The sequence below is a fragment of the Pseudoscardovia suis genome (genome assembly GCF_002797875.1).
Lineage (GTDB): Bacteria > Actinomycetota > Actinomycetes > Actinomycetales > Bifidobacteriaceae > Pseudoscardovia > Pseudoscardovia suis.
Map to the genome: position 1 here is coordinate 173,014 of NZ_PGFC01000004.1, position 41,817 is coordinate 214,830.

Annotated in this window: 29 protein-coding genes (1 of these 29 only partly in view); 23 read left to right on the forward strand and 6 right to left on the reverse strand. The window is 59.8% G+C overall.

Annotated features, from left to right (window positions below; genetic code table 11):
* Window positions 1–3,441, reverse strand: partial view of a starch-binding protein gene (locus CLV65_RS06185; RefSeq protein ID WP_158216111.1) — the 5' portion only. It extends 165 nt beyond the left edge of the window; only the first 3,441 of its 3,606 coding nucleotides appear in the window; its start codon is at window positions 3,439–3,441; the stop codon falls past the left edge of the window.
* 208 nt (window positions 3,442–3,649) lie between these two features.
* On the opposite strand from CLV65_RS06185, the gene CLV65_RS06190 reads away from it, so the two are divergent.
* Complete coding sequence (locus tag CLV65_RS06190; RefSeq protein WP_094691924.1) at window positions 3,650–4,609, forward strand: hypothetical protein; 960 nt, start codon at window positions 3,650–3,652, stop codon at window positions 4,607–4,609.
* Here the strand turns inward: CLV65_RS06190 and CLV65_RS06195 are convergent.
* Window positions 4,606–5,436, reverse strand: coding sequence for a carbon-nitrogen hydrolase family protein (locus CLV65_RS06195; protein WP_094691923.1), 831 nt, complete (start codon window positions 5,434–5,436; stop codon window positions 4,606–4,608). The two genes, CLV65_RS06190 and CLV65_RS06195, sit on opposite strands and share 4 nt — an antisense overlap.
* A gap of 193 nt (window positions 5,437–5,629) precedes the next feature.
* On the opposite strand from CLV65_RS06195, the gene orn reads away from it, so the two are divergent.
* On the forward strand, window positions 5,630–6,334 hold the full coding sequence (gene orn / locus CLV65_RS06200) for an oligoribonuclease (RefSeq protein WP_094691922.1): 705 nt from the start codon (window positions 5,630–5,632) through the stop codon (window positions 6,332–6,334).
* Window positions 6,335–6,415: 81 nt separating this feature from the next.
* Here orn and CLV65_RS06205 read toward each other — a convergent pair whose 3' ends face one another.
* Window positions 6,416–7,063: a TIGR01440 family protein gene (locus CLV65_RS06205; protein ID WP_094691921.1), complete on the reverse strand. Its 648-nt coding sequence runs from the start codon at window positions 7,061–7,063 to the stop codon at window positions 6,416–6,418.
* Between the two features lie 309 nt (window positions 7,064–7,372).
* Here CLV65_RS06205 and CLV65_RS06210 point away from each other — a divergent pair, with 309 nt between their 5' ends.
* The 4 genes from CLV65_RS06210 (at window position 7,373) to CLV65_RS06225 (ending at window position 13,033) form a co-directional block, all read left to right on the forward strand.
* Window positions 7,373–8,896, forward strand: a complete 1,524-nt coding sequence (locus CLV65_RS06210) for an ATP-dependent DNA helicase (protein WP_094691920.1) — start codon at window positions 7,373–7,375, stop codon at window positions 8,894–8,896.
* A 180-nt stretch (window positions 8,897–9,076) separates the two neighbouring features.
* The gene (locus CLV65_RS06215; RefSeq protein ID WP_157847237.1) at window positions 9,077–9,682 is read left to right on the forward strand and encodes a rhomboid family intramembrane serine protease; all 606 of its coding nucleotides are present in this window, start codon (window positions 9,077–9,079) and stop codon (window positions 9,680–9,682) included.
* 186 nt (window positions 9,683–9,868) lie between these two features.
* Complete coding sequence (locus CLV65_RS06220) at window positions 9,869–11,692, forward strand: proline--tRNA ligase (RefSeq protein ID WP_094691918.1); 1,824 nt, start codon at window positions 9,869–9,871, stop codon at window positions 11,690–11,692.
* A gap of 867 nt (window positions 11,693–12,559) precedes the next feature.
* Entirely contained in the window at window positions 12,560–13,033 is a 474-nt protein-coding gene (locus CLV65_RS06225) for a single-stranded DNA-binding protein (protein ID WP_094691917.1), read from the forward strand.
* Between the two features lie 517 nt (window positions 13,034–13,550).
* Here CLV65_RS06225 and CLV65_RS06230 read toward each other — a convergent pair.
* On the reverse strand, window positions 13,551–15,611 hold the full coding sequence (locus CLV65_RS06230; RefSeq protein WP_094691938.1) for a M13 family metallopeptidase: 2,061 nt from the start codon (window positions 15,609–15,611) through the stop codon (window positions 13,551–13,553).
* Window positions 15,612–16,201: 590 nt separating this feature from the next.
* Between CLV65_RS06230 and CLV65_RS06235 the strand changes: the two genes are divergently transcribed.
* The 7 genes from CLV65_RS06235 (at window position 16,202) to CLV65_RS06265 (ending at window position 25,224) form a co-directional block, all read left to right on the forward strand.
* Window positions 16,202–16,846, forward strand: coding sequence for a manganese efflux pump MntP (locus CLV65_RS06235; RefSeq protein WP_094691916.1), 645 nt, complete (start codon window positions 16,202–16,204; stop codon window positions 16,844–16,846).
* A 102-nt stretch (window positions 16,847–16,948) separates the two neighbouring features.
* Entirely contained in the window at window positions 16,949–17,758 is an 810-nt protein-coding gene (gene map, locus CLV65_RS06240) for a type I methionyl aminopeptidase (protein WP_094691915.1), read from the forward strand.
* A 99-nt stretch (window positions 17,759–17,857) separates the two neighbouring features.
* Complete coding sequence (locus CLV65_RS06245; RefSeq protein ID WP_094691914.1) at window positions 17,858–19,153, forward strand: citrate synthase; 1,296 nt, start codon at window positions 17,858–17,860, stop codon at window positions 19,151–19,153.
* Between the two features lie 473 nt (window positions 19,154–19,626).
* Complete coding sequence (locus CLV65_RS06250) at window positions 19,627–20,229, forward strand: cytidylate kinase-like family protein (RefSeq protein ID WP_094691913.1); 603 nt, start codon at window positions 19,627–19,629, stop codon at window positions 20,227–20,229.
* An 18-nt stretch (window positions 20,230–20,247) separates the two neighbouring features.
* A complete protein-coding gene (locus CLV65_RS06255) occupies window positions 20,248–22,971 on the forward strand; it encodes a bifunctional amino acid transporter/iron-containing alcohol dehydrogenase (RefSeq protein ID WP_094691912.1) in 2,724 nt (907 codons plus the stop codon).
* Window positions 22,972–23,146: 175 nt separating this feature from the next.
* Complete coding sequence (locus CLV65_RS06260) at window positions 23,147–23,620, forward strand: GNAT family N-acetyltransferase (RefSeq protein ID WP_144441917.1); 474 nt, start codon at window positions 23,147–23,149, stop codon at window positions 23,618–23,620.
* A 239-nt stretch (window positions 23,621–23,859) separates the two neighbouring features.
* Window positions 23,860–25,224 carry an aspartate aminotransferase family protein gene (locus CLV65_RS06265; protein WP_094691911.1) on the forward strand — a complete coding sequence of 455 codons (1,365 nt, stop codon included), beginning with the start codon at window positions 23,860–23,862 and terminating at the stop codon, window positions 25,222–25,224.
* A 228-nt stretch (window positions 25,225–25,452) separates the two neighbouring features.
* On the opposite strand, the gene dapD is transcribed toward CLV65_RS06265, so the two are convergent.
* Together dapD and CLV65_RS09110 are read right to left on the reverse strand one after the other, a co-directional pair.
* Entirely contained in the window at window positions 25,453–26,442 is a 990-nt protein-coding gene (dapD, locus tag CLV65_RS06270; RefSeq protein WP_094691910.1) for a 2,3,4,5-tetrahydropyridine-2,6-dicarboxylate N-succinyltransferase, read from the reverse strand.
* Window positions 26,443–27,635: 1,193 nt separating this feature from the next.
* A complete protein-coding gene (locus tag CLV65_RS09110; RefSeq protein WP_275542129.1) occupies window positions 27,636–27,770 on the reverse strand; it encodes a hypothetical protein in 135 nt (44 codons plus the stop codon).
* A 204-nt stretch (window positions 27,771–27,974) separates the two neighbouring features.
* On the opposite strand from CLV65_RS09110, the gene CLV65_RS08740 reads away from it, so the two are divergent.
* The 10 genes from CLV65_RS08740 to glmS all read left to right on the forward strand — a co-directional run bounded on the left by CLV65_RS08740 (window position 27,975) and on the right by glmS (window position 41,344).
* The gene (locus CLV65_RS08740) at window positions 27,975–29,135 is read left to right on the forward strand and encodes a hypothetical protein (RefSeq protein ID WP_144441916.1); all 1,161 of its coding nucleotides are present in this window, start codon (window positions 27,975–27,977) and stop codon (window positions 29,133–29,135) included.
* Window positions 29,136–29,964: 829 nt separating this feature from the next.
* Window positions 29,965–31,110: a peptide chain release factor 2 gene (prfB, locus tag CLV65_RS06280; RefSeq protein ID WP_094691908.1), complete on the forward strand. Its 1,146-nt coding sequence runs from the start codon at window positions 29,965–29,967 to the stop codon at window positions 31,108–31,110.
* Between the two features lie 241 nt (window positions 31,111–31,351).
* The gene (gene ftsE / locus CLV65_RS06285; protein WP_094691907.1) at window positions 31,352–32,878 is read left to right on the forward strand and encodes a cell division ATP-binding protein FtsE; all 1,527 of its coding nucleotides are present in this window, start codon (window positions 31,352–31,354) and stop codon (window positions 32,876–32,878) included.
* Window position 32,879: 1 nt separating this feature from the next.
* A complete protein-coding gene (gene ftsX, locus CLV65_RS06290) occupies window positions 32,880–33,803 on the forward strand; it encodes a permease-like cell division protein FtsX (protein WP_094691906.1) in 924 nt (307 codons plus the stop codon).
* A gap of 361 nt (window positions 33,804–34,164) precedes the next feature.
* Entirely contained in the window at window positions 34,165–35,553 is a 1,389-nt protein-coding gene (locus CLV65_RS06295) for a CHAP domain-containing protein (protein ID WP_094691905.1), read from the forward strand.
* Window positions 35,554–35,883: 330 nt separating this feature from the next.
* Window positions 35,884–36,375, forward strand: a complete 492-nt coding sequence (gene smpB, locus CLV65_RS06300; RefSeq protein WP_094691904.1) for an SsrA-binding protein SmpB — start codon at window positions 35,884–35,886, stop codon at window positions 36,373–36,375.
* 16 nt (window positions 36,376–36,391) lie between these two features.
* On the forward strand, window positions 36,392–37,312 hold the full coding sequence (locus CLV65_RS06305; protein WP_244569260.1) for an ABC transporter substrate-binding protein: 921 nt from the start codon (window positions 36,392–36,394) through the stop codon (window positions 37,310–37,312).
* Between the two features lie 84 nt (window positions 37,313–37,396).
* Window positions 37,397–38,380, forward strand: coding sequence for an amino acid ABC transporter permease (locus CLV65_RS06310; protein WP_094691902.1), 984 nt, complete (start codon window positions 37,397–37,399; stop codon window positions 38,378–38,380).
* 15 nt (window positions 38,381–38,395) lie between these two features.
* Entirely contained in the window at window positions 38,396–39,238 is an 843-nt protein-coding gene (locus CLV65_RS06315) for an amino acid ABC transporter ATP-binding protein (protein ID WP_420848431.1), read from the forward strand.
* Between the two features lie 219 nt (window positions 39,239–39,457).
* Complete coding sequence (gene glmS, locus CLV65_RS06320) at window positions 39,458–41,344, forward strand: glutamine--fructose-6-phosphate transaminase (isomerizing) (protein ID WP_100346287.1); 1,887 nt, start codon at window positions 39,458–39,460, stop codon at window positions 41,342–41,344.
* Window positions 41,345–41,817 lie beyond the last annotated feature (473 nt).

The following is a 41,817-nucleotide window of genomic DNA, read 5'->3' on the forward strand; positions in this document are numbered from 1 at the left end:
ACCACCGTGAATGGGCCGGTATCTGTTACCGTTGTCGTCGACTTTCTTCAGATAATTGTCCTCGAATCCTTCCAAATCCGCTATGTATTTCTCAAGCTTGCGTCGTAACGTGTTGGGATCTTGATAGCTGTTTGCGTCCAGGTCGAGGCTTTTCGTGCTCACCAGTTTTCTGTCTTCCAGTCTGTCCGCGACGGGGAACGTGCGCCCCAACCCACGTCCGGTGGAATGCCCGTTGAGATATTCGTCGATGATACTGCCGCGTTTCAGCCCTTTTTCATCCCAGACGTTTCCGCCGATAGTAGCCGTTTCCTTGATGGGGAGGTCACGGGTGGACGAGATGAAGTTATCGCCAAGGCCTGCTTGCTTGAATGCCTCAACCAGATGCCGTTTTTCATTCTTGGTGAGCTTGGTGTAACCTCTTTCATTGAATTCCGCAGCTGCCTCGACGAATTCATCGCTCCCCGCCAGTTTTTCGACAAGGCTCGGACAACGCTTTTCCAAAATGCCCAGCAGTCTCGAAGCTTTCGCAGGATCGTCGATGTTGCGCAGAATGAACTTTCCTGCTTTCGCCACACTCTTGGAGACGTCACCTACTACAGGGACGATTCCAACGGCGCTCAGTGCTGCGAAGTGGTAATCGTGATGGATGGTGTTTGCAATCACGTCACGGATGTCGGAGAAAGGAACGACGCCGCCGATAACCTGACCGGCGAACGTCACGGGATCATTGTCATCCGTAATGAAATCGCCGCCGAGCGCGCCTACGGCGAAACACGTGAATTGCTCAATCCAATTCTTGTCATAGACGTAAGGGCTGAAGCCTTCTGCTACTTCTGCACCATCGGGGAAGCTGTCGCCGTCTAGATTGGACTTGGTTGGGTCGAAGTTCCGGCGTATTTCATCGCCATCGTCAAGACCATCATTGTCCGTATCAGGATTCAACGCATCGGTTGTGAAATCAGATTCGTCGCTGTCGGCAATACCGTCACCATCCGAATCGTCCAGTGCGGGATTTGAGATGAGCCGCCCTGTTACGGTCACCTTGGTGCGGTTGGCGTTGTATGCGTATTCGAGCTGGGCGATCTCGTCCCCGTCTACAATGCCGTCGCCGTCAGTGTCGGGGTTATTTTTGTCCAATGTGAGCGAAGTCCCATTGAACAGTGCAAGATGGTCTTCGTACCAATCGGCAATGCCATCGCCGTCGCTGTCGGTCTCGATATCAATGAGCTTGCCGATGTTCTCATAGATACCGTTCAACGCATCGGCATCTTGGGAATGATATGACTCGCCGCCGGTCTGGCTGGCAAGCATCTTCATGCGTTGCTCGAACGAGCCTCCCGGCCCGCCTCCTCCCAAGCCGACGGTGTTGATCTTGACCTTACGTTTGTTGGCTGCTGCAACCACCGTGTCATGCAGGTTCGCGTCGTAGGTCTCTCCATCGGAAAGTACAATGATGGTGCGTAACGTTGTGTCGTCTTCACCTTCGAACATGTCTAGGGCTTTTTGCAAACCCTTGTACATGTTGGTGCCACCCAAGTTGTGAAAATTCAGGTCGCTCAGAGCGCTTATAGCTGTTCCCGCATCCTGCAGGCCCCCGGTCAGGTCCGTTTGGTTGTCCGCGAAACGCACGATTCCTGCGCGTGCACCATCAGGGAAACGTCCTATAAGGTCACGGGCAACGGAAAGGCGCTTTTTTCCGGGATCGTTGCCCGACATGCTTCCCGAATCATCAATGACGAACACGACTTGAACCGCGGTGTACTGCTCCGTGCTCCACATATCTTCCCACGTGAGAGAATCACGAAAAACAGTTCTGTTTATCAGCACGTATTTTGAGAAATGCGAAACAGTTGCAGTGGCTTCATTCCCCGTCACCACCGTGTTGAGTTCTTCCAAGCGCTGATTTGTTTCGTCCAGCCAGCAAATCACTGGATCGAACGTTGGGTCAGACAACAATACTTCGTCGAAGCGGAAACGCAGCGTTGCCGAACCTACCTGTCCGTCGATGGTGAACTCGTATGCGTTCCCGATAAGCCCCGGCATGTCCTCCGGAAAATACGTCGGGTTGTTGTATGCCCGGACCTTCACGGTGGCGGCTTGGTCGGCAGGAAGGTTCACCGATACAGACACGTTCACTTCGTCCTGCTCGGCGTCATCTGCCGGCACCGTCACATCGAACGCATGCTGAGGCGTGAATGGATCTGTGCCCCATCGGATTTCACGGCGGTCGTCCACACCGTCGCCGTCCGTGTCGGCGCGAAGCGGATTGGTGCCGGTGCGTATTGCCTCCTCGCCGTCATCGAATCCGTCGCCATCGGTGTCTGCAGCAAGGGGATCCGTTCCAAGATCCCGCTCTTTTGAATTCACCAGTCCATCGTTATCGGGATCCTCGGCATCATCAGGTACGCCATTGGCGTCACTATCTACATCGGAAAGGGACGTACCCGTCCTCATTGCTTCGAAACCATCGGTCAGCCCGTCACCATCGGTATCCAAGTCCCCGCCGAAAACCGCGTCAAGCACATCCGGGATGTCATTGTCATCGCCGTCGTTAGTTGGTTCTCCACACGACCATGTGCCGCTGTCCCAGCTGCACACACCTGATGCTTCATAGCCAGGGGCCCCTCTTGCGGGGCTCTGTTGCGTGGTGTCGGTGAACAGCACTCGTGCAGTGGAATATTTCGTTATCACATAGGAATACCACTCGTTTGACACTTGCTTCATCGCACTGCCGGGCCAAGCGGGGCCGGTGTCGGTGTCGGAAGCGTAATAGTAGATGCGTGGAGCGTTCCAGTCCGATGGTTTGTGGAACAGCACGAGCACGCCGTCAGGTTTTGTGGTGGTCCATGCCCCGTTGCGGTACCACGATTCGGAGGTTACCAGCGTGCCTTCCTCACCGGCTGCCGGTATTTGTCGAGAGCCTCCGTCGTTGAACAGCACGCGTGCGGATTGCATTCCGAAAATGGTGGCGGCGTACCATCCATCGCCTTCCGCATGCATGGCATCACCGGGCCATGTCGGCCCTCTGGCCGCGTCGGAATAGTAGTACATCCTGACCGTTCCCCAGTTTGCATAATCGTAGAAGTGCACGGTGAGACCTTGGGGCATGGAATCGTATTGTTCACTCCCCACGAACCATGTCTCGCCATCGACAAGGTAACCGGGTTGGTTTGTCCCAGGATGCTGGGATTTTCCGCCGTCGCTGAACATCACGCGCAATCCATGCGTCGCATCCACAGTGACGCTGTACCAGCCTTCGCCTTCATCAGCCATTCGTACACCCGGCCATGAAGCCGAATGCACATCATCGCCATACACGTATGCGAACGGCTCCGACCATCCGGCGGAATCGTAATAATGAATCGTTGTTCCGCTGGATTCGTCGGTTGTTGCTGGGGATGTCTCGGTGGCGGCGAAAGCCATCGGGACGGGTAGCATCATGAGTATCGAAAGTATTGCGCACAGTGCGCAAGAAAGACGGGAATTCCTCATAGACTTTCTCTCTTCCTTGTAGCCGGCGCTCCCGTGGCCGGTGTGGTTCAATTACAACAGATGAGTGATCCCGATGCAAATCGAGTGTGCATGCTGGTTTGAGTGTGCATGCCGTGCAGGTTGTTTTCAAGATTGCGAAGTGAAGGAGGATTGCGCAATGATGAGCATGGAAGTCGCTGTGAACCGGGAGGGCAACAGGCTCCTGTTCCTGCCGTATGTGCTGTGCTGGGGCATAGATAGGCTCACGGACAGGTTCTTCGTGAGCCTGCGGGGCGCCGATGCGACCGCGGAGAAGATCGGCGAGGCGCTGGAGCAAGCGTATGCGTACATCGAGCGCACCGGTCCCATCGAGATGGACCTAGAGGAGCAGCAGAACTGCTGGCGGCACGACACCAAGTACAAGACGTGGAGGTCGTTCGCACGCAACAATGATTTCGTGACTGCCATGAAAAACAAGGATGGTTCATATTATGTATGTGCTTATCCTCCACGCAACCGTGATTTGGTAGGCGACGAGGTGTGTAGCATCCGGGTTCCTGTTGGTGCGCCGCCGGTGGCGTTGGGGCGTGCGGTGCTGGATGCGTACGCGGCGTTGGACGGGTGGAAGGCGGAGCATCCGGGCGGCATGGCCCCGGCCGCGCCGCCCGATGCGAGCGCGAGCGCGTGCGACGGCAGCGTGGTGACGCTGCCCGCCCCGGCCGGCGGGTTCGTGGAGGAGACTCCGTCCGCGGCCGAGGTGCTGCTCCAGTGGTCGCTGCCCGGACGGGACGGGGAGCCCGTCGCATGGGTGTACCTGGAGGAGGGCGACTGGGACGGGCCCGGCGGGGACGATGCGTGGGACGAGTGGGTGGGGCGGTGGCGCGTCTCGTGCGGGGAGCCCCGTTCCGTGTCTCGCGGCGCGTGGGACGGCGGCCCGTTCGGCGTGCGCTGGGAGGCGCGCAACGCCTCCTTCCTTTCCATCGCGTTGGTCGCGCCCGTGGGCGGGGGCTCGGCCGTGCGCCTGTGCCTGGACGTGGAGTCCCCCGGGCGCCGCGCCCGCATGGCGGCCCGCCTGGAACAGGCCCTCGGAGACGCCGCGCGCGCCACGCGCATCACACCCGCCCCACCCGAAAACTAAACATAAAGCCGAGGCCGGCGCAATTGCGTGTAGGGTTTGGAACCGCGCATTGCGCGGGCGCCGGCAAGGTCCACGTCAGCTAGCAGCAGTTCGTCACCGGCACCGGCTTGCGCGACTGTGGAGCCATCCGGCCCGGCGATGATGGATCGGCCGGAGAACTCCATGCCGTCTTCCGCTCCGCACCTATTGCACATGGCGACTATCGCGCTGTTGTGGAAGGCCTGCACCCTGACCTCCCAATCGAACATCTCCAGCGGTTCGGCCAACGTATTGGCGGTGGGCACAAGCACAAGGTCAGCTCCGCGCAGCACGCTGGTGCGAATCGACTCGGGGTAGTGCCGGTCGAAGCAGATCACTATGCCGATGCGCCCCAGCGGAGTGTCAAACACATGGAATCCGTCGCCGGGTGCGTAATAATCCTGCTCATAGAATTTCTCAGCCTGCGCGATATGCACCATCTGTTGTGTGCCGACGAGTTCACCCGTGCTGCTGATCAGCAAGCTCGTGTCGTATCGTGAGCCGTCCTGTTCGATATAAAGGTTCGGGCTTGCCCAGATGCCGTATGTGGCGCAGGCCTTGCGCAGCGCGTGCACCTGTGGCCCGTCGATGTTCATTGCAAATTGGGACGCATCGCCGTAGGGGCTGCGTTTGCGGGGATATTGGGGAAAGAACGGGGAAAGCTGCACTTCGGGGAACATCACCAGACTTGCACCGGCTTCGGCGGAGCGTTCAATGAGGTCGATGCTGCGCGTCAGGTTGCGGTCCACTGCGGTTACGGTGTCATCGGCGGCGGCAGCCATGTGCATTTGGGCGAGTGCGATTCTCATGCACTCAGTGTGCTGCAATGCCGCGACTGTGGCAGAGACATTGCAGCACAGCAGCGCGGCAGAGGCATTGCAGCAGCATGGCGAATCACGGCGGGAACCGGGTTGCAATGCTCCGCGATGCGCGATACCCTGTAACGTTCTGCAGAGGCGGAATCAAGGTTCCGCCCTATGACCCCATGAAAGGACGCCGCACATGGCACATGATGACAATCAGGTGTTCACACCTGAGGAATCCCGCATGATCTGGATCGATTGCGAGATGACGGGACTTGACATCTTCCACGATGAGCTGTGCGAAGTGTCCGTGGTCCCCACTGATTTCAACTTCAAGGTGCTCGACAAGGGCATCGACGTGGTCATCAAGCCCAGCGACGCGGCGGTGGCTCACATGAACGACTTCGTGCGCCATATGCACACGTCTTCGGGGCTTGTGGACGAATGGAACCGCAGCGGCCTGCCTTTGGAGGAGGCCCAGCGCCAAGTGGTGGAGTACGTCAAGCGTTTCCTGCCGGCGAATGGCAAGGCGCATCTGGCGGGCAACTCCATTCACTCCGACAAGAAGTTCCTTGACCGTTACATGCCTGACCTCACGGCGTTGCTGCATTACCGCGTGATCGATGTGAGCACCCTCAAGGAGCTGGCGCGTCGTTGGTATCCGCAGGTGAGCCTCAACAAGCCCGCCAAGCACGGCGGTCATCGCGCTTTGGCGGACATCATCGAGTCGATGGACGAACTGCGTTATTACCGTGACATGTGTTTTGTGCCGCAGCCCGGTCCTGATGCTGACGCGGCGAAGGCAGGCGCGGCGAACGTGGAGCGCACGAGCCTGCTGCGCGTGTATGAGGAGGACGGCAATCCGGTGGAGGATCCGAACACCCCGCAGAAGGCGGATTACTGATCGGCGGGATTGCTAATCCCGCGGATTGCTGATCGGCGGGGTTACTGATTCCGCAGATTGCAAATCCGTGGGATTGCCGGCCTACATGAGGCTCTCGTCATAGATGGCGCGCGATCCGCCCACATACTTGGGGCGGTACCGCGCGCACACGAGGTGGGCGCTGCCAATCTGGCTCAGCGAGATGCGCAGCGGCACCGCGACGGGACGCAGATGCATGCCGATGAGGGTGTCGCCGATGTCCATGCCCGCTTTGGCGAGGTGCCGGATGTCTTCCACCAACACCGGGTCGTCGAAGCGCTGGTAGGCGATGGTGCCGAACGCGCCGCCCGCATGATTGGGCTGGGGAATGGCGTTGACCTGCTCGAGGTCATAGCGTTCCATGCAGCCGCGCTCCATTACTATGGCGCGGTTGAGATGCTCGCAGCATTGCGCCGCGAGAAACACGCCGGCGGGCTTGAGCACGGATTGGATGCCATCAAAAAGATACGGTGCTACGCGCATGGATGTGTGCGTGCCAATGCGCTCGCCCAGCACTTCGCTTGATGAGCAGCCGACCACGAAGATGTCGCCTGCCTTTTCATGCGAGGCGGCGAGCACTTCGCGCGCCGCCTGCGCCGCCTGTTCGCGCACCTTCTCATAGAAGGCGAGCTCCTCGCCGGTGGGGGCGGGGGATTGTGTTGCGCTGGCTGCGCTCGCTGTGCTGTTGTGTGATGCGGAGGAATCGTTCATATCTGCCGGTCCTTTTCACAGTCAATTTCCAAGTCTTCTAAAAGAATTGTAAGTGGGCATATCGCTTGTTGAACGCGTTCGCCTGCCGAATAACCCCGCCGATAATCCTTGTCCAAAAACCGTTGAATAAACACTGCAACAATCCGTGCCGAAATCCTTGCCAAATCCCGTGCTGAATCTTGGAATCCCGTCCACAATTCGCACAGGATTCAACGGATGGCTACGGCGTATGCTGAAATGACTGGATGATTCGGCGCAAGTCGGATGGAATGGGTTGAATTGCCCCAACAGGTTGCAGGCGGGAGTGGAATGAAACAGGACGAGGCATTGCAGATCATGAACGCCGGTGCATCGGTGTTTCTCACCGGCGCGCCGGGTGCGGGCAAGACCTATGTGCTCAACAAGTTCGTGAAACACGCCCGCGCGACGGGGCGCACGGTGTCCGTCACAGCAACCACGGGCATCGCCGCCACGCACATCGATGGTCAGACCATCCACTCGTGGAGCGGCATTGGCGTGGCGCAGGCACCCAGCGAGGCGCTCATTCGTCGCATACGCTCGTTCCGTCGCAAGGCGTTGCAAGGTGCTGACGTGCTCATCATCGATGAAGTGTCGATGATGCCCGCCTGGCAGTTTGACCTTGTGGATCAAGTGTGCCGTGCCGTGCGACGCGACCATAACGAGCCGTTCGGCGGGCTGCAAGTGATTGTTTCCGGCGATCTGTTCCAACTGCCGCCCGTCGTGTCTTCACAGCGCAACCGATTCGTGATGGAACATGATGACGAAGTCATGGAATTTCGCAAGGGGTACTCGGACGCCGGCCTCGATCCGGACGGTTTCATCACCCAGTCCTTCGCATGGCGCGACTTGGGTGCCGCAGTGTGCTATCTCACCGAGCAGCACAGGCAGGATGTCGGTGATCTGCTGCGCGTGCTCACGCATATCCGTGAGGGGCGCGTGACGCCTGAAGACAACGATGCATTGCTGTCACGCGTGCGTTCCGCGCCTGCGAATTCGTCCGCAGTGCGGCTGTATCCGACGAATCGACAGGCTGACCAGCTCAATGACATGCGCTTGCATCAGCTCACAGGAATGCCGCGCGTCTACACGGCGACCGCTACTGGTTCTCCCACGATCGTGCAGCATCTGAAGCGTTCGATGCTCGCCCCCGAGCAGCTGGTGCTCAAAGAGGGCGCTGCGGTGATGGCGCTGCGCAACGACACCGAACACCGCTACGTCAATGGGTCGCTCGGCGTGGTAATCGGTTTTGGCAGCCGCCTCAAGAACCGTGAGACGCAGCCGGACGCCGGGGCGCCGGTCGTGCGTTTCGAAAACGGCAACACGGTCACGATGCAGCCAGCGGATTGGGAAGTGACCGACAATGATGCGGTGCTCGCATCCGTGTCGCAGATTCCGTTGCGCTGCGCATGGGGCATCACGATCCACAAGTCGCAGGGCATGACGCTCGACGCCGCCGTCATGGACCTGCGTCGCGCGTTTGCGCCCGGCATGGGATACGTGGCGCTTTCCCGCGTGGAGTCGATGGACGGACTGTATCTCGAAGGATTGGGACCGCGTGCCTATGACGTGAGCGACGAGGCGATGCGCATTGACTCTGAACTGGCGCAGCGTTCCCAAGAGGCGCTCGAAACGCTTCACGGCGTGGGCGCCATCGCACTCACCCGTCCCACGCGATCGGCAGGAAGCGCTGACGGCAGCGGAAAGACTCACGGTGGCACAACCGCAAACGGCAAATCCGGGGCTGCTGGCAATGGCGGTGCCGACGCTGAGGATGAATTTTCACAAGGTTTTTCACAAGGCACGCTGTTCTGATTAATACCGGTATGTGCGGTATCGTGGCAACGACTGACATGCGTCAGAGTACGTCGGCTCATGCCGGCGGCATGCTGGCGCTGTCGTTGGCACGCTCCGGTGGTCTGCGGATGCCCCGGCTGCCTTTCATCCATTACCCCCATCCGCCACACATACCCGTATCAGGTTCGGGAGGCACTCATGCAGCTTGACGCCGTGGCACCGGTCACCTTTGGGCTTATCGCAGTCAATGTCATCGTGTTCGTGATAGAGACGCTTGCCGGCGGCTCCACGAGCCTTCCCGTCGCACTTCGCTTCGGCGCCATGACCGTGCGCGACCTGCAGCGCGGGCAATGGTGGAGGCTGTTCACGTCGATGTTCGTGCACTTTGGTTTCGTCCATCTCATCTGCAACATGATGTCGTTGTATTACCTGGGCGAGGTGCTTGAGCAGAGCATGGGGTCGAGCATCATGGGCGGCTCGCAGTTCGTGCTCGTCGTTTACATATGCGCGGGTCTGCTGGGCAACCTCCTGACGTGGGCGGTGCAGCAGGGGCAGCGGCAATACAATGTCGTGTCGGCAGGAGCGTCCGGCGCCATCTGTGGTCTTCTGGGCGTGTATGTGGCGATGCTCATGGTGCCGGTGTTGCGTGACTACATGAACGTGCAGGGCATCATCGCTAACGTCGTGCTGTGCTTGGCGCCGGGCATGACGAACAAAAGCATCAACATGTGGGCGCATCTGGGAGGCCTCATTGCCGGGTTCCTGCTGGGAATGGGGTATTTCACCGTGCTGTTCGGCAGGTGAGACGGCTGTGCTGCTTGGTGGGGCGGCATCGCCGTGCTGCTTGGTGGGTGAGGTTGCTGCGTTGCTTGGTGGGTGACATGACTGTTCTCCCGGTGTGCGAACGCCCGGCGCAAGGCTTGGTCCGACGTTCGCCGAGGCAAGAATCCGCCGGCTATTGTTGTCACGCAACATGAATACTCTGAACGTATGAGCTCAGAAGTAATGAGAATGTCCACCCTCTTTTTGCGCACGCTGCGCGACAATCCGGCGGATGCCGACGTCGATTCCGCAAAGCTGCTGACGCGCGCCGGATACATCCGCAAGATCGCCCCTGGTCTGTATTCCTGGCTGCCGCTGGGCCTCAAGGTCCTCAACCGCATTGAGTCGGTGATTCGCGAAGAAATGGCATCCATCGGCGCACAGGAAGTGCACTTCCCCGAAATGGTGCCGCGCGCCCCGTATGAAGCGACCCACCGTTGGGAGGAATACGGCGAGAACATCTTCCGTTTCAAGGATCGCCACGGCCAGGATTACCTGCTCGCGCCCACCCATGAGGAAATGTTCACGCTCATGGTCAAGGACATGTATTCGTCCTACAAGGACCTGCCTGTCACGCTCTACCAGATCCAAAACAAGTATCGTGATGAATTCCGCCCGCGTGCAGGTCTGATTCGTGGCCGTCAGTTCATCATGAAGGACGCCTATTCGTTCACCATCGACAAGGAAGGCCTTGTCAAGTGCTATGACGAGGAACGCGCCGCATATCGCCGCGTGTTCGACCGTCTTGGCGTCAAGTACGAGATCGTGCATGCGATTTCCGGCCCGATGGGCGGTTCCGAATCCGAGGAATTCCTCGCGCCGCTCGCCATCGGCGAAGATACGTTTGCTAAGTCCCCGTCCGGCAAGGCATGGAACGTCGAGGCGCTCAGCACCACCACCCCCGATCCTGTGGATTTTGCGAACACGCCTGCCGCCACTGTGCGTCCGACTCCGGATGCCGAGAAGCTTTCGGGCATGATCAAGACGGCGAATGAAAAGTATCCGCGTGAGGACGGCCGTTCTTGGCAAGAGAGCGATATTCTCAAGAATTTCGTCATCGCAGTCAAGCACCCCGAGGACGATGACCACAAGGAGCCGTGGCGCGAGATTGTGGCGATTGGTGTGCCCGGCGACCGCCAGGTCGACATGAAGCGACTTGAGGCGAACTTCGCTCCCTGCGAGATTGAAGAAGCGACCGACGAGGACCTGAAGAAGCATCCCGAGCTGGTGCCTGGCTACATCGGCCCGATGGTGCTTGGTCCGCAGGCTCGCCGCGAGGGTTCCGGCATCGCCGAGCCCGTCAAGTACCTGCTTGACGCGCATATCGCGCGTGGCAGCGCATGGTTCACCGGTGCCGACAAGGACGGCGAGGACTATTACGACCTCGTGTGGGGCCGCGACTTCGAAGCCGATGGCATTGTTGAGGCCGTGCAGGTGCGCGACGGCGACATGAGCCCTGATGGCTCTGGCCCGCTGAGCTTCGAACGCGGTGTGGAGATCGGTCAGGTGTTCCAGCTGGGACTCAAGTATTCCAACGCGCTGGGTCTCAATGTGCTCGACCAGAACGGCAAGTCCGTGCCTGTGTGGATGGGCTGCTACGGCATTGGCGTTTCCCGCGTGATGGCGTGCATCGCCGAGTTCCACCACGACGAGCGTGGCTTGGCATGGCCGGTCGTTGTGGCGCCCGCTCAGGTGCACGTGGTCGCCACTGGCAAGGATCCCAAGGCGTTCGACGCCGCCGACAAGCTGGTGGACGAGCTGCACGACGCTGGCATCGATGTGCTGTATGACGACCGCACCGGCAAGGTGAGCCCCGGCGTCAAGTTCAAGGATGCTGAGCTCATCGGTGTGCCGCTTGTTGTTGTGGTTGGTCGCGATACCGTGAACAACGGCACGATCGAGATTCGTGACCGTGACGGTTCCAACGACGAGGCGGTGCCTGTCGAGCAGGCTGCGGCGCGCATCCGTGAGCGCGTGGCTGCGCTCAAGTAGGCGCCGCGCGCGACGGCCGCGGTGACGGCTGTCGGCGGTGCGTGCGGTGGCCGGTGCGCGGTGCACGCGTGATCCGCACCGCCTGTGACGTGGAGGAGTCGCCGAAGACGGAGGTTAGGATCCTGTTTTGAGGGTCTGTAACTTCCGTCTTCGGCGACTTTTTGATTTGTCGCCGATGGTGGAGGTTTGGCCCCCATTTTTGGTGTGCGTAACCTCCGTATTCGGCGAGTGGTTTATTGGGTCGCCGATGACGGAGGCTTGGGGTCTGTTTTGGAGAGTTGTAACCTCCGTCTTCGGCGAATCCTGGATTTGTCGCCGATGGTGGAGGTTTGGCCCCCATTTTTGGTGTGTGTAACCTCCGTCTTCGGCGAGTTGTGGATAGGGTCGCCGAAGATGGAGGTTAGGGGTTCATTTTGGAGGTCTGTAACTTCCGTCTTCGGCGAATCCTGGATTTGTCGCCGATGGTGGAGGTTTGGGCGGGGTGGGTGAACCGTCTAACTTCCGTTTTCGGCGGTTGGTGGATGGGGTCGCCGATGGTGGAGGTTAGACGGTTCATTTGATGCGCGGTGGCGTGCCTGAATCCTGAATGTAGTCTGAAAGAATCCAAAAAATGAGGGAAGTTGTCCACAGGGGTGATTCGCACAAGGGAAGACGGTCCACATTGGTCAAATAACCGTCGGTGTTTGGATAAAATGCGCGATAGTGGTGTCACCTTCCGCGGCAGGTTGGTGTGGTGATTCGCATCGCGTTCCCTGGCCGCACTGGTGCTGGCGCGGGAGGTGCTCCGCACCGACAGGCGTTGCGGAGTCTTGGGTTGGTGGCAATTCCGGCTCGCGTCAGGCGGTCGGATGGAATGAAAGGAATGCCATGGTCCAGCAGTCTACAGTGACGGTGACCGGATATGTGGGTGCCGATCCCAAGATGCTTGGGGAAGGCGAGGGCAAGGTGCCTTGCTGTGTGTTTCGTGTGGCAAGCACGCGCCGGTATTTTAACCGCAAGGATGGCAGGTGGGAGGATCTTCCCACCACGTGGATGCAGGTGCGCACTTACCGTAGTCTGGCGCTCAACATCAAGGATTCCATCTCGCGCGGAGATCCTGTGATTGTTAATGGTCAGTTGACTTCCGACAGTTGGAAGGACTCTCAAGGCAATACGCGGACGGCGCTGTCCATAGAGGCACAGTCTGTCGGGCATGATTTGAGCCGTGGGGTGGCACGATTCCAGCGTATGGCGCCATCCGACCGTGAGGATGGGAGTGCCATTCGTCGCACGGATGCCCCTCATGATGCACAGCAGCAGAATCCTGAATTTGAAGATGAGGACCAGGAGGCTCAGTTCTGAAGATAGGGAAGCGTGATTGACAAAGCCCGTTGCAGCTGGTCATGTGAGTGCAGATGGTTAGTGAATGTAGACGGTTAGCGAGTGCAGGCGGCTAGTGAGGTAAGTCTGTACCAAGGCCTCCGGTTGCCTACTGGCCGGTGCGTTGCAGGACGGGTGTTGCAGGATGGGTATAACTCGGCGGGTGTTGCAGGCAGGTGTAGCTGGACAGGCGCGGCTCATCTAGTGTGTTGATCAGCGGGTGTCGCCGGCGGATGTTGCCGGCGGGTATCGCTTGGCAGGTTGCCTGCCGGGTGTCACTCGGTAGGTGTTGCCGGCTGGGCGTTGCCAGGTGGATGCCGCTCGGTAGCACCCGACCGACGGGTGAACGCTGGTTCGCCGTATGGCTGGGTCGTCCCACGGGACTATCGCGCAGCCATACGGTTGATGATTACTGGTTGCATGTTCAATCGACAGTCAACCAATCAGACGGCCGCGCGTAAGTCCCCGTGGGTGGGCGTTGCCTGCGCGTTGCTTGGCGTTACCAGATGCGCACGCGTTCGCTGGGATCCAGCCACATTGCATCGCTTGGCTGCACGCCGAAGGCATCGTAGAAGAGATCGACATTGCGCACGATTCCGTTGACGCGGAATTCCGCGGGCGAATGCGGATCTATCTGCAGGAATTGCTCGGCGAGCTCGTTGCGCGTCTTGCTGCGCCAGATTTGCGCGTAGCTGAGGAAGAAACGCTGCACGCCGGTGAATCCGTCCATCACCGGGGCGTGTTGCAGGGCCTCGCGCACGGCGGCATCGCTGCCATCCGTGGCACCCAGCGACAATGCATAAGCCTTGAGCGCGATGTTCACGCCGCCCAAATCGCCGATGTTTTCGCCAATCGTCAAGGCTCCATTGACATGCGGCGCTTGGGCTGGCTTGCCAGCGGCCTCGTATTTCTCCACCAGTTGCAAGGGGGTGAAGGCATTGAACTGTTCGATGAGCGCGTGCGTGCGCTGTTCGAAGTTGGCGCGATCCTGCTGCGTCCACCAATCATGCAGCCTACCGTCGCCGTCATACTTGCTGCCTTGGTCATCGAAGCCATGGCCGATTTCATGGCCGATCACTGCACCAATGCCGCCATAATTGGCCGCGTCCTCTGCCTGCGGGTCAAAGAACGGCGGTTGCAGGATGGCGGCGGGGAACACAATGACGTTGAGAGTGGGCTCGTAGTAGGCGTTCACCGTCTGCGGCGTCATCAGCCATTCGTCCCTGTCCACCGGCTTGCCGGCCTTGCCCAGCTCATAGCCGTTTTCATAACGGTTTGCGGCACGCATGATATCGATCAGGCCGTCGCCTTCGTGGATGCTCAAGGCAGTGTAATCGCGCCAATGGTCGGTGTAGCCGATCTTGGCTTCGAACTTGCCGAGTTTCTCAAGCGCCTTGGCCTTCGTTTCCTCTCCCAGCCAGTCGCTGGCGCTGATGGAGGCACGGTAGGCGGCGATGAGGTTGCCCACGAGCTTCTCCATGCGCTCCTTCGACGCGGCGGGGAAGTGTCGTCGCACGTATTCACGGCCCACGTCTTCGCCGCATACGCCGTCGACAAGGCTCACGGCGCGACGCCAACGTTTGCGCTGCTCGGTGGTGCCGTGCAGCGTGCGGCCGTAGAAGTCGAAATGCGCTTGGTCGAAGGCGGCGTTGAGGTAGGTCGACCATCCGATGAGCTCATGCACGCGTGCCCACAGCTTGAGGTCGTCAAGCGATGCGGACTTCCAGAATGCCGCGATGCCGGTGATGAAGCTAGGCTGGTGCACGATCGTGTGAGACAGAACGTCATGCAGGTTCACTGGCAGCGTGCGGGCTGTTTCGGAAGCGTCATAGGCGGACTGCCATGCATCAACCCATTCGGCGAAATCGAATCCGTCAAGCGCCTGGACGAGCTGGTCCCAGTCGTAGGGGTTGTATGTCTTGTCTTCGTCGCGTGATGAGACGTTGTCCCAGTGGTTCTTTGCGATGCGCGTTTCCACGTCAAGGAAGCGCCGCGCGTCGTCAAGCGCCTGCGATGGGCTGGGTGAATAACCCGCCAGATGCAGCAGTTGCGAAACCATCGTCACATAGGCTTCGCGCACTGCGTGGAAGCGTTCTTCGCGATAGTAGCCTTCGTCGGGCAGGCCGAGTCCGCCTTGGAACAAGTGCGCCACATTCGTGCCTGCGTTGCCCGGGTCGGAATACACCGCCATGCCGATGAGACCAGGGCCGCCGCTGACCGACAGCATGCCGAGCGTAGCGTGAAGAGCAGCCTTGTCGGGTGCGTCATCAATGGCCTTGAGATCTGCAAGGATTGGCTTGATGCCCGCCTCTTCCAAGGCGTCCGTGTCAAGGAACGCGTTGTAGACGGTGCGTGACAGCGAGCAGGGCGCGTCGTCGTCTTCCAAAATCTCGCGCAAATGCAGTTCGGCATCCTCGCTGAGTTTGTTGAACGAACCGTAGCGGGCGTGATCGGCGGGCAATGCGTAGGAATCGATCCACGGACCGTTGACGTACCGGTAGAAGTCGGATGCCGGTTTGATAACGGACGAGAAGGCCGATGCATCAATGCCGGACGTCATGTCGGATGTTGGCTGTGCAGATGCTGACTGGGCGGACGTCGACTGAGTGAACGTCGACTGAGTGAACGTCGACTGGGCGGACGTCGACTGGGCGGACGCCTGCGGCATCGCGTTGTGAGAAGCTGCGGAATCCGTAGAAGAAGGAGTAAGTGGGGTAGTGTTCATGTCTCCAGCCTAGCCTGTGCTCGATGAATTCGCCCAGCGCATGATGAGGAGAAGGGATGAATGGCGGATGAAGAGAGCGTGAAGGTGTCATTCTTGGTGCAGACACGCTGCGGCACAGAAAACAAACAGTACAATGAAACGCTGCGGCGCGGTGGAACACAGTAGCGCGGTGGAACACAGCAGCGCGGTGGAACACAGTAAAATCGCGGTCGTGGCAAAATCCCAGGTACAGGGAATCCTAGGTACAGGGAATCCGCTTGGTCTTGTCGCATGCGTGGTTCCACTCGTTGAGGGAATCCCCGGTGCAAGGAGTCCGCAGTGCAAGGGAATCTTGTGTCTGGGAATTCTCGCGTGAGAATCCTAGCGTGGAATGCACGTGTGGAATGACAGAGCAGAAAAGAAGATAAGGAACAACGGGAGAACGCATGGCTGGTATTCTTGATCCCTTCGTATGGCTGTTGGCGGTGTCAGTGTCTATGGACACGTTCGCGCTGTCGCTGTCACTGGGCTTGCGCGCCGGTGTGGTGCCCGCCCGCGGCTATGTACGCACCATTGTGTCGTTCGCTGGCATCCAGACGCTGTTCCTGTGGTTGGGCGCACTCATCGGCGGCGTGGCATCAAAGTTCGTGACCGGCACGTCGTGGATCGTCTGCCTGCTGCTTGTGGCAATCGGCGGTTGGATGATCCACGAGGCGCTCGAGGATGAGGATGACGAAGAGGTTGAGGAAGACCTCGACGCGGAAGAAAAGGAACTGGAGCGTGAAGACGAGGCTCAATCCAAGCCGGAGACCGAAACGGCATTGCGTCTGCGTTCTGCATTCGCCTGGAAGCTGCTGCTGACGCTTGGCGTCGCTGAAAGCATCGATGCCATTGGCGTGGGTGCGAGCTTGGGCCTTTCCAACGCGCCGTTGGCGACAAACGTTGGCGTGGTGTTTTTCATGACGGCGCTCGCATGTGTGTTGGGACTGTCGTTGGGCGGCACCTTGGGCGAACGCTGGAAGAAAGGCGCTGGCATCGCCGGAGGCATCATCCTCATCGCTTTGGGAATCAAACAGGTCGTGCTGGGCTGAAACGTTCTCAAGCCAAAAACCCTCTTCGACTCACGGTCGCGGTATTGTAGTTTTCATATTGAGTGCGCGGATGTTTACGCGCGTGGAAGGAAGTACCACACAGTGATCGAGCTCAAGAGCCCCGAAGAAATCAAGCAGATGCGTCCTGCCGGCAAGTTCGTCGGCGATATTCTCTCGCAGCTGCGCGAAACGACCAAGGTCGGCACGAACTTGCTGGAGATTGACGAATACGTGCACAAGCGCATCGCCGACCGTCAGGGCGCCGAATCCTGCTATGTCGATTACGCGCCGGACTTCGGCACGGGCCCGTTCCGCCATTGGATCTGCGTGTCCGTGAACGACGCAGTGCTGCATGGCGTTCCGTATGACTACAACCTCAAGGACGGCGACCTCGTCTCCCTTGATCTGGCAGTCAGTGTGGATGGCTGGGTCGGTGATTCCGCCATCAGCTTCGTCGTTGGCAAGGCCGATCCGGAGGACGAGCGCATCATCAAGACAACCCAGGAAGCGCTCAAGGCTGGCATCAGCCAGGCGTATTCAGGCAACCGCATCGGCGACATTTCCGCTGCGGTGGGCGCCGTTGCACACGAGAACGGTTATACGGTCAACATGGAGTTCGGTGGCCACGGCGTCGGCCATCTCATGCACGGCGACCCGTTCGTCGTCAACGACGGACGCGCGCATCACGGCTACAAGCTTCGCCCCGGCCTGGTCATCGCAATCGAACCGTGGTTCATGCGCGGCACCGACGAAATCTTCCAGGATCCCAAGGATGGGTGGACGCTGCGTTCCGCCGACGGTTCCCGCGGCGCACACACCGAGCATACGATTGCCATCACCGATGGCGATCCGATCATCCTCACCCGCAGGGACGGTTTTGACCCTGCACTGCCTGACAACTTGCAAAAGTAATACATTACTGACGGAACTTGCATAAACCAGACATGGGCGAACGCCCTCTGGTTCCACCACAGTTTCAACAAACTCGCATTGCGCACGGAAGGAGAGCCAATGGCACAGGCCACGCTCGAGATCGATTCAGAAAAATACACGTTGCCGGTGGCGGAACCCACAAGCGGCGCCAAAGGACTCATCGTCTCCAGCCTGCGCAACGACCAGTGGGTCACGCTCGACCCAGGCTTCCTCACGACCGCGCAATGCGAGTCGAAGATCACATTCATCGATGGCGCCAACTCGATCCTTCGTTACCGCGGATACCCGATCGAGCAGCTGTGCGAGCGCTCCAACTTCCTGGAAGTGGCTTATCTGCTGCGCACCGGCGAACTGCCCACGAAGGAGCAGTACGACGAATTCCGTTCGTCCATCCTGCGCCGCACGATCATCGGTGAGGAATTCCGCACCTTCATCGGCACGTTCCCCCGCACCGCGCATCCGATGAGCGTTCTCGCCTCCGCGGTGAACGCGCTCGCCGCCTACTATCCGGACACCACCGACATCAACGATCCCGACCAGCTTGACGAAGCGTCCGCCATCATCATGGCCAAGACCCGCACGATCATCTCGCTGATCCACCGCCGTCGTCGCGATGAGCCGCTGCTGTATGCCGACATTTCGCAAGGCTATGTGGACGACTTCCTGCGCATGTGCTTCGCCACGCCATACCAGAAGTTTGAATCCGACCCGCTGCTTGTCGACGCACTCGACAAGCTGCTCATCATTCACGCCGACCATGAGCAGAACTGCTCCACGTCCGTCGTGCGCATCGCGGGTTCGGCCCACGCGAACCTGTATTCCGCGGTGGCGGCGGGCATCAACGCGCTTTCCGGTCCGCTTCACGGTGGTGCGAACGAGGCCGTGCTGCGCCAGCTTGCCGAGATCCGCGAGTCCGGTAAGTCCGTCAAGCAGTTCGTGGATGACGCGAAGGCTGAGCATCGGCGCATCTCTGGCTTGGGGCATCGCGTCTACAAGTCGTATGATCCGCGTGCCGCGATCGCCAAGGGCTACCTGAAGAAGATCATGGCGCACCCCGACAGCGCGCATGTGGATGATTCCGACCGCCAGCTGTTCGACATCGCGCTTGAGCTCGAGAACATCGCCCTTAACGACGAGTACTTCGTGTCGCGTCATCTGTACCCGAACGTGGACTTCTACACTGGCTTGATTTACCGCGCTATCGGTTTCGATCCGTCGATGTTCACGACGCTGTTCGCGCTCGGCCGCATCCCTGGCTGGATTGCGCAATATCGTGAGATGCTTGCCGATCCGATGACCAAGATTGGCCGTCCGCGTCAGGTATACACGGGCGCCCCCAAGCGCGATTACGTGCCGATGTCCGAAAGGGCGTAACGCCGACGGCGGCGATTCTTAAGGCCCGCCAAGGATTACCAAGGCCCATGCACAGCTCCTCCAACAAGAGCGTGCATGGGCCTTTTCGCTATCTTTCAGCATGCACGCAGCCCAAGGTTGCGTTGCACGCGCGGCAATGCAAATGTTTCATCCATGTTCCCGAATCGTAAGTGGCAGGTGAAGCGAGCGCCCTTGCCCGAAATCTAGCGCCGATATAACAAAAGTGTTCTCAGACAACGATTCCTTTCCCCACTGGCTTGCATGCGTCTCATTGCATTGCGATGATTCGTGCGTTCTGGCCTGGGAGAGGTTTTCATGACAAGGGGCGCTTATGAATCAGCAGGATTCTTCCCGACCATCCGGAACAGGAAGACGCTTGTGCGGCGCATCGCGGAATTCCGCGACATTGCGCAGCCACAGCGGCATCCACAACAGAAATCACATCGAATGTCGCATGGCGGGGGTGAGCGGTAATGAAACTCAATTCTGACCACTACATCATCACGATTGGCTGCGAATACGGCGCAGGCGGACCGCAGATCGGCAGAATGCTCGCTGACGCTCTTGACATCGAATACTACGACCGCGATCTCGTCGACAAGGTCGTCAACCAGTTGGGCATCGACCGGGGGCTCGTGGAGCAGGCCGACCAGAAGACGAACGTCCAATATGCGTTCGAGACATCGCTCGGCCCTCGTTACGCAAACCTGAGCAACCGCGTCATCTTCACGCAGAACGAAGTCATCAACGACCTGGCCAACAAATCCTCATGCGTCATCATCGGACGCTCCGCCAATTATCTGCTGCGTGACCGTGATGATGTGCTTGACATCTTCATCTACGCCCCCAAGGACGTGCGCGTCGAATCCATCATGGAGCAAGACAAGGTCGATAAGAAGAAGGCGCAGGAAATCGTCGAATACAACGACGAAATGAATCATTCGCGCCACAAGTACATCACCGGCACGCATCGTGGCGACCGCCATGGCCGCGACATCCTCATCGATTCCAGCATGCTTGGCTGGGAACGCACGGCGAAGTATCTGCTCATGCTCGTCGAAATGCTCAACGAATAGCGAAGGGGAGTGAGAACAATGGCACAAAAGAAATCTTCGGAATTCGACAAAGTCTTTAGCGTCTGGGACATCCTCGTCATCGCGTTCGGCGCCATGATCGGCTGGGCGTGGGTCGTTTCCACTGGCGACTGGATCCAGCGAGGCGGTGTGATTGGCGCCATGCTCGGCTTCGGCCTGGGCGGCCTCATGATCTTCTTCATCGGCCTGACCTACGCCGAGCTCACGCCTGCAATGCCTGACTGCGGCGGCGAGCATGTGTTCAGCTACAGGGCAATGGGCCCCACCGGCTCGTTTGTGTGCACGTGGGCAATCATCCTGGGCTATGTGAGCGTCGTGTGCTTCGAGGCGTGCGCGCTGCCGACCGTCGTCACCTACCTGTTCCCCAGCTTCCTGCAAGGATATCTGTACACGGTCGCCGGCTTTGACATCTACGCTTCGTGGCTGGCGGTGGCCATCATCCTGGCCATCTTCATCACCTACATCAACATCCGAGGCGCCAAGACAGCCGCCATCCTGCAGACCATCCTCACGTGCATCATCGGCGGCGCCGGCATCCTGCTGATCGTCGGTTCGGTTTTCAGTGGCGATGCGTCCAACCTTGACGGCCAGATGTTCGTGGGCGACAACGGCGGCAGCGCCTTCAGCAACGTGCTGCGTGTCGCCATGATGACGCCGTTCTACTTCATCGGCTTCGACGTGATTCCCCAGGCCGCTGAAGAAATCAACGTGCCGCTGAAGAAAATCGCGAAGATGCTGCTGCTGTCGATCCTTCTCGCGGTGGCGTTCTACGTGCTCATTATCTTCTCCGTGGGTCTCGTGCTCGACTCCGGCGCCATCGAGGCGTCGCAGGAATCCGGCAGCGGCCTGGTGACCGCGGATGCGATGGCGGTGGCGTTCAAGACCTCCGTCATGGCCAAGGTGCTCATCGTCGGCGGCCTGTGCGGTGTCGTGACCTCGTGGAACTCCTTCATGATCGGTGGCAGCCGCGCCATGTACTCCATGGCGGAGTCCTACATGATTCCGCCGGTGTTCGGCAAGCTGCACAAGAAGTACAAGACCCCGTATGTGGCGGTCGCTCTCATCGGCCTGCTCAGCTGCCTTGCGCCGTTGCTCGGCCGCAAGATGCTCGTGTGGATCGTTGACGCAGGCAACCTTGCGTGCTGCGTGGCCTACTGCATGGTCGCTATCTCGTTCGTCATCCTTCGCAAGAAGGAACCGACGATGCCCCGGCCTTACAAGGTCAAGCACTACAAGTTCGTGGGCGCCATGGCAATCCTCATGTCGGGCTTCATGGTCGTCATGTACTGCATCCCCGGCAGCGCCGCGGCACTCGTGCCCGTCGAGTGGGCGTTCGTCGGCGGCTGGGCTGTGCTCGGTGTGATTTTCTACATCGGCTGCAAGGCGCATTACGGCAAGAAGTTCGGCACTCTCGTGCAGGTCGCCAATGACGAGCTCGACAAGGAATACGCTCTCGAACGCAAGGCGGCGGCATCCATCGCCGCAAGCGAAGCCGGCCCCAAGCATGCCGAGGCGACCGTGGGCGAGGCGGAAGTGTCCGTCGCGCTTTCCGAAGCCAAGGCCGCGACTGCCGCTGCAACGGTCACCGCGCCTGCGACGTTCGAATACCATCTGCCGGTCGACATCGTGTTCGGCGCAGGCAAGGTGGCGCAGACCGGCGATATCGTCAAGCCCCTGGGCTCCAAGGCGCTTATCGTGACCGGCAGGTCGAGCGCCAAGAAGACCGGCTTGTATGACAAGGTGAAGGATTCCCTCACCGCCGCCGGCATCGAATCCGGCCTGTTCGACAAAGTCCAGTCCAACCCGCTCACCACCACCGTCATGGATGGTGCGACGCTGGCCAAGTCCGACGGCTACGACATGGTCATTGCCATCGGCGGCGGCTCCGTGATGGACAGCGCCAAGGGCATCGCGTTCATGGCGAAGAACGACGGCGACGTCAACGATTACATCTACGGACGCAAGTCCGGCGATGAGGCGCTGCCGCTCGTGCTCATACCCACCACCTGCGGCTCGGGCTCCGAGGCAAACGGATTCGCAGTGCTCACCAATCCGGACACCGGCGACAAGAAGTCGCTGCGCTGCCCTGCGATCGTGGCAAGCAAATCCATCGTGGATCCCGAATGCATGATGACGATGCCGAAGGGCACGGTGGCAGCCGCCGGATTCGACGCCTTCTGCCATTGCTTCGAGGCATACACCGCCAACAATGCGCAGCCGTTCACCGACGCGCTTGCGCTCTACGCCATCCCGCTCATTATCGAAAGTCTGCCGAAGCTGTATGACGGCGAAGGCACTCTCAAGGATTGGGAACAGATGTCCGTGGCTGCCACGATCGGCGGCATGGTCATCGGCACGGCTGGCATCACGCTCACCCACGCGATGGAACACCCGGTCAGCGGTCTGAAGGACGTGACGCATGGCAAGGGCCTGGCGGCGCTCGCCCCGGCGGTCGTCAACGCCACATGGCAGGGCAACCGTTTCAAGTTCGGGCGTCTCGCACGCATGATGGGCGGCTACACCGCCGAGGATTGCGCCGAGAAGATCCGTGGCTTCGAGCGCTCCATCGGCCTCGACCTGACACTCAGCGATCTGGGCGTCAGCGAAGAGGACATTCCGTGGCTCACAGACAACTGCCTGAAGGTCTCCCCGGCAAATGTGAAGAACACGCCGGGCAGCATCAGCCACGATGACATCGCCGAGCTGTATCGCGCAGCGCTGTGATGATGCCGTGACGTGCGGCGGGGCTGCGGTGCTGTGGCGCTGCAGCCGCATCCCACGGCGAAGCCGCACGTGCACGTGACGGCAATATCAGGGGAATCGCATGGGCGCTCGGGCGCCTGCGCGATTCCCCTTTGCGATTCCTGACAATGTGCAATTGCGCAACAAGGAGCATGAGATGAACGAAAATGACGCAAACAGAGCGACGGAAGGCTTGCCAGTGTCTTTCACTGACGCTACCATCGAGGATTTTCCGGCAGCGCTGGAATTCATCCGGAATCTGTGGGATTACAACACGTATGACGAACAGGAGACGCGCGCTGTCTACGAAAAAGTGATCGCCGATCCTGACAGCTTCATCTTTTTCGCACGGGCGGCGGATGGTTCATATTGTGGAATGTGCCACGGCGATTATTTTCAAACTTTCTGGATGAGCGGTCTCACATGCTATGTTTCGAGCCTCATCGTGCGCCGGGAATGCCGCGGCAGGGGAGTGGGAACGGCGTTGCTCGACCATGCGCTCGCCCGTGCGAAATCGCGCGGTTGCAAGGCGGCGACGTTGGATTCGGGGCTTCCGCGCACCGCCGCCCACACGTTTTACGAACATTACGGATTTGAGAAAAGCTGCTACGGGTTTGAGAAATACCTGTGAAACAACAGGGAACTTTGGGTGTTTTCGCTAAATTCTCGACCGCTGTGCGAGGTGCGCCTAGAACACAAATGTTTCGTGTTTGCGTTCAGTGTTTCGCAAACGCAACGTAACAGTTTCGAGGTTGCGGGACTAATGCAACATGCGGCTAGTAACACTAAGCATGTCACCAAGATGACGACGAAATTCGCAGGTGAGTTGCCTACGGATTGAGGAATCGCAAACAACAAAGGAGTACCGCTATGGCATTGGCAGAAGAGTTGCCGCAGATCGTCACCGAAAGCGTGCCGGGCCCGAAGACCCAGGAGTTCCTCAAGCGCCGTAACGAGGCCGTTCCCTATGGTCTGTGCGGCGACACCTATCCGCTGTGCATCAAGCGCGGCGAGGGTGCGATGTTCGAAGACCTCGATGGCAATAAGTTCCTCGACTGGGTCGGCGGCGTCGGCGTGCTCAACATCGGTTACTCCCGCCCCGAGCTTGTCAAGGCAGTTCAGGACCAGGCCACCAAGTACTTCCACACCATCTTCAATGTCATCGGTCACGAGGGTTACGTCACCCTTGCCGAGGGACTCAATGAAACGATTCCGTGTCGCGGCGAGCACAAGAAGACCTATTTCGCGAACTCCGGCGCTGAGTGCGACGAGAACGCCATCAAGATCGCCAAGGCCTACACCGGCCGTCAGGGCGTGATCTGCTTCTCCGGTGCATTCCACGGCCGCACGAACCTAACGATGGCGCTCACCGCCAAGAAGGCGTACTCCCGCGGCATGGGCCCGTTCCCGGCGGAAATCGCCCGTGCACCGTACCCCTACCTCTATCGTGCGCCGAAGGGCTACACCGAGGAAGAAGCCATCAACTACTACATCGAGGGCCTGAAGAAGACCTTCGACCAGGGCATCCCGGCCAACGAAGTCGCCTGCATGCTCGTCGAACCGCTCCAGGGCGAAGGCGGCTTCATCCCCGCACCGATCGAGTGGGTCAAGGCCGTGCGCAAGATCTGCGATGACAACGGTATTCTGCTCATCGCCGATGAAGTGCAGTGCGGCAATTGCCGTACCGGCAAGTACTTCGCTTCCGAGTACTGGGCAGAAGCGGGCGCAGCCCCGGATATCGTCACCACTGCAAAGTCTCTGGCAGGCGGCATGCCGATTTCCGCAATCACCGGCCGCGCTGAAGTCATGGACGCTGCTCCTCAAGGCACGATCGGCGGCACGTTCTGCGGCAACCCGCTGTCGTGCGCTTCCGGCATCGCCGCCATGAAGATCTACAAGGAAGAAGACTTCCCGGCAAAGGCACGCCACATCGGCGAACTGGTGACCGCTGGATTCAAGGAGATGCAGAAGAAGTACTCCGTGATCGGCGATATCCGTGGCCTCGGCGCCATGATCGGTGTGGAATTCGTCACCGATCGCGAGACGAAGGAACCGGCAACCAAGCTCGTCGCACGCCTCATTCAGGAAGCGCTGCAGCGCGGCCTCCTCATGGAGAGCGCCGGCACGTCCAGCAACGTGATTCGCTTCCTTGCGCCGCTCGTCATGACCGATGAGCAGACCAAGCGCGGTCTCGAGATCTTCGAGGAATCCCTCAAGGCAGCGCTCGCCGAGTAGTGAGTGCTGGGCTGCGCGAGACGCGGAGCTGGTCAAAACTGAAAGGCCGACCGTCAACAGACGGCCGGCCTTTTGCGTGCCTATAGCTGTGTGCCCATAGCGATGCGGTAATCCGTGGGTTTGCGCTGAAGCAATCGCACAATGTGCAACGGCTCACAGCTCACGGCTCACAGTTCACGGTGCAACAGTGCATGTTTTGTAGTTGCAACAGCGCACAGCCCGCATGAATCAGTTCTTGTGGAGCTTCTCGTTGAGCTCGATGCCGGTCTTGCGGTAGCGAGCCTCAATGCGGCCGCTCACGGAGTTGCGGATGAACAGGATGTTGTTCTTGCCGCTGAGATCCGCGCCCTTGACCACTTCGAGCGGTTCGCCCGCGGCAACCTTCGCCTTGTCGTAGATCGTCACCTTCGTGCCGGCGGTCACATACAGGCCAGCCTCAACCACGCAGTTATCGCCCAGCGAGATGCCGATGCCGGCGTTCGCACCCAGCAGCGAATGCTCGCCGATCGAGTTGCGCAGCTTGCCGCCGCCCGAAAGCGTGCCCATGATGGACGCGCCTCCACCGATGTCGGAGCCGTTGCCCACCACGACGCCTTGCGAGATGCGGCCTTCAACCATTGAAACGCCCAGCGTGCCGGCGTTGAAGTTCACAAAACCTTCGTGCATGACGGTCGTGCCTTCCGAAAGATACGCGCCCAGGCGCACACGGTCAGCGTTGCCAATGCGCACGCCTGAGGGCACGACGTAGTCGACCATGCGCGGCATCTTGTCGACGAGCATGACCTCGACGTTCGCCACAGGGGCGCCGGCGCTTGCCTTGGCGGCTGCGGCCTGCACATCCATCTTGCGCAGTGCGAAGTCCTCGATGGCGAACGGGCCGTAGTTCGTCCACACGACGTTCGTGAGCACACCGAAGATGCCATCGAGATTCAGCGTGTTGGGCTTGGCCTTGCGCTGGCTGAGCAAGTGCAGGCGCAGATAGGCGTCGGCGGCGTCAACGGGGGCGGCATCGAGGTCGCTCACTGTGAACACCGGCACACGGCGCACCCCGCGCGCATCCGCGGTTTCATGCACGAGTGCGCCAAAGTTGTGGTTGGGGCGGTCGGCAGGTGCGGGGGCAGGACCCAGCTCGAGCTGCGGATACCAGACGTCGAGTGTGGCGCCGGCGGCATCGATGCTCGCCAGGCCCCAGCCCCATGCTGTGCGTTGATCAGACATAATCTTCTCCTGTTTCGTCAAGGCGGCGGACCAGGGTGCTGCATGATGCGCAGGTGCCGCGCCGGGCGGATGTCCGCATCGGTGGCGCGCATCGGTGGCGTGCATCGGTGGCGCGGCCGGCCCTGCCGTCGATCGAAGTTACCCTTCCATATTAAATTACAGGTGCATCGCCGCGAGTGGGCGTCTCGATTCTGTGGAGTGGAGGTACGGAGGGGTGTGGGCACATTGCGGGGCTGGTGGCGGTTCGGGGCGCAATGTGCGAGCGGTGGCTGCCGCATAGCGGGGCTGATGGTGGTCTGGGGCGCAATGTGTGAGCGGTGGCTGGCACATTTGCGGATGTCGGAGGTGTCTGTTGCTGGTCGCATGCCGTGGATTGGCTGTTTTCTGCGGTTGTTGTGTCGTGGGAGCGTCGGTGGATGCGTTATGTGTGAGCGGTGGCTGGCACATTTGTGGGTGGGTGAGCTGTTGGGCTGGAAGTGGTGCCGTGTGAGTGGCTGTTTTCCTGGGTTGTTGGTGTTCGGGAGTGTTGGCGCTTGGCTATGTGCGAGCAGTGGCTGGCACATAGCGGGTGGCGGGGCGGTGTGGTGCTTTGGACGGGGTTCCGTGTGGCGTTTTGGGCGGTTATGTGTGAGCGGTGGCTGACACATAGCGGGACCGATGGTGATCTGGGGCGCTATGTGAGAGCGGTGGCTGGCACATTTGCGGGTGTCGGGGGTGTCTGTTGCTGGTCGCATGCCGTGGATTGGCTGTTTTCTGCGGTTGTTGTGTTGTGGGAGTGCCGGCGGGTGCGCTATGTGCCAGTGGTGGCTGGCACATTTGCGGGTGGGTGAGCTGTCGGGCTGAGAACGATGCCATGCGAGTGGCCGTTTTCCTAGGCTGTTGGTGTTCGGGGGCGTTGGCCGCTTGCTATGTGCGAGTGGTGGCTGGCGCATAGCGGGGCTGTTGGTGGTTCGGGGCGCTATGTGCGAGTGGTGGCTGGCACATAGCGGGCTGACTGGGGTGTGTGTTGGTGGTGATGTGCCGGTGAGTGGCTGTTTTCCGAGGTTGTTGTGTCGTGGGAGTACCGGCGGGTTCGTAATGTGTGAGTGTTGGCTGGCACATTGCGCGTGGAATCCGGTAAACAACGTTACTTCCTAGTGTGGCTTTGATTCGGTTCCCTGATTTGATCGCTTGGCTTGGCTGCTCGGTTCGGTTCAGTTCAGTTCACTTTTGGCGCGGTCGGTTAGTATGGCTGCAACTTGAGGAGTTTGTTGATTGTTGCATTCCTCTTTTCCTGTCCTTTCTTCCTTGTTCTTTTCCTGTCCATCTCCATCTTTTCCTCCTGTCATTCCCGTCCGCCATCTCCTTTTCTTGCTCTCCCTGCTCTCCCGCCCTTCCCTCATCTTCCCCTCTTCCCGGCGTCTTTCTCAGCATGATCCTCATGTTGTCGAAGTTATCCACAGGCGTCATGACAATTGTTTTTTCTGCTGACCTTTGTACACATTGGCCGAAAACCCCTCGGTGAGAGTCGGAATGTTGATATTGTCACGTCCATGAATCGTTCTTCTCTTGATGAATCCGCGATCGGGCAGCTTGTGGCAGGGCACCAGGACTATGAGGCTTCGGCTGCAACGCGCCAAGCGGCGCCTCTTGCTGCGACTCGCCAGGCGCGATCCTCGTCGTCTCGCCCTGGGATTATCTATGTCGCAGGCGCGTCGCCTCTTGTCCGGCAATTGCGAGATGGTACGCAGGCGGAAACGTGTCCTTCGCGGTTGATGCGCATCCAAGCACAGACGATTGCGCAGTGTCGCGCGTTGCAACAGCGTTGTAAATCCGAACTTGTATTCGGGCTTGATACTGCGCTGCGTTTGCAATGCATCGAGGTCCCGAATGAATTGAACGGTGATGGCCGGCTTGTTGTTGTCGCTCCTCGACGTGACAGGCGTCGCAATATTGGTGGCGTGCGGTGCGTTTCGTGGGTTCACACCATGCGATGTGTGAAAATCGGCGGATTGACTTGCGTGGCGCCGGACACAACGTGGGTTATGTATGCGCGGGAAACAAATCTGCAGATGCTTGTGCTGCTTGGCGATGCGATGATGCGTCGGGACGGGGGGCGCCGTTGGCTAGGCAAAGACGATTTGCTTGCGGAATGCCAGCGGCTGTGCAGTCGGGCGCGTGCGGATGATCACAGGCTGCCGCGGAAAATCAAGAATTGCCGACTCGCGCTCATGCTGATGGCAGAGAACACGGACTCGTTTCGTGAATCGGAGCTGCGACTATTGCTGATGGCACATGGTTTGCCGAGGCCATATGTGAATCTCAGGGTGGATGTGCCTGATGGGGTGGATGTTGGGCGTCGTGGAGGTGCGTCCGGAGGTCCGGCGAAAAGGTGCTTTTTCCTTGATCTTTCGTATCCGTGGCTCAAGGTGTGTGTGGAGTATGACGGGCGTCAGCACGCGCAGAATTGGGAGAGTGATGTGCGACGACGCACTCTGCTGGAGAACGACGGCTGGGTATATATCAATGCAACATGGGAAGATCTGGCCGATGATTCTTCGCGTCTTGCTTTCGCACAAAGCGTTGCATCGAGAATGTCGCGGCAGTGGAATCAGCGGGTTGTTGTGCATGAACCGTGGGCCCTTGAACGGTTGGCTCGTGAAATGGAACGGCAGCAGAAGCATCAGGTGCGTGATGCGGAGCCTATGAAATAGCGGGTTTAGAAATAGGAGGTGTGGCTGTATCCGTTGCTGGGCGCGGTGCTGGCGCTGGTGTGATGTGCAATGTGTGAGCGGTGGCTGACACATTGGCGGGGCCGATGGTGGTTCGGGGCGTTATGTGCCAGTGGTGGCTGGCGCATTGGCGGGTGCTTGGGATGTGTGTTGTTGATGCTGTGCAGTGGATTGGCTGTTTTGTGCGGTTGTTGTGTTGTGGGAGTGTCGGCGGGCGCGTTATGTGTGAGTGGTGGCTGGCACATAGCGGGTGTCGAGGGCGTCTGTTGTTGGTGGCGTGCCGTGCGAGTGGCTGTTTTCCTGGGTTGTTGGTGTTCAGGAGTATTGGCTGCTTGGCTATGTGCGAGCGGCGGCTGGCACGTTTGCGGAGCCGTTGGTGGTTTGGGGCGTTATGTGCCAGTGGTGGCTGGCACATAGCGGGTGGCGGGGTGGTGTGGTGTTTTGGATGGGGGTTCCGTGTGGCGTTTTGGGCTGTTATGTGTGAGTGGTGGCTGGCACATAGAGGGTGAGCGGGATGCTGGGCTGGAAGTGGTGCTGTGCGAGCGGCTGTTTTCCTGGGTTGTTGGTGTTCGGGAGTGTTGGCCGCTTGGCTATGTGCGAGCGGTGACTGGCACATAGTGGGTGGCGGGGTGGTGTGGTGTTTTGGATGGGGTTCCGTGTGGCATTTTGGGCGGTTATGTGTGAGTGGCTGCTGGCACATTGGGCGGACTGCCTTGTGTCGCCCTGGCCTCGTGCCGATAAGCCCTTGCAGGCCCTTGCAAGGGCTTGCATTGGTGGCGGCTGTATGCCTGTGCCTGTAAGGTGGTCAGCTGTGGCAGACTATGACTTTACTCAGGATTTGAACGAGACCAAGGCGAAATTTGACATGATCGCCAAGGCCGTCGACATGGACGCCTTGGCCAAGTCCATCAAGGATCTCGAGGTGGAGGCGAGCGCGCCCGGCCTGTGGGATGACCAGGAGAACGCTCAGCGAGTGACGAGCAAGCTTTCCGCTGCTCAGTCTCAGCTCAAGCGCCTCACCGACGCGCAGCGCAAGCTCGATGACGTTGAGACCCTGTATGAGCTTGGTTCCGAGGAAGGCGACAAGGATTCGTGCGACGAAGCCATTGATTCGCTGAAACAGTTGGGCAAGGACCTCTCGGACATGGAGATCCAGACCCTCATGGACGGCGAGTATGACGAGCGCGCCGCCGTCGTGACAATCCGTTCCGGTGCGGGCGGTGTCGATGCCGCCGACTGGGCGCAGATGCTGCTGCGCATGTACCTTCGCTGGGCGGAGCGCCACGGCTACAAGGCCAAGGTGCTCGACACGTCCTACGCCGAGGAGGCAGGCATCAAGTCCGCCACATTCCAGATTGACGAGCCCTACGCCTACGGCCGCCTGTCTGTGGAAGGCGGCACGCACCGTCTTGTGCGCATCTCGCCGTTCGACAACCAGGGCCGCCGCCAGACCAGCTTCGCCGCGGTTGAGGTGCTGCCGCTTGTCGCCGCGACGGATCACATCGATATCCCGGATTCCGATATTCGAGTTGACACCTTCCAGGCGCATGGCCCCGGTGGCCAGGGCGTGAACACCACGTACTCCGCGGTGCGAATCACCCACCTTCCCACCGGCCTTGTCGTTTCCATGCAGGATGAACGCAGCCAGATCCAGAACCGCGCTGCCGCCATGGCGGTGCTGCAGTCCCGACTGCTCGTGCTCAAGCATGAGGAGGAGGCCAAGCGCAAGAAGGAGCTCGCAGGCGACATCAAGGCAAGCTGGGGCGACCAGATGCGTTCGTATGTGCTGCATCCCTACCAGATGGTCAAGGATCTGCGCACTGGTTACGAGACATCCGACACCCAGGGTGTGTTCGATGGCGACATTGACGGTTTCATTGATGCTGGCATTCGCTGGCGTCATCAGGAGCGTCGCAAGGCGAAGGAAGAAGCTGAAGCGGAAGGCAACGCCAACTGACATTCCGGCGCCGTTTCGTCGGTATTCCGTTAGTTGATGGTTGCTGATCGGCAGCAGGTGGTTGGCGATTGCCGGTTACCGGTTGCCGGTCGGCAATCAGTCGCCAGGCCAGGCATCAGACCAGACTCCGACGGGCACTGGATCGAACGCCAGATTAGGCGCCGGCTCAGGCGCCGACGGTCGCAGCCCTAGGCAAGCGTTTTTGCCGCAAGCTCCTACAGATAGCAGAAAGAGCGACATCATGGCATTGATAAGTCTCAAGCACGTGACGAAAAGATACAAAGGTTTGCAACGCCCTGCGCTCGACGACGTGTCCGTGGATATCGACCGCGGGGATTTCGTGTTCCTCGTGGGAGCGTCAGGCGCTGGAAAATCCACGTTCCTCAGCCTGCTGTTGCGTGAGGAGATAGCGACCAGCGGCGAAATCCACGTGGCGGGGCATGACTTGCGCCGTCTTCCCAACCGACGCGTGCCGGCGTACCGGCGTGAGATCGGCTTCGTTTTTCAGGATTACAAGCTGCTGATGAACAAGACGGTGCGCGAGAACGTGGCGTTCGCATTGGAGGTCATCGGCACGCGCCGTTCCCAGATCGGCCCGCAGGTCGACCGCGCGCTTCGTGATGTGGGCCTTGAATCCAAGGCTGACAAGCGTCCCTCCGAGCTTTCCGGCGGCGAGATGCAGCGTGTCTCCATTGCGCGCGCCTATGTGAACCAGCCTAAGATAATCCTTGCGGACGAGCCGACCGGCAATCTTGACCCCACCACGTCGGTGGGCATTATGCGTGTGCTCAATGCCATCAACCTCACCGGCACCACAATCGTGATGGCAACGCATAACGAAGAGATCGTCAATTCGATGAGCAAGCGTGTGCTTGAGCTCAACGGAGGGCGTCTGGTCAGGGATGAGGCGAACGGACGTTATGATTCCGCGCGTTACTTCCCCGATGCACAGGCGGAGCGCGAGGCTGCCCTTGACGGCGGCACCGTGCACATGGGTGCGGTGAACGCAAGCATCCAGACTCAAACGCCGCGCGACAACGTGACTGTGAATGCAAACGCGGCGGCTGATTCAGCTGCGACCGCTGTTTCTGACGGCATTTCTGCAGGGGCCGGTGAAGACGAGGGAATCGCCAAGCTTGAGCAGGCGATTCATTCGGGCAACACCGGCGTGTATGGCAAGGTGTTCGAAAACGTGGAAGACACCCTCACATGGGGCAAGGGATTGCGCCTTGATGAGTACGCCGCCCAGCAGAAGAAGCAGGACACTTCCGCGCAATCCACGCATGCCAATGACGGTGCGGATAACAAGGTGCTTGAAGACAAGGTGGTGGAGAACCCGCAGCTTCCTGATTCCGATGCCAAGTTCCGCCCAGCGCATGCCGATTATTCCGAGGATGATTCCCGTGCCGTTTCCGACGGCGCGCAGGACGCACGCGTGCCGGCTGACGCGGCGCAGGCGGATGTCGCTGCCGACGCTCCTCAGGTTGATGCCGCGCAATCCGATATCGCGCAATCCGGCGCTGTGCAATCCGGTGCCGTGCAATCACCCCAGGGTGATGCCGCTCCCGCTGCGACGCAAGGCGTTGGCACGGATTCCCCGGATGATCCCGCCCATGTCGACACGCTAGCCCAGCTCGCCAGGGGAACGGCACACAAGCAATCCGTGCCCGCGCAGCCCGTGCCCGTGCCTCCGCCCGCACCTCCCATGCCGGCGCCACAGCAAGCATCCGGCGACAAGAACGCCAACAACACCGAAGGAGTGAACTGACATGCATTTTCGGTTCGTGATGTCGGAAACATGGTCCGGCTTAAAGCGCAACGGCACGATGGTCATTTCCGTGCTGCTTGTCACGTTCATTTCGTTCCTGTTCATCGGCGCATCCGCATTGCTCCAACAGCAGGTCATCAAGGCGAAGGGCGATTGGTACGACAAAGTCGAGGTCGTCGTCTGGCTGTGTCCGGATGGCAAGAGCCAGTCCGCCAACTGCGCCGCCGGCACTGCTGCGACCACCGAGCAGATCAACAACCTGCAGCAGGTGATCTCCAACGAGCTTGCGCAGGAAGTGTCGCAGGTCACCTACGTCAGCAAGCAGCAGTTCTACCAAGATCAGTTCCTCAAGCAATACCCGGACGGCGTGTACCAAGGGCGCACGCTCACCGCTGACGACATGCAGGACTCCCTGTGGCTCAAGCTGTCTGATCCCTCGAAATACGAGGTGGTGTCGGAAGTGCTGTCCGGCAGGGACGGCGTGGAGGAAGTCGTGGACGAACGCCAGATCTTCGAACCTGTGTTCGCCGTGCTCAACCGCGCGACGATGGTGTCGATGACTCTCGCGCTTGTCATGGTCGTCGTGGCAATCATGCTGACGTCGATGACGATACGAATGTCCGCTCAATCGCGGCGCGAGGAAGTCGAGATCATGCGCTTCGTGGGAGCCTCGAATTGGACGATCCGATTGCCGTTTGTGCTGGAAGGCGTATGCGCGGCATTGCTGGGTTCCGTGCTTTCGTGCGTGGCGCTGGGTGTTATTGTGCGCGTGTTCGTGACGAATTGGCTGTCGCAGTCGATCACGTGGATGCCATTCGTCGGCGTGCGTGAGGTGCTGGAACTGTCGCCTGCGCTCATTGTGGGCGCGGTGCTGCTGTCGGCCATCTCGTCGTCGATTTCGCTGCGCCGTTACCTGCGTGTGTGATTGCTGCCTCACTGCGCGCGGCGATTTACGCTGCGCGCAGAAAACCAAACGGGCGCTGTGATTGACGCTGCGCGCTGCAATCCATGCGATCCGTGATCGGACGTGTACGCCGCTCGATGATGCCGTTGGATGATGCTATGAATAACACACCATGCGGTTTTAAGGTTCGTCTGTTAGACTCGTACACACTTTGATGGGCGTTCTGTGCCATGCCGTGTGAGGTGGTCGTTTGGCCGCGATGGTACCGCGGGGTCTGCGGCGCGCTCTTCGACACGAAGACCAACGACACGAAGACCAACAGAGTAGAGGGCCGACAAAGTAGAGGACCGACAGAGTAATTGAGTATTCGGAAGGAATACGAATGAAGCAGATGCGACTTTCCCGTGTTGCAGTTGCAGTGTGCCTGACGGCAGCCATGTGCGCGCCTCTTGCTACGCTGGCGCCCGCTCCAAGCGCTTATGCGGTCAATCAATCCCAGGTGGACCAGGCACAGTCCGCCGTCACCTCAAGCCAGGAACAGGAAAGCGAACTGCGCGCGCAGCTGAGCGGTGTGCAATCCGATTTGGCTGACAAAATCGTCGAACTCGCTGATTTGACGAATGTGCAGATTCCCGCGGCACAAGACAAGGTGACGCAGGCGAACGCCGATGCCGCCACGGCGCAGCAAGAGGCGGACAGCGCCGCTAACCGTCTTGCCGCCGCGCAGAAGGACGCACAGGAGCTCCAGCAGCAGATTGAGCAGACCGGTGCCGATTACGATGACGCCAAGGCGTCCGTGGCGCAATCCGCTCGTGAATCCATGCACGGTTCCTCGACCTCCGATTTGGTGAGCGTCGTGACGAATTCCGCCACGACCACGGATTTCATCAACTCCATGCAATCGCGTGATGCGCTGAGCCGTACGGAAGCGAACGCCGCATCCGAGGCCGCCGATCAGTTGAGCACATCCCAGAACCGTTCCGAACGCCTCGCTGCCATCGAACAGGAAATCACGCAGCTCAAGGCAGATGCCGACCAGAAGGCCGCAGCCGCCAAGCAGGCTGCGGCACAAGCGCAGTCCGAGCGTGATGCCCTCGATCAGCTGCGTGCACAGGGTGAAGCCGAGCGCGACGCATTAACAGGGCAGGTGGCGTCCTTGCAAGACCAGACCGCCCAGCAGGCCGCCCAGACCGTGCTGCTGCAATCCCAGCTTGATTCCTACAACCGTCAGTATGCCGCCGAACAGGCTGCAGCCGCCGCGCAGGTGACCAGCGGAGTGCAGGGGACGACGCGGCCTTCAAACACTACGACTACGACTGCTCCCGCCGCCCCAGCCGCCCCAGCCGCTCCCGCTGCCCCTGCTGCGCCGTCAGCTCCCGCAGCTCCTGCCGCTCCGACCAATACCAACTCCGGGCAAGGCACGCACGCCGGTGATAGCGGCAATGCTTATGCGTGGGGCCAGTGCACATGGTGGGCGTATGAGCGCCGCCGCCAGATGGGCATTGGCACGCCGAGTTACTTGGGCAACGGCGGCGATTGGTCCCGAACCGCATCGCAATATGGTCTGCGCGTGGATCATTCGCCACAGGTGGGTGCCGCGCTGTCGTTCCTGCCCGGGCAGGCAGGCGCGTCCGCGGCTTACGGCCATGTTGCTGTTGTTGAAAGTGTCAGTGGGTCCACCATCGTCATCTCCGAGATGAATGTGCGTGGCGTGGGCGTCGTGTCATACCGCACGCTGTACAACGCCGGTGTGTATTGGTACGTGCACTGAGCCATCAGCGATAACTGCCACACCACGGTCGCTGAACTTGCGGCACCCCTGCCGCGGCTAGGCAGTCATCAAGGCGGCCATTAAGACAATCATGGTGATTAAGGCACAATCATGGTGCGCACATGCGTGATGACGCGTGTGCGCACTGTTGTATGTGGTTGTATGCGTTTGTGTGACCGTATGTCGGTCGCCGCAACTCCCGTGTCGCAACGGTGCGGTAAGTCTTTCATTGTTCGAATCGTGTCGTGACGGTACTATAGGTTTTCTTAGTTCCGCGGGTTGCAGGTTACTAGGATTGAAAAGTTACTAGGATTCCAAGGAGGCGAAGCCGTGTCATCGAAGAAGTCGAAGTCAGATGGCGCGATTGTGACGAACCGTCGCGCGCGTCATGATTACGAAATCGAAGACACCTATGAGGCGGGCCTCGTGCTCACCGGCACCGAGGTCAAAAGCCTGAGGGAAGGCCGTGCATCGCTCGCAGAAGCGTTCATCGACATCGATCGCAGGGGAGAGGTGTGGCTTGAAAACGCCAACATCCCCGAATACCTCAACGGCACATGGACGAACCATGCCCCCAAGCGTCGCCGCAAGCTGCTCCTTCACGCCCAGCAGATCGCCAAGCTGTCACGCCAGACCGAGGCGAAAGGCTACACGATCATCCCGCTTGACCTTCATTTCAACGAGGACGGCAGGGTGAAGGCCACGATTGCGCTTGCGCGCGGCAAGAGGGAATACGACAAGCGCCAGACGCTTCGCGAGGAACAAGACAAACGTGATGCCCAGCGCGCCATGCGCGCACGCAACATGCGGGCAATGGGCTGAGGCTCGAAGGAGAAGTATGGGCAGAGGACGCATATTCCGCGCTGTGGCAGCGGTGCTGTCACTCATCGTCGCTATGGCAGGGCTGGCAGGCTGCGGCACATCCGATGGACTCGACAGCCTTGCCAAGTCTATCGACCTGTCCGATGTCACGAAGGACGAGGCCATCGCGGCGATGCTGCCGGATTCCGTGAAAGCGGACGGTGTGCTCACCATCGGCAGCGAAACGACTTTCCCGCCGGCTGAATTCCTGACGGAAGACAACAAGACCGCCATCGGCTACGAAATGGATCTCGCCAAGGCACTCGGCCAGGTGTTCGGACTCAGCGTGGACGTCCAGTCCAGCTCCTTCGATTCGATCATCCCCTCGGTGGGCAGCAAATACGATCTGGGCATGTCCGGCTTCACCATCACCGGTGAACGTGAGGAAAGCGTCAACTTCGTCAGTATTTTCAGCGCCGGCATGGTGTTCATCACCCAAAAGGGCAATCCGAAAGGAATCGACCCCACGAAGGACGGCGACCTGTGCGGTCGCAAGGTCGCGGTGCAGCAGGGCACCGCCGAGGAAGACGAGATCACCGAAATGAACGATGACTGCGTCGCAGCCGGACGCAGCAGGATTGAAATCCAGCCGTATCCGGGGCAGACGTCGGTTGCCACGGCAGTCGTCGCAGGCAAGGCCGATTTGATGGATGTGGATTCCCCTGTGGGTGATTACGCTGTCAAGCAAACGGAAGGCAAGCTCGAAGTCATCGGCGGTATGCATGGCGTCGCCCCACAGGGCATCGTGGTCGCCAAGAATGACATGGACACTGCCAAAGCCGTGCAGGCGGCGATGCAGAAGCTCATAGACAACGGCACCTACATGAAGATCCTCAAGGCGTGGGGCGTTGAATCCGGCGCAATCGACAAAGCCGAGATCAATCCCAAGGTTGACTGATCCTTCCCAAAGCCGCATCCGGCACCACACCGCAACCGTTAGCAATCGTTACAACACCCAACAATGCCCAGGAGGGCACGCAGCATGAGCGAGAAAAACAAGAAGGCCAAGCAGGCCGAACCAGACATTCCCAACAAGATTGACGCATTGCCCCAGCGTCGCCCCGGCCCCATCATCGCGGCGGTCATCGTGGCGGTGCTTGCCGCGCAGTTCATCCACATGATCATCACGAACCCGAACTTCGAATGGCCGGTCGTGTGGACGTATCTGTTCAACGAGCATGTGCTCACCGGCGTTGCATGGACGCTGTTCCTCACGGTCGCCTCGATGGTCATCGCCATCGTGCTCGCCGTGCTGCTCGCCATCATGCGCAAATCCTCGAACCCCGTGCTGCGGGGCGTCAGCTGGTTCTACATTTGGTTCTTCCGCGGCACGCCTGTGTACACGCAGCTTGTGTTCTGGGGTCTGATTTCCGTTCTCATGCCCAAGATCAGCCTGGGTATCCCCTTCGGACCGGAGTTCTGGACGTGGGACACCGCCGATATCTTCACCGCATCGCGCGCGGCAGTCCTCGGCCTGGCGCTCAATGAAGCGGCGTATCTTGCTGAAATCGTGCGCGCCGGTCTCGAAGCCGTCGATCCCGGGCAGCGTGAGGCAGCCCAGGCGCTGGGCATGGGGCCGAGCCTCATCATGCGCCGCATCATCCTGCCTCAGGCCATGCGCATTATCATTCCGCCGACCGGCAACGAAGTGATCGGCATGCTCAAGACCACGTCGCTTGTGCTCGCCGTGCCGTTCACCCTCGAACTCCAGTACGTCACGACCACGCTCGCCAACCGCGTGTACAAGCCGATCCCGCTGCTGCTCGTCGCCGCAATCTGGTACCTCGTCATCACTTCCGTGCTCATGGTGCTCCAGTCCAAGCTCGAAAAGCATTTCGGCAGGGGCTTCAACGGCCAAGGCGCGTCGGTCGAGGCGATCGGCCCGGCGGATTCCACCGAGACGCGCAGGGCCGAGGCAAGTGCCGAGGACCGTCAGGACGTGCAAATGATCGGGCTCAACGCCTGAACGGGGGAGCGGAAAATGACAGCGAAAGACACGAACATGGCACAAGACACCACCAGCAGCAAGAAGCAGGCATCCGGCTTCGCACCGGGTGAGCCTGCCATCGACGTGCGCAATGTGCACAAGGCCTTCGGCCCACTTCACGTGCTCAAGGGCGTGAGCATGCAGGTCATGCCCGGCACCGTGACCGTCGTCCTGGGGCCTTCCGGATCGGGCAAGTCCACGCTCCTGCGCATGATCAACCAGCTGGAGACCGTCAGCGGCGGTGAAATCTACGTCGGCGGCGAGCTCCAAGGCTATCGTCACGAGAACCACCGTGGCACGGACCGCTTGCGCCGTCTGAGCGACAAAGACATCGCACAGCAGCGTTCACGCATCGGCATGGTGTTCCAGCGTTTCAACCTGTTCCCCCACAAGACGGTGCTGGAAAACGTCATGGAGGCGCCCGTGCACGTCAAGGGCATGAGCAAGGCGGACGCGAAGGCCGAAGCCATCAAGGACCTCACGCGTGTGGGAATGCAGAACCGCCTCGACCACTACCCCTCGCAACTTTCCGGCGGACAGCAGCAGCGTGTCGCCATCGCGCGCGCCATCGCCATGCACCCCGAAATCATGCTGTTTGACGAACCGACCTCCGCACTCGACCCTGAGCTGGTGGGCGAGGTGCTGTCTGTTATTCGTTCGCTTGCGGACGATGGCATGACGATGGTCGTGGTGACTCATGAGATTGGTTTCGCACGCGAAGTGGCCGACCAGATCGTGTTCATGGACGGCGGCGTTGTGCTGGAGAAGGGTGGTCCCGAAATCATCGACCATCCGTCCACAGACCGCTTCAAGGGGTTCCTCGCGTCCGTGCTGTGACCTTCTGAGCGGATTCCTGTAGCAGCCGCCGCAGTGGCTTTTGCAATGCCTGTTGCAATGGCTTCTGCGGCGGTCTTCTATAACGCCCCGTGACGGGCTTCCGCGGCGGTATCGGTGGCTGTTGGTGCAACCGTTGTGGGGTCGCACCAACAGATTGCGGAGTACGCTGTGCGCTTCACGGCGTGGCGGCGTATTCGATGTCCGTTACAATCATGAGACATGTGCGGAATCGTAGGATACGCGGGCTCGGCGCCCGCCAGCGAAAAGCCCCTGGAAGTGTGTCTGCAAGGCCTCAAGCGTTTGGAATACCGCGGGTATGACTCTGCGGGCGTCGCATTGGTGGCCCCCGGCATGAACACCGTGGTGTTTCGCAAGAAGGCGGGACGCCTGAGCAATCTCGTCAATCAGATCAAGCGCACGCCCATGCCGGACGCGACGGTGGGGATTGGACATACGCGCTGGGCGACGAACGGCGCCCCCAGCGACGTCAACGCCCACCCGCATATTTCGCAGGACGGCAAGATAGCGCTCATCCACAACGGCATTATTGAAAACGCGCAGCAGCTCAAGTTCGACTTGCAGGCCGAAGGTTATTCGTTCAGCTCCGGCACCGACACAGAGGTTGCCGCGAAGCTTCTGGGCAAGATCGCCAACCAGGTGATCGAAGAGAAAGGCGAGCCTGACTTGTTCGAGGCCCTCCGCCGTGTCTCGCGCATGCTCACCGGTGCGTTCACGTTGCTTGCCGTGGATGTACGCCAGCCCCAGATTGTCGTGGGCGCCCGTCATGATTCCCCGCTCGTTGTGGGATTGGGCGATGGCGAGAACTTCCTGGGCTCTGATGTCGCCGCTTTCGTCGCATACACGAAGCAGGCGCTGGAGCTGGGCCAGGACGAGGCCGTGTGCATCAGCGGCACTGACGTGACGGTCACGGACTTCGACGGCAATGCGGTCGATGCCAAGCCCTTCACCGTGGACTGGGACGCCTCCGCTTCCGAAAAAGGCGGCTGGGATTCCTTCATGGACAAGGAGATTCACGAGGATCCCGAAGCCGTGAAGAACACGCTGCTGGGTCGCGTGGACCTCGACGGTCGCCTCAATCTCGACGAGCTGCACATCAGCGAGGACGTGTTCCGGTCTATCGACAAGATCATCGTCGTGGCGTGCGGCACGGCATCCTATGCTGGGCTCGTGGCGAAATACGCCATCGAGCATTGGGTGCGAATCCCCGTTGAGACCGAGCTCGCCAGTGAGTTCCGCTACCGCGATCCGATTCTCACGCCGCGCACGCTTGTCGTCGCCATCTCACAGTCGGGCGAGACGATGGACACGCTCATGGCGTTGCGCCACGCACGGGAGCAAGGTTCGCGCGTGCTCGCCATCTGCAACACGCAGGGAAGCTCCATCCCGCGTGAATCCGACGCCGTGCTCTATACGCATGCCGGTCCCGAGATCGCCGTGGCGTCCACAAAGGCCTTCTTGGCGCAGATCACTGCTGCTTACCTGCTCGGCCTCTACCTGGCGCAGGTGAAGGGCACGATGTATCGCGACGAGATTTCCAACACCCTTGAGGCGCTTGCCGCCATGCCGCCGAAGATCCAGCGTGTCATCGACACGCAGTCGGACGTCGTCAAGGACACGGCACGTCGTATGGTGAATGCCCATTCCTTCCTGTTCCTCGGCCGTCACGTCGGCTATCCGATTGCGCTCGAAGGTGCATTGAAGCTCAAGGAAATCGCCTACACGTTCACCGAAGGATTCGCGGCAGGCGAGCTCAAGCACGGTCCGATCGCGCTCGTTGACGAAGGCGAACCTGTCGTGGTCATCGTGCCGCCGGCGCGTGGGCGCAACATCCTTCATGCCAAGGTCATGAGCGCCATCGAGGAAGTGCAGGCGCGCGGCGCGTTCACCATCGCCGTCGCCGAAGAAGGCGATGAGAATGTGGCGGATGTGGCGGACGTCGTGTTCTGGCGTCCTGAATGCCCCACGCTCATGAGTCCGCTCGTGGACGTGGTGCCGCTGCAGCTGTTCGCAATGGACATGGCAACGCTCAAGCACTACGACGTGGACAAGCCCAGGAACCTCGCCAAGTCGGTCACCGTGGAGTGACGCTTGCGGAACGGAACCATTAGTACTGTGGAGTGACGCTTGCGGAACGAAACAGTTATTACCGTGGAGTGACGCTTGCGGAACGAAACAGTTATTACCGTGGAGTGACGCTTGCGGAACGCAACCATTAGTACTGTGGAGTGACGCTTGCGGAACGAAACTGGAAACACCGTGGAGTGACGCTTGCGGAACGAAACCATCATTACCGTGGAGTGAGTCCGATTTCACGGATGGCAGGTCATCCGATACCGTGCATCACACATATGCGGCGGAATCCGATAGGGGATTCCGCCGTTTTTCATTTCTCCATACCTTGATTCACAGATTTGATGGCGTTCGCGCATCAGAAAAAACGAACTTACAGTGAACTCGTTACCCGGTAGTGCCCGAAAGGTTGCGCACTTTGGATCATGCCCGTCCATGGCGCGATGATCAGTTCGCTTCCTGCAGATTGTCATCGAGCCGGGACATGT

Bases quoted from the DNA above. Each gene is read 5' to 3' on its own strand.
- CLV65_RS06235 (WP_094691916.1), top strand. From the start codon at position 16,202: ATGGCTGGTATTCTTGATCCCTTCGTATGGCTGTTGGCGGTGTCAGTG.
- CLV65_RS06210 (WP_094691920.1), top strand. From the start codon at position 7,373: ATGAAACAGGACGAGGCATTGCAGATCATGAACGCCGGTGCATCGGTG.
- CLV65_RS06195 (WP_094691923.1), bottom strand. From the start codon at position 5,436: ATGAGAATCGCACTCGCCCAAATGCACATGGCTGCCGCCGCCGATGAC.
- CLV65_RS06310 (WP_094691902.1), top strand. From the start codon at position 37,397: ATGAGCGAGAAAAACAAGAAGGCCAAGCAGGCCGAACCAGACATTCCC.
- CLV65_RS06225 (WP_094691917.1), top strand. From the start codon at position 12,560: ATGGTCCAGCAGTCTACAGTGACGGTGACCGGATATGTGGGTGCCGAT.
- CLV65_RS06215 (WP_157847237.1), top strand. From the start codon at position 9,077: ATGCAGCTTGACGCCGTGGCACCGGTCACCTTTGGGCTTATCGCAGTC.
- CLV65_RS06250 (WP_094691913.1), top strand. From the start codon at position 19,627: ATGAAACTCAATTCTGACCACTACATCATCACGATTGGCTGCGAATAC.
- CLV65_RS06190 (WP_094691924.1), top strand. From the start codon at position 3,650: ATGATGAGCATGGAAGTCGCTGTGAACCGGGAGGGCAACAGGCTCCTG.
- ftsE (WP_094691907.1), top strand. From the start codon at position 31,352: ATGGCATTGATAAGTCTCAAGCACGTGACGAAAAGATACAAAGGTTTG.
- CLV65_RS06220 (WP_094691918.1), top strand. From the start codon at position 9,869: ATGAGCTCAGAAGTAATGAGAATGTCCACCCTCTTTTTGCGCACGCTG.
- CLV65_RS06245 (WP_094691914.1), top strand. From the start codon at position 17,858: ATGGCACAGGCCACGCTCGAGATCGATTCAGAAAAATACACGTTGCCG.
- CLV65_RS06255 (WP_094691912.1), top strand. From the start codon at position 20,248: ATGGCACAAAAGAAATCTTCGGAATTCGACAAAGTCTTTAGCGTCTGG.
- CLV65_RS09110 (WP_275542129.1), bottom strand. From the start codon at position 27,770: ATGACAGGAGGAAAAGATGGAGATGGACAGGAAAAGAACAAGGAAGAA.
- ftsX (WP_094691906.1), top strand. From the start codon at position 32,880: ATGCATTTTCGGTTCGTGATGTCGGAAACATGGTCCGGCTTAAAGCGC.
- CLV65_RS06230 (WP_094691938.1), bottom strand. From the start codon at position 15,611: ATGACGTCCGGCATTGATGCATCGGCCTTCTCGTCCGTTATCAAACCG.
- CLV65_RS06305 (WP_244569260.1), top strand. From the start codon at position 36,392: ATGGGCAGAGGACGCATATTCCGCGCTGTGGCAGCGGTGCTGTCACTC.
- CLV65_RS06295 (WP_094691905.1), top strand. From the start codon at position 34,165: ATGAAGCAGATGCGACTTTCCCGTGTTGCAGTTGCAGTGTGCCTGACG.
- CLV65_RS06205 (WP_094691921.1), bottom strand. From the start codon at position 7,063: ATGAACGATTCCTCCGCATCACACAACAGCACAGCGAGCGCAGCCAGC.
- CLV65_RS08740 (WP_144441916.1), top strand. From the start codon at position 27,975: ATGAATCGTTCTTCTCTTGATGAATCCGCGATCGGGCAGCTTGTGGCA.
- CLV65_RS06265 (WP_094691911.1), top strand. From the start codon at position 23,860: ATGGCATTGGCAGAAGAGTTGCCGCAGATCGTCACCGAAAGCGTGCCG.
- orn (WP_094691922.1), top strand. From the start codon at position 5,630: ATGGCACATGATGACAATCAGGTGTTCACACCTGAGGAATCCCGCATG.
- CLV65_RS06260 (WP_144441917.1), top strand. From the start codon at position 23,147: ATGAACGAAAATGACGCAAACAGAGCGACGGAAGGCTTGCCAGTGTCT.
- glmS (WP_100346287.1), top strand. From the start codon at position 39,458: ATGTGCGGAATCGTAGGATACGCGGGCTCGGCGCCCGCCAGCGAAAAG.
- dapD (WP_094691910.1), bottom strand. From the start codon at position 26,442: ATGTCTGATCAACGCACAGCATGGGGCTGGGGCCTGGCGAGCATCGAT.
- CLV65_RS06315 (WP_420848431.1), top strand. From the start codon at position 38,396: ATGACAGCGAAAGACACGAACATGGCACAAGACACCACCAGCAGCAAG.